The sequence below is a fragment of the Mesorhizobium sp. WSM4844 genome, from assembly GCF_055811775.1.
Genome location: NZ_JBVVQB010000038.1, coordinates 1 through 57,671 on the forward strand (window position 1 = coordinate 1; position 57,671 = coordinate 57,671).

Annotated in this window: 48 protein-coding genes, 1 tRNA gene, 1 pseudogene and 1 riboswitch; of the genes and pseudogenes, 26 read left to right on the forward strand and 24 right to left on the reverse strand. The window is 62.7% G+C overall.

Features of this window, described 5'->3' with window-relative positions:
* Positions 1-320: 320 nt before the first annotated feature.
* Together AC0L2A_RS24720 and AC0L2A_RS24725 are read right to left on the reverse strand one after the other, a co-directional pair.
* Entirely contained in the window at positions 321-1,043 is a 723-nt protein-coding gene (locus AC0L2A_RS24720; protein WP_473611045.1) for a DUF6065 family protein, read from the reverse strand.
* A gap of 123 nt (positions 1,044-1,166) precedes the next feature.
* On the reverse strand, positions 1,167-1,742 hold the full coding sequence (locus AC0L2A_RS24725) for a GNAT family N-acetyltransferase (protein WP_473611046.1): 576 nt from the start codon (positions 1,740-1,742) through the stop codon (positions 1,167-1,169).
* Between the two features lie 68 nt (positions 1,743-1,810).
* Here AC0L2A_RS24725 and AC0L2A_RS24730 point away from each other — a divergent pair, with 68 nt between their 5' ends.
* The gene (locus AC0L2A_RS24730) at positions 1,811-3,139 is read left to right on the forward strand and encodes a DNA polymerase IV (RefSeq protein ID WP_473611047.1); all 1,329 of its coding nucleotides are present in this window, start codon (positions 1,811-1,813) and stop codon (positions 3,137-3,139) included.
* 98 nt (positions 3,140-3,237) lie between these two features.
* Here AC0L2A_RS24730 and AC0L2A_RS24735 read toward each other — a convergent pair whose 3' ends face one another.
* On the reverse strand, positions 3,238-3,744 hold the full coding sequence (locus AC0L2A_RS24735; RefSeq protein WP_287257987.1) for a hypothetical protein: 507 nt from the start codon (positions 3,742-3,744) through the stop codon (positions 3,238-3,240).
* 154 nt (positions 3,745-3,898) lie between these two features.
* On the opposite strand from AC0L2A_RS24735, the gene AC0L2A_RS24740 reads away from it, so the two are divergent.
* Positions 3,899-4,780, forward strand: coding sequence for a DMT family transporter (locus AC0L2A_RS24740; RefSeq protein ID WP_473611048.1), 882 nt, complete (start codon positions 3,899-3,901; stop codon positions 4,778-4,780).
* A 95-nt stretch (positions 4,781-4,875) separates the two neighbouring features.
* On the opposite strand, the gene AC0L2A_RS24745 is transcribed toward AC0L2A_RS24740, so the two are convergent.
* The 4 genes from AC0L2A_RS24745 to AC0L2A_RS24760 form a co-directional block, all read right to left on the reverse strand.
* Positions 4,876-5,679 (reverse strand): potassium channel family protein, encoded by an 804-nt coding sequence (locus AC0L2A_RS24745; protein ID WP_473611050.1) that lies wholly within the window; start codon positions 5,677-5,679, stop codon positions 4,876-4,878.
* A gap of 108 nt (positions 5,680-5,787) precedes the next feature.
* A complete protein-coding gene (locus tag AC0L2A_RS24750; RefSeq protein WP_473611051.1) occupies positions 5,788-6,798 on the reverse strand; it encodes a methyltransferase in 1,011 nt (336 codons plus the stop codon).
* A 102-nt stretch (positions 6,799-6,900) separates the two neighbouring features.
* On the reverse strand, positions 6,901-10,428 hold the full coding sequence (gene dnaE / locus AC0L2A_RS24755) for a DNA polymerase III subunit alpha (protein ID WP_473611052.1): 3,528 nt from the start codon (positions 10,426-10,428) through the stop codon (positions 6,901-6,903).
* Between the two features lie 301 nt (positions 10,429-10,729).
* A complete protein-coding gene (locus tag AC0L2A_RS24760) occupies positions 10,730-12,742 on the reverse strand; it encodes an acetyl-CoA carboxylase biotin carboxylase subunit (protein ID WP_473611054.1) in 2,013 nt (670 codons plus the stop codon).
* A 199-nt stretch (positions 12,743-12,941) separates the two neighbouring features.
* On the opposite strand from AC0L2A_RS24760, the gene AC0L2A_RS24765 reads away from it, so the two are divergent.
* The 5 genes from AC0L2A_RS24765 (at position 12,942) to AC0L2A_RS24785 (ending at position 17,440) form a co-directional block, all read left to right on the forward strand.
* Positions 12,942-14,069, forward strand: coding sequence for an S-(hydroxymethyl)glutathione dehydrogenase/class III alcohol dehydrogenase (locus AC0L2A_RS24765; protein ID WP_473611055.1), 1,128 nt, complete (start codon positions 12,942-12,944; stop codon positions 14,067-14,069).
* Between the two features lie 295 nt (positions 14,070-14,364).
* Positions 14,365-14,832: a YaiI/YqxD family protein gene (locus AC0L2A_RS24770; protein ID WP_091597173.1), complete on the forward strand. Its 468-nt coding sequence runs from the start codon at positions 14,365-14,367 to the stop codon at positions 14,830-14,832.
* A 138-nt stretch (positions 14,833-14,970) separates the two neighbouring features.
* A complete protein-coding gene (locus AC0L2A_RS24775) occupies positions 14,971-15,654 on the forward strand; it encodes a DUF1345 domain-containing protein (RefSeq protein WP_091597170.1) in 684 nt (227 codons plus the stop codon).
* A gap of 114 nt (positions 15,655-15,768) precedes the next feature.
* A complete protein-coding gene (locus AC0L2A_RS24780; protein WP_091597167.1) occupies positions 15,769-16,650 on the forward strand; it encodes a cytochrome b/b6 domain-containing protein in 882 nt (293 codons plus the stop codon).
* 1 nt (position 16,651) lies between these two features.
* Positions 16,652-17,440, forward strand: coding sequence for a molybdopterin-binding protein (locus AC0L2A_RS24785; RefSeq protein ID WP_091597163.1), 789 nt, complete (start codon positions 16,652-16,654; stop codon positions 17,438-17,440).
* Positions 17,441-17,482: 42 nt separating this feature from the next.
* On the opposite strand, the gene AC0L2A_RS24790 is transcribed toward AC0L2A_RS24785, so the two are convergent.
* Entirely contained in the window at positions 17,483-18,481 is a 999-nt protein-coding gene (locus AC0L2A_RS24790) for a hypothetical protein (RefSeq protein ID WP_091597160.1), read from the reverse strand.
* Positions 18,482-18,645: 164 nt separating this feature from the next.
* Positions 18,646-18,733: riboswitch (glycine riboswitch) on the forward strand.
* Positions 18,734-18,885: 152 nt separating this feature from the next.
* Here AC0L2A_RS24790 and gcvT point away from each other — a divergent pair.
* Genes gcvT through gcvP form a run of 3 tightly spaced genes read left to right on the forward strand, consistent with a single transcriptional unit; the run spans position 18,886 to position 23,205 of the window.
* A complete protein-coding gene (gene gcvT, locus AC0L2A_RS24795) occupies positions 18,886-20,001 on the forward strand; it encodes a glycine cleavage system aminomethyltransferase GcvT (protein ID WP_473611056.1) in 1,116 nt (371 codons plus the stop codon).
* 5 nt (positions 20,002-20,006) lie between these two features.
* On the forward strand, positions 20,007-20,375 hold the full coding sequence (gcvH, locus tag AC0L2A_RS24800; RefSeq protein WP_027156276.1) for a glycine cleavage system protein GcvH: 369 nt from the start codon (positions 20,007-20,009) through the stop codon (positions 20,373-20,375).
* A 19-nt stretch (positions 20,376-20,394) separates the two neighbouring features.
* Positions 20,395-23,205, forward strand: a complete 2,811-nt coding sequence (gene gcvP, locus AC0L2A_RS24805) for an aminomethyl-transferring glycine dehydrogenase (RefSeq protein ID WP_473611057.1) — start codon at positions 20,395-20,397, stop codon at positions 23,203-23,205.
* A gap of 71 nt (positions 23,206-23,276) precedes the next feature.
* Here the strand turns inward: gcvP and AC0L2A_RS24810 are convergent, their stop codons facing one another.
* Positions 23,277-24,446 (reverse strand): GGDEF domain-containing protein, encoded by a 1,170-nt coding sequence (locus tag AC0L2A_RS24810; RefSeq protein ID WP_473611058.1) that lies wholly within the window; start codon positions 24,444-24,446, stop codon positions 23,277-23,279.
* A 267-nt stretch (positions 24,447-24,713) separates the two neighbouring features.
* Here AC0L2A_RS24810 and parE point away from each other — a divergent pair, with 267 nt between their 5' ends.
* From parE to dapB, 6 genes are all read left to right on the forward strand, one after another.
* A complete protein-coding gene (gene parE, locus AC0L2A_RS24815; protein WP_091597149.1) occupies positions 24,714-26,765 on the forward strand; it encodes a DNA topoisomerase IV subunit B in 2,052 nt (683 codons plus the stop codon).
* Between the two features lie 855 nt (positions 26,766-27,620).
* On the forward strand, positions 27,621-28,058 hold the full coding sequence (locus AC0L2A_RS24820) for a VOC family protein (protein ID WP_473611059.1): 438 nt from the start codon (positions 27,621-27,623) through the stop codon (positions 28,056-28,058).
* Between the two features lie 308 nt (positions 28,059-28,366).
* Complete coding sequence (locus AC0L2A_RS24825) at positions 28,367-28,651, forward strand: DUF982 domain-containing protein (RefSeq protein WP_473611060.1); 285 nt, start codon at positions 28,367-28,369, stop codon at positions 28,649-28,651.
* A gap of 422 nt (positions 28,652-29,073) precedes the next feature.
* Complete coding sequence (locus tag AC0L2A_RS24830) at positions 29,074-29,373, forward strand: DUF1236 domain-containing protein (protein ID WP_091597134.1); 300 nt, start codon at positions 29,074-29,076, stop codon at positions 29,371-29,373.
* Positions 29,374-29,814: 441 nt separating this feature from the next.
* On the forward strand, positions 29,815-30,693 hold the full coding sequence (locus tag AC0L2A_RS24835; protein WP_473611061.1) for a dienelactone hydrolase family protein: 879 nt from the start codon (positions 29,815-29,817) through the stop codon (positions 30,691-30,693).
* A 144-nt stretch (positions 30,694-30,837) separates the two neighbouring features.
* Positions 30,838-31,620, forward strand: coding sequence for a 4-hydroxy-tetrahydrodipicolinate reductase (dapB, locus tag AC0L2A_RS24840; protein ID WP_027156273.1), 783 nt, complete (start codon positions 30,838-30,840; stop codon positions 31,618-31,620).
* A 77-nt stretch (positions 31,621-31,697) separates the two neighbouring features.
* On the opposite strand, the gene AC0L2A_RS24845 is transcribed toward dapB, so the two are convergent.
* Positions 31,698-32,819: a DUF2336 domain-containing protein gene (locus tag AC0L2A_RS24845; protein ID WP_473611062.1), complete on the reverse strand. Its 1,122-nt coding sequence runs from the start codon at positions 32,817-32,819 to the stop codon at positions 31,698-31,700.
* Between the two features lie 237 nt (positions 32,820-33,056).
* On the opposite strand from AC0L2A_RS24845, the gene AC0L2A_RS24850 reads away from it, so the two are divergent.
* Positions 33,057-33,530: a MaoC family dehydratase gene (locus AC0L2A_RS24850; RefSeq protein WP_461435579.1), complete on the forward strand. Its 474-nt coding sequence runs from the start codon at positions 33,057-33,059 to the stop codon at positions 33,528-33,530.
* 3 nt (positions 33,531-33,533) lie between these two features.
* Entirely contained in the window at positions 33,534-34,409 is an 876-nt protein-coding gene (locus tag AC0L2A_RS24855; protein ID WP_091597117.1) for an HpcH/HpaI aldolase/citrate lyase family protein, read from the forward strand.
* 17 nt (positions 34,410-34,426) lie between these two features.
* Here the strand turns inward: AC0L2A_RS24855 and AC0L2A_RS24860 are convergent.
* Positions 34,427-35,886 (reverse strand): annotated as a pseudogene (locus AC0L2A_RS24860) (MFS transporter).
* 27 nt (positions 35,887-35,913) lie between these two features.
* Between AC0L2A_RS24860 and AC0L2A_RS24865 the strand changes: the two are divergent.
* A complete protein-coding gene (locus AC0L2A_RS24865) occupies positions 35,914-36,579 on the forward strand; it encodes a TetR/AcrR family transcriptional regulator (protein WP_473611064.1) in 666 nt (221 codons plus the stop codon).
* Positions 36,580-36,629: 50 nt separating this feature from the next.
* Here the strand turns inward: AC0L2A_RS24865 and AC0L2A_RS24870 are convergent, their stop codons facing one another.
* Entirely contained in the window at positions 36,630-37,238 is a 609-nt protein-coding gene (locus tag AC0L2A_RS24870; RefSeq protein ID WP_473611065.1) for a flavin reductase family protein, read from the reverse strand.
* Entirely contained in the window at positions 37,239-37,823 is a 585-nt protein-coding gene (locus tag AC0L2A_RS24875) for a nitroreductase family protein (protein ID WP_473611066.1), read from the reverse strand.
* A gap of 156 nt (positions 37,824-37,979) precedes the next feature.
* Here AC0L2A_RS24875 and AC0L2A_RS24880 point away from each other — a divergent pair, with 156 nt between their 5' ends.
* Positions 37,980-38,945, forward strand: a complete 966-nt coding sequence (locus tag AC0L2A_RS24880; RefSeq protein ID WP_473611067.1) for a hypothetical protein — start codon at positions 37,980-37,982, stop codon at positions 38,943-38,945.
* A gap of 48 nt (positions 38,946-38,993) precedes the next feature.
* Here AC0L2A_RS24880 and AC0L2A_RS24885 read toward each other — a convergent pair whose 3' ends face one another.
* From AC0L2A_RS24885 to AC0L2A_RS24910, 6 genes are all read right to left on the reverse strand, one after another.
* Positions 38,994-39,932, reverse strand: a complete 939-nt coding sequence (locus AC0L2A_RS24885; protein ID WP_473611069.1) for a lysophospholipid acyltransferase family protein — start codon at positions 39,930-39,932, stop codon at positions 38,994-38,996.
* A gap of 102 nt (positions 39,933-40,034) precedes the next feature.
* Positions 40,035-42,011, reverse strand: a complete 1,977-nt coding sequence (gene thrS, locus AC0L2A_RS24890) for a threonine--tRNA ligase (protein ID WP_473611070.1) — start codon at positions 42,009-42,011, stop codon at positions 40,035-40,037.
* A 165-nt stretch (positions 42,012-42,176) separates the two neighbouring features.
* On the reverse strand, positions 42,177-43,016 hold the full coding sequence (gene blaOXA, locus AC0L2A_RS24895; RefSeq protein WP_473611071.1) for a class D beta-lactamase: 840 nt from the start codon (positions 43,014-43,016) through the stop codon (positions 42,177-42,179).
* Positions 43,017-43,121: 105 nt separating this feature from the next.
* Positions 43,122-44,501, reverse strand: coding sequence for a tetratricopeptide repeat protein (locus AC0L2A_RS24900; protein ID WP_473611072.1), 1,380 nt, complete (start codon positions 44,499-44,501; stop codon positions 43,122-43,124).
* A gap of 66 nt (positions 44,502-44,567) precedes the next feature.
* Positions 44,568-44,930 carry a membrane protein insertion efficiency factor YidD gene (gene yidD, locus AC0L2A_RS24905; RefSeq protein WP_473611073.1) on the reverse strand — a complete coding sequence of 121 codons (363 nt, stop codon included), beginning with the start codon at positions 44,928-44,930 and terminating at the stop codon, positions 44,568-44,570.
* 7 nt (positions 44,931-44,937) lie between these two features.
* A complete protein-coding gene (locus tag AC0L2A_RS24910; RefSeq protein ID WP_023801044.1) occupies positions 44,938-45,384 on the reverse strand; it encodes an iron-sulfur cluster assembly scaffold protein in 447 nt (148 codons plus the stop codon).
* A 240-nt stretch (positions 45,385-45,624) separates the two neighbouring features.
* Here AC0L2A_RS24910 and folE point away from each other — a divergent pair, with 240 nt between their 5' ends.
* From folE to AC0L2A_RS24925, 3 genes are all read left to right on the forward strand, one after another.
* Positions 45,625-46,260 (forward strand): GTP cyclohydrolase I FolE, encoded by a 636-nt coding sequence (gene folE, locus AC0L2A_RS24915; RefSeq protein ID WP_023801043.1) that lies wholly within the window; start codon positions 45,625-45,627, stop codon positions 46,258-46,260.
* Positions 46,261-46,398: 138 nt separating this feature from the next.
* Positions 46,399-46,869, forward strand: a complete 471-nt coding sequence (gene hisI / locus AC0L2A_RS24920; RefSeq protein ID WP_023801042.1) for a phosphoribosyl-AMP cyclohydrolase — start codon at positions 46,399-46,401, stop codon at positions 46,867-46,869.
* A gap of 84 nt (positions 46,870-46,953) precedes the next feature.
* Positions 46,954-47,922 carry a patatin family protein gene (locus tag AC0L2A_RS24925; RefSeq protein WP_473611074.1) on the forward strand — a complete coding sequence of 323 codons (969 nt, stop codon included), beginning with the start codon at positions 46,954-46,956 and terminating at the stop codon, positions 47,920-47,922.
* Positions 47,923-47,956: 34 nt separating this feature from the next.
* Here AC0L2A_RS24925 and recJ read toward each other — a convergent pair whose 3' ends face one another.
* The 5 genes from recJ to AC0L2A_RS24950 form a co-directional block, all read right to left on the reverse strand.
* A complete protein-coding gene (gene recJ / locus AC0L2A_RS24930; protein ID WP_473611075.1) occupies positions 47,957-49,741 on the reverse strand; it encodes a single-stranded-DNA-specific exonuclease RecJ in 1,785 nt (594 codons plus the stop codon).
* 61 nt (positions 49,742-49,802) lie between these two features.
* Complete coding sequence (gene glpX / locus AC0L2A_RS24935; protein WP_473611076.1) at positions 49,803-50,786, reverse strand: class II fructose-bisphosphatase; 984 nt, start codon at positions 50,784-50,786, stop codon at positions 49,803-49,805.
* Between the two features lie 142 nt (positions 50,787-50,928).
* Positions 50,929-52,242: a homoserine dehydrogenase gene (locus AC0L2A_RS24940; RefSeq protein WP_473611078.1), complete on the reverse strand. Its 1,314-nt coding sequence runs from the start codon at positions 52,240-52,242 to the stop codon at positions 50,929-50,931.
* A 47-nt stretch (positions 52,243-52,289) separates the two neighbouring features.
* Positions 52,290-53,507: an LL-diaminopimelate aminotransferase gene (locus AC0L2A_RS24945; protein ID WP_473611079.1), complete on the reverse strand. Its 1,218-nt coding sequence runs from the start codon at positions 53,505-53,507 to the stop codon at positions 52,290-52,292.
* Between the two features lie 79 nt (positions 53,508-53,586).
* Entirely contained in the window at positions 53,587-53,904 is a 318-nt protein-coding gene (locus AC0L2A_RS24950) for a hypothetical protein (protein ID WP_306454973.1), read from the reverse strand.
* Between the two features lie 172 nt (positions 53,905-54,076).
* Here AC0L2A_RS24950 and phaC point away from each other — a divergent pair, with 172 nt between their 5' ends.
* From phaC to AC0L2A_RS24965, 3 genes are all read left to right on the forward strand, one after another.
* Positions 54,077-55,912, forward strand: a complete 1,836-nt coding sequence (gene phaC, locus AC0L2A_RS24955; RefSeq protein WP_473611080.1) for a class I poly(R)-hydroxyalkanoic acid synthase — start codon at positions 54,077-54,079, stop codon at positions 55,910-55,912.
* Positions 55,913-56,125: 213 nt separating this feature from the next.
* Positions 56,126-57,367, forward strand: a complete 1,242-nt coding sequence (locus tag AC0L2A_RS24960; RefSeq protein WP_473611081.1) for a YcbK family protein — start codon at positions 56,126-56,128, stop codon at positions 57,365-57,367.
* Between the two features lie 189 nt (positions 57,368-57,556).
* Positions 57,557-57,631 (forward strand) — tRNA-Glu (locus tag AC0L2A_RS24965).
* Positions 57,632-57,671: the final 40 nt, after the last annotated feature.

Sequence of the window (57,671 nt, forward strand, 5' to 3'; positions counted from 1 at the left end):
CGTTTCGCATTTCGCTGGCGATTTGCAGGCCGGCGCTCCACGGCGCCCCCCTCTGTCCTGCCGGACATCTCCCCCACTTGGGGGGAGATCGGCCGTCACCACCGCCTTCGCGCGAACCGCCACTGTCGCAGGAGCGAGCGGTGCGCCAAAGCTGCCAATCTTCCCCCTCGTGGGGGAGATGTCCGGCAGGACAGAGGGGGGCGCGAAGGATCACTATAGATCAGCATTAGGGGTCTGCACCGCGTCGCTTCGCGCCCATGGCAATCCACATGCGAAACGGGACCTAGCGGCCCCGTTTCGCATTGTTCTCCAGAAAAAGCCTAGCGGGCCGCGCGGGCCCATTTGCGATACCAGCCTTCGCTGGCAATCGTGTTGCGGTAGACCGCTTCGCGCTCGGTCGCCTCGACTCCGGTCTCCGCCTGGATCTCGGCCTTGAGCGCCGCATCTTCGCGGCGAAACGGTATGACCTGGACCAGCGGCGTTCCCTTTTCGATGACGTAGAGGCCATCCGGCGCCGTCGCAAAGAACGGAAAATGGATGTGGGCTGCGTAGGTGTCGGTATCGACGATGCCGGCGACGCATTCGAAAGGCTGAGCCGGCCGATTGAGCGGCGGCAGGAACAGACAACTCCAGCCCGGCGGGGTACGGATCGACCAGTAATTGTGAAATTTGCATGGCGGTGCCGGTTCCTTCGGATTGCCGGCGACCTGATGCGCGCCATGATTGCTGACCATCACCCTGTCGAACTCCCAGCCGGCATCGACGGCGCTGCCGCCATCCTTGACCTCAAGGCGGACGGTCGCCGCGAGCGGCAGGATCCAGCCGGTTGTCATCGCGTCGAGAAATGGCATGCAGCGCTTGACGGTCAGGCCATTGTTGGTGGCCGAGGCTTGCTGCGCATCGACCGGCGGCAGTTTGCGGAACCAATCCGGCAGGACCGTCTTGGCCGCCACTGGCGGCGCGATGACGCCATGATCTTCCGGCCGACAGGAAAACCGGATCGAGCGAGAGGTCTTCTGAGAAGTCTGGGAAAAATGAAACATCGATGGCCTCCTTGGAAAAATCCGAGGAGGAACGGACCGCAGCCGGATTTATTCCCGGGTGTGCGTCTGATATGCAGGCCGACTGCGATAGTTCGGTCGCCGCGGCGCGCACAGCAGCGTTGACTAAAGCACCAATCGCATCAGCGGCCGGCCCGCCTTGCGCTCGACCAGCCTCTCGAAACCGGCTTTCTCGAAGACCCGCGACGAGCCGACGAACAGCCCGATCGAACGCGAATCTCTCGACAGGTCGATCGGACATGCCTCGACCAGCCGCGCGCCATTCTGGCGAGCAAATTCGATCCCGCCTTCGACCAGCCGGTGCGTCACGCCCCTGCCGCGCGTCTTGACGCGGATGAAGAAGCAGGAAATCGCCCAGACGCCCGGATCGGTGGCGTCGGCGGGATCGACCGGCGCCGACCCCCTGCCCTTGTTGTTCCATTCGGGCACGTCGGCGCGCGGGCCGATCTGCATCCAGCCGACCGCCTTGCCATCCTCGAACGCCAGCACGCCCGGTGGCGGTCCGGCCTCGATCCGCGCCTTGATGTGGTCCTTGTTGCGTTCCCGGTTGCTGGCGCGGCGCGCGGCCGGCGACAGCCGGAAATGCGTGCACCAACAGCCGTAGCAGGCACCCTGCTTACCGAAAAGATCTTCAAAATCCGCCCAAAGCTCGGGCACCAGCGGCGCTATGGTCGTATTCACGAACTCTCTCCCGGCCCACCGCCTTGTCGTGGCGTCCGTCCTGACGTACCATTGCTTTTGTTCTCTTTATGTTCGCAGCGATGGCGGTTCCTGTCAACAATCCCGATCACGGTTTTTGCCGCGACTGCCTGACCTTTCAGCGCGGTGAGGCACGGCGCTGTGAGCGCTGCGGCAGTCCACGGCTGGCCCGCCATCCGGAGCTCTATCGGCTGCATCTTGCCCATATCGATTGCGACGCGTTTTATGCGGCGGTCGAAAAGCGCGACAACCCGGCGCTGAAGGACCGGCCGTTGATCATCGGCGGCGGCAAGCGCGGCGTCGTCTCCACCGCTTGCTACATCGCCCGCATCCACGGGGTGCGCTCGGCGATGCCGATGTTCAAGGCGCTCGAAGCCTGTCCGGAAGCGGTCGTCATCCCGCCGGACATGGAAAAATATGGTCGCGTCGGCCGCGAGGTGCGCGCCATGATGCAGGCGCTGACGCCGCTGGTCGAGCCGATCTCCATCGACGAAGCGTTTCTGGACCTTGCCGGCACCGAGCGCCTGCATGGCTTGCCGCCGGCGGTGGTGCTGGCGCGCTTCGCATTGGGTGTGGAGAAAGAGATCGGCATCACCGTTTCATCAGGCCTTTCCTACTGCAAGTTCCTGGCCAAGGTGGCGTCGGACTTTCGCAAGCCGCGCGGCTATTCGGTGATCGGCGAGGCCGAGGCGACCGGCTTTCTGGCCGAGCAGCCGGTGACGCTGATCTGGGGGGTGGGAAAAGCCTTCGCCGCCACGCTTGAGCGCGACGGCATCCGCACCATCGGCCAGTTGCAGCGCATGGAGCGCGGCGACCTGATGCGCCGCTACGGCGTGATGGGCGACCGGCTCTACCATCTTTCACGCGGCGAGGACGACCGCCGCGTCCACCCCGACCAAGATGCGAAAAGCGTCTCGGCGGAGACCACTTTCGACACCGACATCGCCGCCCTCGATGAACTGGTTTCGGTGCTGAGAGCGCTGTCGGAAAAAGTCTCGGGGCGGCTGAAGAAGTCCGGCATTGCCGGGCGCACCGTCGTGCTGAAGCTGAAGACGCAGGATTTCAAGACCCGCACGCGCAACCGGCAGCTCGGCGACCCGACACGGCTGGCCGACCGCATTTTCTCGACCGGGCTCGAGTTGCTGCTCAAGGAGGCGGACGGCACCAGATACCGGCTGCTCGGCATCGGCGTCAGCGACCTCTCGAATGACGAAAAGGCCGATCCGCCCGACCTCGTCGATACCCAGTCACGCAAGCGTGCCATGGCCGAAGGCGCCATCGACAGGTTGCGGGACAAGTTCGGCCGCAGGGCGGTGGAGACCGGCTACACCTTCGGCAAGGGCCGCAACGCCCACCCGCCAGAGCCGATCGAGGATTAGTTTAAGCATGACCCCGAACCGAAGGTCCGCGCAAGCGAAAAGCGGATCCAGTTCTCGGAAAGATCACGCTCAAACAAGACAAGGTAAAGCGGGCCGCCTCAGGTGCGTCGCAAATCGATCCGGCTGGTCATCACGCGCTCGCCGGTTTTCGGGTCGACGTCGATAACGGTCAGCCGCATGCCGTCCTCGCCGTTCTTCTCGACGGTCATTTGCGCCGTGCGATCGCCGTTGACCTCCTTCGCCCAGCGGATGCCGAGATTGATCGCATTGCCCGAGCGCTTGCCGCTGAGCTGCGCCGGTCCGGTGCGGGATCCGACATAGGTGCCGGTGTACTTCGTCCCGCTGGATTTCAGATCGGCACTGATGGCGCGCGTCACCACGACGAGACCGCGGCAGGTGCCGTCCAGCGACAGTGAGCTCGAGGTCGCGTCGGAATTGAAGCGGCAGGAGACGTTCACCGTCGGCGCCTCGGTGGTTACCTTGACGGTGCCCTTGCCGGCAAAATTCCCCTCGAACGAGCGAAGAAAATCGGCCTCGTCGGCATGAGCCGCGCCGGCGGCAGCCGTCAGGCAGCCGGCAAGTGCAAATCGTGCACATGATTTCATTGGATCTCTCCCCTTGAACTGGCTGTTGGACCAACGCTCGCCGTGACGGCAGGTTCCGCCCTCAACATGACCGTTTTGCAACGTGCCGCTCTGGCCCAGCCGAATGCGTCGACTAGCGGTTGCGGTGAAAGTCCTGACTTGCGACATAGCGCGCATGGCACCCTCGCCCTCGATCCCCAAGGCCGCGTTCTGGATGGCGCTGTCGATCGCATCGTTTCTGACGATGTCGGTCGCCGGCCGCGCCACGACGGCCGAGCTCAATGTCTTCCAGGTGCTGGAGCTGCGCTCGGTGATCGGCCTGTTCATCCTCCTGCCGCTGGTGATGATGTCAGGCGGGTTTGCGGCGATGCGCAGCATACGCCCCACCGCCCATATCGCCCGCAACGTCGTCCATTTTGTCGGCCAGGCGGCATGGCTCTACGCCTTGACATTGATCCCACTGGCCGTGCTGATCTCCATCGAATTCACGACGCCGATCTGGACGGCCATTCTGGCGGTCGGCTTTCTTGGTGAAAGACTAAGCCGGCCAAGACTTGCGGCGATCGTGCTCGGGCTGATCGGTGTGCTGATCATCGTCCGTCCGGGCGTCGGCTCCGTCGATCCGGGACATGTTGTCGTGCTGGGTGCCGCGGTCTGCTTCGGCATATCCGTGGTCCTGGTCAAATCGCTGACGCGGACGGACAGCGTCGTGTCCATCATCTTCTGGATGCTGGTCATCCAGTCGGTGCTCGGGCTGATCCCGGCGCTCTACGAATGGCGCAACCCGCCGCTCGAACTGTGGCCGTGGATCCTGCTGATCGCCTTCACCGGCATGTCGTCGCATTTCTGCATGGCGCGCGCACTCGCCTATGCCGACGCCACCGTCATCTCGCCGATGGACTTTTTGCGCGTGCCGCTGTCGGCGCTGATCGGCTGGCTGCTGTATCAGGAGCAGATCGACGCCTTCACCGCCGGGGGCGCCTTGCTGATCCTGCTGGGCAATCTGCTCAATCTGCAGAAAAAGGCGACCAAACCAGCGGAAGTGGCAGCGTCCTAGCATTTTGCAGCCAAACGTTTTCGTTTGGCGTCCGACAAAATGCGTCAAAGCAAAGAGCTACCGCGCGGTTTTGGTTTCACAAACCGCCTCGCATTTCAGTCGCCTTCGTCGGGTATGTTGAGGAGATGCCCGCAGGCCTTGCAGTGGACGGCGTCGGCTTCATGCCGCTGAAGGCCACATTGCGGGCACGGGAAGAAGACCTTGTTGGGACGGAAGAGCGCCTGTGCCAGCCTGACGAACAGCGATATGCCGATGATCATGGTGACGATCGCGGTGAGCTTGCCGGCTATTCCCGGCAGGACGATGTCGCCGAAGCCGGTCGTGGTCACCGTGGCGACGGTGAAATACAGCGCATCGACATAGCCTTCGAGGCCGGCCCCGGTGCGGAAGAAGAAGGTGTAGACGAAACCGGTGACGACAAACAGGAATGTCAGGAGATTGATGACTGCGTGGCTCGCCTCGCGCCATTTTTTGAGGCCGCGCATCTCGAAAAACCGCCACAGGGCGCCGCTGCGCGACAGCGACCACAGCCGCAATATGCGCAGAAAACCCAGATTGGCCAGCGCCGAAGGCATCAGCAGCGTCAGCAGGATGAAGCCGTCGACCCACGACGTCGGCTGCTTCATCAGGCGCAGCATGTCGTTTGACGCCAGCAGCCGGGCAATCATGTCGGCGGCGACAAGCGCTGCCACTGAATAATCGAGCCAGAGGAACGAGGACGAGTCCTGGATCACCGGTGTGGCGATGAAGAAGGCGATGATGGCAAGGTCGATGATAACAGCCGCCAGCTGAAACCGGAAGGCCGCGGGCGTGCGCCCGTGATAGAGTTTGCGCAGCGTGCCGCGCAGCCGCGTCAAGGCTGAAAAATCCTGCACTCCGTCCCTTTCCGGCGCCTTCATGACAACTGCGATAACGCTCGCTGCGACAGCCGTCCAGAGGGCAGAGCAGAGGCAAGGCAAGCCGCTGCGGCTTGAGAACATCCGGAGCGTTCCAGGCCCGGAAAGCAATCAGACCGGTTCCGCCTCGATGATGCTGATGCGAGGTCCGGCTTCAACGATATTGGCGACCCGAAAATCCGACGCCGCAAGCAGCAACCTGAATTCTTCCGCCGTGCGTTCCTGCCCGCCCGGCATGACCAGCATGTTCAGATCGCCGAATTTTGCGGCGGCGCCTTCATTGGGCGGCGCCAGAATGCTCTCGAGCACCAGCAGTTTGCCTTCTGGGGGAATCGCCCTGCGGCAGGTTTTCAGGATCCGGATGTTTGTTTCGTCGTCCCAGTCATGCAGGATCCATTTAAGCACAATCGCATCGGCTCCTTCGGGCACCGAGACGAAGAAATCGCCGGCGACGATGTCGCAGCGATCAGCCACAGCCGCAGCGTCAAAGACCGGGCCGGCCTTCGCCACGACCTGCGGCTGATCGAATAGAATGCCGCGCTGGCCGGGATTGCGGCGGAGGATTTCGGCAAGCAGCGCGCCCTGCCCGCCGCCTACATCCATAACGACAGAGAACCGCCGGAAGTCATAGGCCGCGAGCACCGCAGCGGCGACGCCACGCGACATCGCAGTCATCGCCCGGTCGAAAACGACGGACTCTTCCGGATGCTCTGCCCGGTATTCCCAAACGCCCTTGCCATAAGCGTGGCGAAAGGCGTTTTCGCCGGTGCTGACACTGTGCAGCAGATCGCTCCATGCCTGACGGAAATACGGCCGTCCGGCCAGAATTGCCCACGACGCGACCGAATGCTGAACGTCGGATCGCAACGCGCCGCCAACCAAGGTCAGCGAGAAGGATCGGTCTTCCGCTTCATGGAACACGCCGGCCGACGCAAGGGCGCGCAGCAGCCGGTAGAGCGCCTGCGGATGGGTATTGGTCAGCACGGCCAACTCGCCGCTGGTGCGTTTTCCGTCCTTGAGATGGTCTGCAATGCCCAGCGTGGCGGCGACGCATATCGCCTGAGATACCTGGAAGCCATTGACCATTTTCTGGAGTTCGGCAGCGGCATCCCGCTCATCCATGACGCACTCCCCCCGGGCCGCCAAAAGACCCAGGCCGCCGAGCCCACAATACCAGCGGCATCGTCACCGGGCAATGCGACCTGGCGGAATACGGTCGTTAGCTCACACCAACTCCACCTCCACCACGCCCGGCACCGCCCGCATGGCCGAGGCGATCTGTGGCGAGACGCGGTAACGGTTGGGCAGTTCGATCTCGACCTCGCCCTGCCCCTCGTCCTTGATGACGATAATGCTCACCAGGCTGTCGCCGCGCTGGGTAAGCTGCGATTGAATCGCCGACGCCGGCCGGTCATCCCTGACAAAGATGCGCAAGGCTTTTTGGATGCGGCTTGCCTCGTCCTCCAGCGACTGCACCGTCTGGATGCGCAGATTGACGCCTTCGGGCCTGTCCTCGGCCGAAACTGTGACCACCACCGAACGGCCGGGCTCGAGCAGGTCGCGATATTGCGCCAGACCTTCGGAAAACAGCACGGCTTCATACTGGCCCGACGTGTCGGAGAACTGCACGACGCCCATCTTGTTGCCGGTGCGCGTCTTGCGCTCCTGCTTGGTGGTGACCGTCCCGGCAAGCCGCCCGGCGGCAGCGCCGCGTTTGACGGCGCCCGAGAACTCGGCCCAGGTCTGCACCCGCATCTTCTGCAGCGCCGCCTTGTATTCGTCCAGCGGGTGCGCCGAGAGATAGAAGCCGACCACCTGGAATTCACGGTGCAGGCGGTCGGCGGCAAGCCACGGGTCGGTCGCCGGCAGGTTGAGCGCCTGCGACTGCGCCCCGAGCGAGGCGCCGAAAATGTCGTGCTGGCCCGACATTGCATTCTGCTGCGCAAGCGACGCCAGCCCCATCATCCGCTCGACGCCCGCCATCATCGCGGCGCGGTCGTGACCGAAGCAGTCGAGCGCGCCGGCCATGATCAGGCTTTCGAAGACGCGCTTGCCGACGATCTTCGGGTCGACCCTTTCGCAAAAATCGGCGAGGTTCTTGAACGGTTTTTCGCCGCGCATGGCGACGATATGCTCGACCGCCGCGTCGCCGACGCCCTTGAGCGCGGCCAGCGAATAGAAGATCCGGTTCTCCGCGACTTCGAAGGCGCGGAAGCTTGATATCACCGACGGCGCCACGACATCGATACCGAGGCGCAGCGCATCCTGGCGGAAATCGGCGAGTTTATCGGTGTTGCCCATGTCGAGCGTCATCGACGCGGCCAGGAATTCGACCGGGTAGTGCGCCTTCAGATAGGCCGTCTGGTAGGAAACGACCGCATAGGCGGCGGCATGCGACTTGTTGAAACCATAGTCGGCGAACTTAGCCAGCAGGTCGAAGATGAAGTCGGCTTGCGGCTTGCCGACGCCGCGCTCGATCGCGCCCGAGACGAAGCGCTCGCGCTGCTTGTCCATTTCGGCGCGGATCTTCTTGCCCATGGCGCGGCGCAGCAGGTCGGCTTCGCCCAGCGAATAGCCGGCAAGCTCCTGCGCGATCTGCATCACCTGTTCCTGGTAGACGATGACGCCTTGCGTCTCCTTCACCAGATGGTCGATCTTCGGATGGATCGACGCCATCTCCTCCTCGCCGTGCTTTCTGGCGTTGTAGGTCGGGATGTTCTCCATCGGGCCCGGCCGGTAAAGCGCGACCAGCGCAATGATGTCCTCGATGCAGTCGGGCCGCATGCCGATCAGCGCCTTGCGCATGCCGGCACTTTCCACCTGGAACACGCCGACCACTTCGCCGCGTGACAGCATGGCATAGGTGTCGGGGTCGTCGAGCGGAATGTGGGCAAGATCGATCTCGATGCCGCGGCGGCGGATCAGCTTGACCGCGGTCTCCAGCACCGTCAGCGTCTTCAGGCCGAGGAAGTCGAACTTCACCAGGCCGGCCTGCTCGACATACTTCATGTTGAACTGGGTGACCGGCATGTCCGAGCGCGGATCGCGGTACATCGGCACAAGCTCCCACAGCGGCCGGTCGCCGATGACGATGCCGGCGGCATGCGTCGAGGCGTGGCGGTAGAGACCTTCCAGCTTCTGCGCCATGTCGAGCAGCGTCTGCACAATCGGCTCGCGCTCGGCCTCCTCGGCAAAGCGCGGCTCGTTGGCGATGGCGTCGGCGAGCTTGACCGGATTGGCCGGGTTCGACGGCACCATTTTGCTGAGCTTGTCGACCTGGCCATAGGGCATCTGCAGCACGCGGCCGACATCGCGCAGCACCGCGCGGGCCTGCAGCGTGCCGAAGGTGATGATCTGGCCGACCTGGTCGCGACCGTATTTCTGCTGGACGTAGCGGATGACCTCCTCGCGCCGGTCCTGGCAGAAATCGATGTCGAAGTCGGGCATCGACACACGGTCGGGATTGAGGAAGCGCTCGAACAGCAGCGAGAAGCGCAGCGGATCGATGTCGGTGATGGTCGTCGAATAGGCGACCAGCGAGCCGGCGCCCGAACCGCGCCCCGGCCCGACCGGGATGCCTTGCGCCTTCGCCCATTTGATGAAGTCGGCGACGATCAGGAAATAGCCGGGGAACTTCATTTTCTCGATGATGCCGAGCTCGAATTCCAGCCTTTCGCGGTATTGCTCGACCGCGTAGCCAGGGGCCAGGCCATGCGCGGCGAGGCGCGCCTCCAGCCCTTCATGCGCCTGTCTGGCAAGCTCCTGCGCCTCCGCCTTCACCGCCGCATCGGCATCGGCGACATCGCCGCCGGCAAAGCGCGGCAGGATCGGGTTGCGGGTCTTGGGATAGTAGGAGCAGCGCAGCGCTATTTCGACGGTGTTGTCGATCGCCTCCGGCAGATCGGCGAACAGCCTCGCCATGTCGGCCTGGCTTCTCAGAAAATTGTCGGGCGACAGCCGCCGGCGATTGTCGACGGCGACGACCGACCCTTCGGCGATGGCGATCAGCGCATCATGCGCCTCATAGTCGTCGCGCGAGGAGAAAAACGCCTCGTTGGTGGCAACCAGCGGCAAGTCATTGATATAGGCGAGGTCGACTGACGATTTCTCGATGGCCCGGTCATAGCCGGAAACCCGTTCCAGCTCGACATAGAGCCGGTCGCCGAACAGCGCCTTGAGCGCCAGAAGCCGCGTCTCGGCGAGGTCGCGGCGGTCCTCTTTCAGCGCGTTGCCGATCGGGCCGCGCGGCCCGCCGCTGAGACAGATCAGGCCGTCGCAATGGCCTTGCAGCATCTCGGTCGTCAGATGCACGGCCTCGCCGGGCGGCGTTTCCAGATAGACCCGGCTGACCAGCCTGACCAGATTGCTGTAGCCGGCCTCGGTCGCCGCGATCAAAACCACCGGCCGCATTTCCGGGCCCTGCCGCCTGCGGTCGCGCTGGCTGTCGCTGGCTTCACCGGAAAAAGCGAGAGCGGTCTGGCAGCCGATGATCGGCTGGATGCCCTCCTTCACCGCCTTTTGCGCAAATTCGAGCGCGCCGAACAGATTGTTGGTGTCGGTGACGGCAATGGCCGGGGCGTCATCTTTGACCGCATGGCCGACAACCGTGCCGAGCTGCAAGGCGCCTTCGAGCAGCGAATAGGCCGAATGCACGCGCAGATGAATGAACGGCCGCGCCGGCGCTTCCGGCCGCGACGCCTTCACAAAGGCCTCGCGCCGCAACGGATCGCGGGGAAGTGTCTCATTCGCCATTTTTTTATCGCCGTTTGAGAGGACTCAGTCGATGAGGATGTATTGTCCGGCACTGGACGATGCGAGTCCAGCGACAGGCCAATTGTCGATGCTGGCGCTGCCCCTCATCCGCCTGCCGGCACCTTCTCCCCGTATAGTGACGGGGCGGAGGGGCTGGCCGCAACCTCGGCACGCTTTCTGCCACGCTGCAGATTGGCGAAATCCCTTTGCGAAGGCGTCTTTCTCCCCCGTCACTATACGGGGAGAAATGCCCGGCAGGGCAATGAGGGGCAGCGCCAACCAATGCGATTTCCTTGTATCCTCACGCAAATTCCATGATCACCGCGTCGACGGCGAGACTGTCGCCCGGTTTTGCCTTGAGTTTCGACACGGTGAGATCGCGCTCGGCGCGCAGCACGTTTTCCATCTTCATCGCCTCGACGACCGCCAGCGTCTCGCCGGCCTTGACCTCCTGCCCTTCGGCAACGGCGATCGACACGACAAGGCCGGGCATCGGGCAGAGCAGCATCTTCGACGTATCCGGCGCCACTTTTTCCGGCATCAGCCTTTCGAGCTCGGCGGTGCGCGGCAGCATGGCGCGTGCGCTCACCGACATGCCTTTCCAGGCGACGCGAAGCCCGTTCAGCACCGGCCTGACCTGCGCAGCGATCCTTCGGTCGCCGACCGTGCCGCGCCAGACGAGATCGCCCGGCCGCCAGTCGGACGCCACCGTCAGCGCCGTGCCGCCGTCGATCGACAGACCGAGCTCCATCGGAATGGAGATCATGCCTTCGATAACCGAAGCCGAAAGGTAATCCTTGCCGATCTTGACCACCCAGTCGCGTTTCAGCACACCCGAATGCGGCGCCAGCCGCCCGCCGAGCCGGTCGAGCCGGTCGCGGCGCAGCAGTTCGACCGCGGTGGCGATCGCTGCGAGCACGGCCGTTTCTTCGCTATCAGGCACGATCGGCGCAAAGCCGTCGGGATATTCCTCTGATATGAAGGCGGTCGATATCCGCCCTTCCCGCCAGCGCGGATGCTGCATCAGCGCCGCCAGGAACGGCATGTTGTGCTCGATGCCGTCGACGACAAAACTGTCGAGCGCTTCGGACATGGCGTCTATTGCCGCGAGCCGAGTCGGCGCCCAGGTGCACAGCTTGGCGACCATCGGGTCATAGAACATCGAGATTTCCGAACCCTCGGCAACCCCGGTATCGTTGCGGATGACGACGTCGCCGGACTGTCCCTCTTGCGGTGGTCGGTATCTCGTCAGCCGGCCGATCGACGGCAGGAAATTGCGATACGGGTCCTCGGCGTAGAGCCGGCTTTCCACCGCCCAGCCGTTCAGCTTGACGTCGCTTTGCTTGATGGCGAGCTTTTCGCCGGCTGCTATGCGGATCATCTGCTCGACCAGGTCAATGCCGGTGACGAGCTCGGTCACCGGATGCTCGACCTGCAATCGTGTATTCATTTCAAGGAAATAGAAGTTCTTTTCGCTGTCGACGATGAACTCGACCGTGCCGGCGCTCTGGTAGTCGACCGCGCTGGCCAGCGCCACCGCCTGCTCGCCCATGGCTTTCCGGGTCCTGGCGTCGAGGAAAGGTGAAGGCGCCTCTTCGACGACCTTCTGGTTGCGGCGCTGGATCGAGCATTCGCGCTCGCCGAGATAAAGCGCATTGCCATGCGCGTCGGCCAGCACCTGGATCTCGATGTGGCGCGGATCGACCACGAACTTTTCGATGAAGACGCGGTCGTCACCGAACGAGCTTTTGGCCTCCGACCGCGCCCGGTCGAACCCGTCGCGCACCTCGGCCTTGCTCCAGGCGATGCGCATGCCCTTGCCGCCGCCGCCGGCCGAGGCCTTGATCATCACGGGATAGCCGATCTCGCCGGCTATTTTCTCGGCATGACCGGCATTCTCGATGACGCCGAGCCAGCCGGGCACCGTGCTGACCCTGGCTGCATTGGCGAATTTCTTCGATTCGATCTTGTCGCCCATCGCCCTGATCGCTCCGGGTTTCGGGCCGATGAAGACGATGCCTTCGTTCTCCAGCGCTTCACAGAAGGAGGCGCGTTCGGATAAAAACCCGTAGCCGGGGTGCACGGCTTCAGCACCCGTCGCCTTGCAGGCGGCGATGATCTTCTCCGGCACCAGATAGCTTTGTGAGGCCGGCGAAGGCCCGATATGGACAGCCTCGTCGGCCATCTCGACATGCACGGCGTCACGATCGGCGTCCGAAAAGACCGCGACGGTGGCGATGCCCATCTTGCGCGCCGTCTTGATGACGCGGCAGGCGATCTCGCCACGATTGGCGATCAGGATTTTTGTGAACATGCGGGTTTTGTTCCCTCGGCTGCCTTTCTTTTATGGGCTTGGCCCGGCCGGTCAAGGCACGTAGGCGCATATCCGGGCGCAAGTCGCCTGGTGACGACCAAAACCCGGCACCGAACTGTCAATTCGTCCCATAGTCCAGAACCTGCAGATACGCTAAAGCTCGCCTCGATTGCCGATTTGGCTTGAGAGGAGAGCCCCGATGAAAACCCGTGCCGCTGTCGCTGTCGCCGCCGGAAAGCCGCTGGAAATCCTGGAGGTCGACCTCGACGGCCCGCGAGCCGGCGAGGTGCTGGTCGAGATCAAGGCGACCGGCATCTGCCACACCGACGAGTTCACGCTGTCGGGCGCCGATCCCGAAGGGATTTTTCCGGCGATCCTCGGCCATGAGGGCGCCGGCATCGTCGTCGATGTCGGCAAGGGCGTCACCTCGGTCAAGAAGGGCGACCACGTCATCCCGCTCTACACGCCGGAATGCCGGCAATGCCCGTCCTGCCTGTCCAGAAAGACCAATCTGTGCACCGCGATCCGTGCCACGCAGGGGCAAGGCCTGATGCCGGACGGCTCGTCGCGCTTCTCGATCGGCAAGGACAAGATCTTCCACTATATGGGCTGCTCGACCTTCTCCAACTTCACCGTGCTGCCCGAGATTGCGGTGGCCAAGGTCAATCCCGACGCGCCCTTCGACAAGATCTGCTACATCGGCTGCGGCGTCACCACCGGCATCGGCGCGGTGATCAACACCGCAAAAGTCGAGATCGGCGCCACGGCCGCCGTCTTCGGCCTCGGCGGCATCGGCCTCAACGTCATCCAGGGGCTGCGCCTTGCCGGCGCCGACATGATCATCGGCGTCGACCTGAACAACGACAAGAAGGAATGGGGCGAGAAATTCGGCATGACGCATTTCGTCAATCCGAAGGAGATCGACGGCGATATCGTGCCCTATCTCGTCAACATGACCAAGCGCGGCGCCGACCAGATCGGCGGCGCCGACTATACGTTCGACTGCACCGGCAGCACCAAGGTGATGCGCCAGGCGCTTGAGGCATCGCACCGCGGCTGGGGCAAGTCGGTGGTCATCGGCGTTGCCGGCGCCGACCAGGAGATCTCGACGCGGCCGTTCCAGCTGGTCACCGGACGCACCTGGATGGGCACCGCGTTCGGCGGCGCGCGCGGCCGCACCGACGTGCCGAAGATCGTCGACTGGTACATGGACGGCAAGATCGAGATCGACCCGATGATCACCCACACGCTGAAGCTGGAGGACATCAACAAGGGTTTTGATCTGATGCATGAGGGCAAGAGCATCAGGAGCGTGGTGGTCTATTGAGAATTTGCGACGTGGCCGGGAGGAAGCAAGGCAATCGCTTTAGGTCTGCGCCGCCCCTCATTGCCCTGCCGGGCATTTCTCCCCGTATAGTGACGGGGAGAAAGACGCCTTCGCAAAGGGATTTCGCCAACCTGCAGCGTGGCAGAAAGCGTGCCGAGGCTGCGGCAAGCTCCCTTCGCCCCGTCACTATACGGGGAGAAGGTGCCGGCAGGCGGATGAGGGGCAGCGCCGACCTTTGACCGCTCGAACATCAATCCAGGCACAATCGCCCGGCTTCATACGCTTGGAACGAACCATGCCCGCACCCGCCATTTACGTCGATGCCGATGCCTGTCCGGTGAAGGCCGAGGTCGAGAAGGTCGCCGAGCGCCATGGCGTCGTCGTCACCTTTGTCTCCAATGGCGGGCTGCGCCCGTCGCGCGACCCGATGATCCGCAACGTCGTCGTGTCCAAGGGCGCCGACGCGGCGGACGACTGGATCGTCGACAATGCCAAGCCCAACGACATCGTCGTGACATCAGACATCCCGCTTGCCGCCCGCACGGTGGCGCTCGGCGCCCATGTGCTTGGGCCGACCGGACGCCCGTTCACGCCGGAAACGATCGGCATGGCGGTAGCGATGCGCGACCTCAAGCAGCATCTGCGCGAGACTGGCGAAAGCAAGGGCTACAATGCCAGTTTCGCGCCGCAGGACCGCTCGCGGTTTCTTGGCGAGCTCGACCGCATCTTGCGGCGTGCGCTGAAATCCGCCGCACTGGGCTAGCGCTTGACCCCGAACCGGAGGTCAGCGCAGCAAAACCGGAATCGATCTTCGGCATCATGCGCACAGTCAAAAGTGCTATAATGTTCGAGCCCTAAGAGACGAGCGGCGGTAAGACGGACCGCCATCAGAGGCCGGGCCATGACGACCGAGACTCCCCTGAAGACGCCACTGCACCGCCACATGCAGTTCGCGGTGTCGGCCTGCATCGGTGTAGTGGCACTGGCGATCGCGCTGGTCTTGCGCACTCCGCTCGCCTTTTCGATCGGCGCCAATGCGTTTTTCGCCGCCTACACCGTCATCGTCCTCGCCCAGATGCCGCTGCTCACCGGCCGCTTTTTAAGCAAGAACGCGCGGGCCACCGACCAGCCGGTGCTAGTCATCTTTGCGGTGACGCTGATTGTCGTCACCATTGCCATCATCTCGCTGTTCCAATTGATCAATCGCGAGGGCAGCGCGCATCCTGTCGAACTCACCTTCGCGCTGCTGTCGATCCCCCTCGGCTGGTTCACCATCCACGCCATGACGGCGCTGCACTACGCCCATGTTTACTGGGTCAACGATGAAGAGACCGACCCCGGCAGCAAAGCGAAACAGAAAAAGCCGGTCGGCGGCCTCGTATTTGCCGGTAAGGAGCGGCCGGACGGCTGGGATTTTCTCTATTTCTCGACCACCGTCGGCATGACCTCGCAGACCTCCGATACCGCGGTCTCGACCACGCAAATGCGTCACATCGTGCTTTTGCATTCGATCCTGTCGTTCTTTTTTAATACAGTGATCGTCGCCGCCGCGGTCAACCTCGCCGTCAGTCTCGGGAGCCGGTAGCACCGGGCAGTCTGTAATAATTCCGTGATCGGATGAAACATCGCTTTGGCTGGCAACGTATTGGGAGGAGAACGATCGGAAAGGCCGACTGAGCGGCCGGAAGGACGCGAAAAAATGCAATCGGTTGCCAGGAGCCAATCCACTGTCGGGCCAGATACTGCCGCGCCGAAAGATGCAACGCTGATCTACCGGCAGTCGCGCTGGACGCGGCTGACGCACTGGCTTTGGGCCATTTCGCTGTTCTTCATGCTGCTTTCCGGCCTGCAGATCTTCAATGCCCGCCCCCAGCTTTATATCGGCAAGGAATCGGGATTCGCATATAACAACACCATCTTCGCCATCGGCGCCGAGAACACCGCAAACGGCCCGCGCGGCTACACCGAAATCTTCGGCAAGCGCTTCGACACAACCGGTGTGCTCGGCTGGTCGGGGCCGGCGGGTCGGGAGACGTCCCGCGCCTTCCCGTCCTGGGCGACAATCCCCTCCTATTACGACCTCGGCACCGCCCGCGTCGTCCATTTCTTCTTCGCCTGGATACTGTCCACGACCCTGGTCGTGTGGCTGGTCGCCAGCCTGGTCAACGGTCATCTGCGCCGCGATCTTGTCCCGCGCATCGACGATCTCAGGCGTTTGCCGCGAGACATCATCGATCATGCCAAATTCAAGTTTCATCACACGCGCGAATACAACACGCTGCAGAAGATGGCCTATGGCGGCGTGATGTTCGTGCTGCTGCCGCTGATGATCATCACAGGCCTTGCCATGTCGCCGAGCATGAACGCGGCGCTGCCATTCCTCAACGATTTGCTTGGCGGCAGGCAGACGGCGCGGACAATCCATTTCGTCGTGATGCTGCTGCTCGTCGCCTTCTTCATCATCCATATGGTGATGATCTTCGCTGCCGGCCCGATCAACGAGCTGCGTTCCATCATCACCGGCTGGTACCGAACCGATCCGCCGGCGCATGGCAGCAAGACGCCGCAGAGGGGTGCGTGAGATGGCGAAGTTTGTGATCAGCCGCAGAAAATTCCTGACCTCGGCCAGCCTCGGCGTCACCGGCATCATGCTGTCGGGTTGCGATGCATTCGACAGCCAGCTTCGTGTCGGCGACGGACTGCGCAGTTTCCTCGAAGGCGCCAACGGCCTGACCTGGCGCGCGCAGCGCCTGCTCGCCGGCGATTCGCTGGCGCCGGAATTCACCGAAGCCGACATTCGCCAGCCGCAGCGGCCGAACGGCGTCACCGCGCCGGACGACGATGTCTACAAAAGCCTGCTCGCCAACAATTTCGCCGACTGGCGGCTCGACGTCTCAGGCCTCGTCGAAAAGCCGCTGTCGCTGACCCGCGAGCAATTGATGAACATGCCAAGCCGCACCCAGATCACCCGCCACGACTGCGTCGAAGGCTGGAGTTGCATCGCCAAATGGACCGGCACGCCGCTGTCGCTGGTGCTTGATCAGGCGGTGGTCAAGCCACAGGCGCGCTACGTCGTGTTCCATTGCCTCGACACGATCGACCGCAGCCTGTCCGGCGACATCAAATATTACGGCTCGATCGACCTGATCGATGCCCGTCACCCGCAGACGATCCTTGCCTATGGCCTGAACGGCAAGCCGCTGCCGGTCGAGAACGGCGCGCCGCTGCGCGTCCGCGTCGAGCGCCAGATCGGCTACAAGATGCCAAAGTATCTCCGCCGGATCGAACTGGTCGACAGTTTCGCCGCTATCGGCGGCGGCAGGGGCGGCTACTGGGAGGACAATGGCTACGACTGGTACGGCGGCATTTGACGCCATAGCTCCGCCATTTCCGATCAGTGTTTGGTGCTTTGCTCAGGCGACCTTGTCGATCAGCGGCTTGAGCACCGGATGGATTTCCGGCGAGGCGTGCTTGATCAGTGTCAGCAGCGCGCGCTCGTTCTCATGCAGCGGCCGGTCGCTGCCGATGCGCTCGGCCAGCCATTTCGCCTCGCACGCGTCGATCGTTTCGGCGCGGCGTGCCAGTGCTTCGGCTGCCTTGTTCTTCGATTCCCATTCGGATTCGATATCGCCCGGCGCGCAGTAGGCTTTCATGATGCCGGCGAGGCCACCCGAAACCATGCGGCCGAAGAAACCGCCGATCTCTGGATCGGCCTGCTCCAGGAAAGCATCTTGCCGCAGCGCCACGTCGCGCACCGGAGCTTCGTAGCCGGCCGAGCACATGACGTAATTGGCGAGCGCCTTGACGAACAGATCATTCCACGATGGATCGTTGTTGGCTGCCGCGGTCCGCTCGTTGATCTTGAACAGCACCTCTGCCTCGGCGCGGGTGATGGCAATGTTGCCGTCGCCGCCATAGGCATAGAGAATGCGGCGCAGAAGCTCGACTTCAGCCTTGGCGATCAGCCCGGGAACCAGCTTACCGCCGTGCATCAGCGGCCCTTTGCCGTCGATGATGGCATGGGCGACCTGCTCCAGCGCATAGGCGCAAAGCCCGTTCGGCGAGGATTTCGCCTTTTCCAGCACATGCACGAGCAGTTCGAGTTCGGTCAGGCTGTCGACCATGCCGTCACGCGAAATCGCTTGGACCAGCCAGTCGGCATTGTCCTGCGAGATATAGCCCGCCGGCTTTTCCTGATGAACGATGAGGTCGGTGATGGCTTCGATGAAAAAATCCGGCCATTCCGCGCATTTGTCCCCTTCTATCGCGTCGAGCGCAAACAGCGCCTCGGCCTCGCTCCGCGTCACCACCCCGTCGCCGAATACCTCGCGGCGCAGCATGACCACGTCTTCCGCTGTGACCCGATTTTTCGAGGCCAGTTCGGCCACCGGAACGCACTTCAATTCGCCCATTTCGTTTCCCCTCCATACGTCACTTGGACCCAACATATCGGCAGTTCCTTGAGAAACCGGCAAACCGCGTGGTTAGCGAAGACTTGTCGGTAAGCGGTCGCTAGCAGGTGACAAGGTGTCGCCGACAGGCTATGGATGACGAGTCGAGGGCTCAAATTGAGTCCTACCTGTTTGCGGGAGAGAGCAGCGAGAGCTGCCGCCGAAGGGGAAATCGCCCGAAATCTCTCAGGCAAAAAGAACCGTAGACGGGAAAGACACTCTGGAAAGTCGGGGCTTTTTTCGCCCCGCGCCGAAGGTGTAAGCGCTGCCGACAGAGTTACGGGGCGCGAGTCTCTCAGGCTTCAGACAGAGGGGCACGGACTGGTCGCCATTCGCGGCCGATTGCGTGCGACTCTGGAGACGACATGACGGGCGACGACACCAAACACCTTCCCCTCGAAGACCTGCACGTGGCCGCCAATGCGCGCTTTGGCGCGTTCGCCGGCTGGTCGATGCCGCTCACCTATCCGGCCGGCGTGATGAAGGAGCACCTTCATACCCGCGAACATGCCGGCCTGTTCGACATCTCACACATGAAGCTGTTCGAGATCAGTGGCTTGGGCGCTGAAGCACTGCTCAATCGTGCCTGCCCGTTCGACGCCGGCGCGCTTGAGATTTCCCAGTCCAAATACACGTTCTTTCTCAATGAAGCCGCCGGCATCATCGACGATCTGATCGTCACTAGGCTCGGCCGGCAACGCTTCATGGTCGTCGCCAATGCCGGCAATGCTGAAGCCGACGAAAAACACCTTCGTGAGCTTGCCGACTTTGATGCCAAGGCGGACTTTGACGCCAAGATTGAAGCACTCGACCGCGTCTTCCTGGCAATCCAGGGTCCCGAAGCCTGGGCCGCCCTGTCGCGCGCCGGCATCGAAACCGGATCGCTGCTGTTCATGCACGGCTTCGAGCCGCGCGAAAACTGGTTCATGAGCCGCTCGGGCTATACCGGCGAGGACGGCTTCGAGGTCGGCCTGCCGGAAGCGGATGCGCGAAATCTCGTCGCCAAACTGATCGAGGACGAGCGAGTGATGTGGGTTGGGCTGGCCGCCCGCGACAGCCTGCGGCTCGAAGCAGGGCTGTGCCTGCACGGACTGGACATCACGCCTGAGATGGACCCGGCCGGCGCCGGGCTGATGTGGGCGATCCCGAAGGAGGTTCGCGCCTCTGGCGCTTTCATCGGTGCCGACGCCTTGCGTTCAATCCTGGAGCGCGGCCCAACGCAGAAACGCGTCGGCCTGAAGCCGGAAGGCCGCCAGCCGGTGCGTCCCGGTGCTGCCCTTTTCGATGCCGACGGCAATCCCGCCGGCCACGTCACCTCCGGCGGCTTCGGCCCCTCGGCCGGCCATCCGGTCGCCATGGGCTACGTCCAGGCGTCGCTGGCCAAACCCGGCGCAAAACTCTTCGCCGACGTTCGCGGGACCAAAATCCCGGTCGATATCAATCCCCTGCCCTTCACGCCGCATCGCTACCGCAAAGGATGAACTTCATGGCAAAGACCTATTTCACTGAAGATCACGAATGGCTCCGCGTCGAAGGCGGTATCGCCACCATCGGCATCACCGACTACGCGCAGGAACAACTCGGCGATCTCGTCTTCGTCGAATTGCCGGAGCCTGGGAAAAAGCTGGCCAAGGGCGATACCGCCGTCGTGGTCGAATCGGTCAAGGCGGCATCGGACGTCTATGCGCCGGTCGACGGCGAGATCACCGAGGCCAACACCGCGCTTTCGTCTGATCCGTCCCTGGTCAATTCGGCGGCGGCCAGCGACGGCTGGCTGTGGAAGATGAAGCTGGCCGATGAAAGCCAACTCGAAGGTCTCCTGGATGAGGCCGCCTACAAAGCCCATATTGGTTGAGAGAGCAGGACCAGGAAAGATGACCGCAGCACCCTACTCCTTCTCGGCCCGCCATATCGGCCCCGGCCTCAATGATGTCAGAGCCATGCTGGCGACGATCGGCGTTCCGTCGGTCGAGACGCTGATCAGCCAGGCTGTGCCGAAATCGATCCGGCTCGACCGGCCGCTGGCCTTGCCGGCCCCGGCGAGCGAAGCCGAGGCGCTGGCCGAGCTGTCAGCGACAATGGCGAAAAATACAGTTTTGAAGAGCTTCATCGGCGCCGGCTATCACGGCGTCCACGTGCCGCCGGTCATCCAGCGCAACCTGTTCGAGAACCCGGCCTGGTATACGGCTTACACGCCCTACCAGGCCGAGATCAGCCAGGGCCGGCTCGAAATGCTGTTCAATTTCCAGACCTTGGTCACCGAACTGACCGGGCTGCCGGTCGCGTCGGCCTCGTTGCTCGACGAGGCGACGGCGGTGGCCGAAGCAGTCGGCATCGCGTTACGCCACCACCGCGACAAGCGGACCAAAGTGGCGCTGGCCGGCACGCCGCATCCGCAGACGCTTGACGTCGTGCGCACCCGCGCCGAGCCGCTCGGCATCGAGGTCGACGGTGACACGATCGACGACAACACAGCCGCTCTGCTGGTCTCCTGGCCCGATACGTTTGGCGTCTATGGCGACCACAGGGCGGCAATCGAGAAAGCTCGCGCCACCGGCGCGCTGGTCGTCTTCATTGCCGATCCGCTCGCCCTGACGCTGACCGACGCGCCGGCTGCGCTTGGCGCCGACATCGCCGTCGGCCCGATGCAGCGCTTCGGCGTGCCGATGGGCTTTGGCGGGCCGCATGCCGCTTATTGCGCCGTTTCCGACAGGCTGACGCGGCTGATGCCCGGCCGCCTGGTCGGCCAGTCCACCGACAGCAAGGGCCGGCCCGGCTATCGCCTCGCCTTGCAGACGCGTGAACAACATATCCGCCGCGACAAGGCGACCTCCAACATCTGCACCGCGCAGGCGCTGCTCGCCAACATGGCGACCGCCTATGCGATCTGGCACGGCCCTGCCGGGCTGCAGGCGATTGCCGGCCGAATCCATGCATTGGCCAACCGGCTGGCTGCCGGTCTCGACGCAGCAGGAATTTCGGTGCTTGGCGCAAGCCGCTTCGACACCGTGGCGGTGGAAGTGAAAGGCAGAGCCGGGGCGATTGGCGCCGCAGCCGAAAAGACCGGCCGATTGCTGCGCGTCATCGACGCCGACCGCATCGGCATCAGCTTCGACGAAACCTCGACCGAGGCCGATCTGGAGGCGATCGCGGCGCTGTTCGGCGCCAAGCCGGGCGCAGCCGTCGGCAGCACCATGCCCGGAAAACCGCGCGGCAAGGCGTTTCTCACGCAGCCTGTCTTCCGCGAAAACCACTCGGAAACCGACATGATGCGCTTCCTGCGCCGGCTGGCCGACAAGGACCTGGCGCTCGACCGCGCCATGATCCCGCTCGGCTCCTGCACGATGAAACTCAATGCCGCCGCCGAGATGATGCCGGTAAGCTGGCCTGATATCGCCAATTTGCATCCCTTCGCCCCGGCAAGCCATTCGGCCGGCTACCGCGCCATGATCGACGAACTGGAAGCCTGGCTGGCGGAGATCACCGGGTTCGACGCGGTGACCCTGCAGCCCAACGCCGGCAGCCAGGGCGAGTATGCCGGGCTGCTCGCCATTCGCGGCTATCACCGCTCACGCGGCGAAGCTCACCGCACGGTCTGCCTGATCCCGTCATCGGCGCATGGCACCAATCCGGCGAGTGCGGCGATGGCCGGCATGAACGTCGTCGTCGTGCGCTGCACCGAAGACGGCAACATCGACGTCGATGACCTGAAAGCCAAGGCGGACGAGCATGCGCAAGACCTTGCGGCGCTGATGTTCACCTATCCCTCGACGCACGGCGTTTTCGAGGAAGGCGCGCGCGACCTCTGCGCCCTTGTCCATGAGCATGGCGGCCAGGTCTATTTCGACGGCGCCAACCTCAACGCGCTGGTCGGTCTTGCCCGCCCCGGCGACATCGGCGCCGACGTCTGCCACATGAACCTGCACAAGACGTTCTGCATCCCGCATGGCGGCGGCGGTCCCGGCGTCGGCCCGATCGGCGTCAAGGCGCATCTGCAACCCTATCTGCCCGGCCACGTCGTCGAAGGCTCGGGCCATGCCGTGTCGGCTGCACCGTTCGGCAGCGCTTCGATCCTGCCGATCACCTGGATGTATATCCGGATGATGGGCGCTTCGGGCCTGAAGCAGGCGACCGAGACGGCGATCATTTCCGCCAATTATGTGGCGACGCGGCTCGGAGCGCATTTCCCGGTGCTCTACAAGGGCAGGCACGAGCGCGTCGCGCATGAATGCATCCTCGATACCCGCGTGCTCAAGGACAGTGCCGGCATCAGCGTCGACGACGTCGCCAAGCGGCTGATCGACTACGGTTTCCATGCGCCGACAATGTCGTTTCCGGTCGCCGGCACGCTGATGGTCGAGCCGACCGAGTCCGAGCCCAAGCGCGAGCTCGATCGCTTCTGCGAGGCGATGATCGCGATATCAGGCGAGGCAGCCAAGGTGGCGAAAGGCGAATGGCCCCTGGCCGACAATCCGCTGGTCAATGCGCCGCATACCGCCGCCGAGGCGCTGGCCGGCCAGTGGACCCATCCCTATTCGCGCCTGGAGGCGGCCTACCCCGCCGGCGATGCCGACACGTCAGCCAAATACTGGCCGCCGGTGTCGCGCATCGACAATGTCGCCGGCGACCGCAACCTCGTCTGCTCCTGCCCGCCGCTGTCGGAATATCTGGGGGCGGCGGAGTAGACCATGATCCCGAAAAGTGGAATCCGGTTTTCGGACAAGATCATGGTCTAACAAGAAGATAGAAGCCTCAATCAGGCAGAACGCAAGGCCGGCGCGTCGGCCTTGCTCGCCTTGTTCTGGGCGACGACGCGATTTCGCCCGGCGCGCTTTGCCGCATAGAGTGCGGCGTCGGCTTCGGCCAGCACATTGTCGAGACTGGTGCCATCCGTCCCGCCAAAGCCGATGCCGCCACTGACTGTGCTGCGCAACGGACCAAGCTGGGTGGCGACGACTTCCGTGCCGAAGGCGACGCTGATCTTGCTCGCAATGTCGTAAGCCTTCTCTTCAGTCATCCGCGACATGACGAGGACGAATTCCTCGCCGCCCAGCCGGAAGGCGTCGACGCCGGTCCTGGAGTATTTTCTGACGACAGCGGCGAAGCGGCGCAGAACCTGATCGCCGACCGGATGACCGAATACATCGTTCGTCTTCTTGAAATGGTCGAGGTCGAACATGGCGACAGACATGAACGGGCCGAAAATCCGCTCGCCGTAGAATGCCGTCAACGCCCGCCGGTTCATCAGCCCGGTCAATGGGTCGGTCATGGTCTCGGCCTTCAGTTCGATCTGCGCCTGCAAATGGTGCAGGGAGAGCGTCAATGCGCCGAGCCCCGTCATGCAGGCGACCGCCACGGCGGAATTCAACCGTTCGGCCCAGTTGTCGGGCGCAACGCCGAGCACCCATTGGCCCTTGACCAGCAGGACCGCGCCGCAAAGTCCGAAGGACAGCGCACAGACGCCGCTCAGGAACGAAACGACCAGCAATATCCGGCGATCATGACCACCTTTGATCCAGAACATCACCCCGATAAGCGAGAGCAGCGCCGTTACCGTCGCGTAGGTGACGATGAAGCCGATGCCGTCAAAGCCCAGCGACGTCGCGCCTGCGCAAACCGCCATCGCAGCCAGGGTCGGCAAGATGGCGCGCCTATAGTCGTGGACGCCGAGATATTGCATGGCCGATAGGCAGAGGGTCAGAAGGCCCAGGCTGAGAAGCGCAAGTACAATCTGGCAAAGCCAGGGGCTGGGATGCTTGGCATAGTGCCAGAACAAGACCACATGTGCGACGAGCACGAGAATGCCGCACGCCACCGTCAGCACAAAGCGTGCCTGTGGCGCGGTGCACCAGATCGCAAACAGGGTGATGCTGAGGCACGTGCCCGACAGCGCTGCCGCAAGCAGGAGCGAACTGTAATCCAACATGCGTAAGCGACAGCCTCTTCTCGGGTTCTGCCGCATTCTAGGTCAGCAGCAATCCGCGAATACCCTTTTTCGGCCAACCTTCCGGCGTAACCTCCGGACAAGGTTTACAAAGCGTCGATGCCCTCGGCCCATTTCCGCCGCTTGGTTGTGGAATGGTTTTGCAGTAAGAGGCTCTATCCTCGAACGTAACGGGAACCTCCGTCGCCTGCCCGCAAAAAGCGTGGCAGTATCGGGTGGTGATTCGCAGCATCGCAATCCAGGACCAGCATGAACGACAGCAACGATCTTTTCGGCAATCTGGACAAGCAGCCGCAACCGGTTCGCGCCACCGCGCGCCCGGCCGACCCGCTGGTGCAGGCGGCGAAGCGCCCGGCATCCCGCGACGGCAGCGAGAGCTACAGTGCCGCCGACATCGAGGTTCTGGAAGGGCTGGAGCCGGTGCGGCGGCGGCCCGGCATGTATATCGGCGGCACCGACGACAAGGCGATGCACCATTTGTTCGCCGAGGTCATCGACAATTCGATGGACGAGGCGGTCGCCGGCCACGCGACTTTCATCGACGTCGAGCTTTCGGCCGACGGATATCTGGCGGTGACCGACAATGGCCGCGGCATTCCGGTCGATCCGCATCCGAAATTCAAGAAGCCTGCGCTCGAAGTCATCATGACGACGCTGCATTCCGGCGGCAAGTTCGACAGCAAGGTCTACGAGACCTCGGGCGGCCTGCACGGCGTCGGCGTCTCCGTCGTCAACGCGCTGTCGGACCATCTCGAGGTCGAGGTCGCGCGCGGCCGCCAGCTCTATCGCCAGCGCTTTTCGCGCGGCGTTCCGGTGACCGGCCTGGAGCAGCTCGGCGAGGTGCATAACCGCCGCGGCACCAGGATACGCTTCCATCCCGACGAGCAGATCTTCGGCAAGGGTGCGGCATTCGAGCCGGCGCGGCTCTATCGGATGACGCGCTCGAAGGCCTATCTGTTCGGCGGCGTCGAGATCCGCTGGACCTGCGACCCCTCGCTGATCAAGGAGAAGGACACGACGCCCGCCAAGGCCGAGTTCCATTTTCCCGGCGGCCTCAAGGACTATCTGAAAGCCTCGCTCGGCGACGAATTCCAGGTCACCCGCGAAATCTTTGCCGGCAAAAGCGACAGGCAAGGCGGCCACGGCTCGCTCGAATGGGCGGTGACCTGGTTCGGCGGCGACGGGTTCCTCAACTCCTACTGCAACACCATCCCGACCGGCGAAGGCGGCACCCATGAGGCTGGCTTCCGCAACGTCTTGACGCGCGGCCTACGCGCCTATGCCGAGCTGGTCGGCAACAAGCGCGCTTCGATCGTCACCTCGGAAGACGTCATGATCTCGGCTGCGGGCATGCTGTCGGTGTTCATCCGCGAGCCGGAATTCGTCGGCCAGACCAAGGACCGGCTGGCGACGATCGAGGCGATCAGGATCGTCGAGGCCGCGATCCGCGACCCCTTCGACCACTGGCTGGCCGACAATCCGCAGGAAGCTTCGAAGCTGCTCGAATGGGTGATCGCGCGTGCTGACGAGCGGGTGCGCCGCCGCCAGGAAAAGGAAGTCTCGCGCAAGAGCGCGGTGCGCAAGCTGCGCCTGCCCGGCAAGCTCGCCGACTGCACGCAGAATGCCGCGGCCGGCGCCGAGCTCTTCATCGTCGAGGGCGATTCGGCCGGCGGCTCGGCTAAACAGGCGCGCGACCGCGCCAGCCAGGCAGTGCTGCCGCTACGCGGCAAGATTCTCAACGTCGCCAGCGCCGGCAACGACAAGCTGGCTGCCAACCAGCAGATTTCCGACCTGATCCAGGCGCTTGGCTGTGGCACGCGGTCAAAATACCGCGATCAGGATCTGCGCTACGACCGGGTCATCATCATGACCGACGCCGACGTCGACGGCGCCCACATCGCTTCGCTGCTGATCACCTTCTTCTACCAGGAGATGCCGAGCCTGGTCCGCGACGGCCATCTCTACCTGGCGGTGCCGCCGCTCTACTCGATCCGCCAAGGCGGCAAGGTCGCCTATGCCCGCGACGATGCGCACAAGGACGAACTGCTGCGCACCGAGTTCACCGGGCGCGGCAAGGTCGAAATCGGCCGCTTCAAGGGGTTGGGCGAAATGATGGCCGCCCAGCTCAAGGAAACCACCATGGACCCGAGAAAGCGCACGCTGCTCAGGGTCGACGTGATCGATGCCGAGGCGGCGACCAAGGATGCGGTCGACGCGCTGATGGGCACCAAGCCGGAAGCCCGCTTCCGCTTCATCCAGGAACGCGCGGAATTCGCCGAGACCGAAGTGCTGGATATATGAGCGTCTGGCTCCCCCTTCTCCCCTTGTGGGAGAAGGTGGCCGAGCGAAGCTCGGTCGGATGAGGGGTGTTCCAGCTTGGCAAAAACCGCACTCCGGCCAACACCCCTCTTCCGTCTCGGCGCTGCGCGCCGATCCACCTTCTCCCACAAGGGGAGAAGGCAAGACCGCGCTACCGCCACGGTTGCAAACTCTGGTCTCCGACATAAGAGATGGTGCTGTCGCAGACGGCGTTCAAATCCCACAGCACATCGAAGCGCACTGGCGATGGTCCGGTGGTCAGACATCCCAGTTGGCGCCCGTCCCGCGCAACGTCGTACGCGATCGTATTCCGCGAACCCCAGCTTGCCGCCTCGGACATCGGAACGAAAGGCGGATTCGCGAATTTCTACTGCTAATCGGAATCGTCGCCCATGAGGCTCGCGACCCTCCACCTTGAAACTGCGAGATACGGCGATGTATATCGCGCGGAAAGGCTCGCGCGGTTGAGGCAGCAAATGATCCGGCACATCAAGCGCACTGACGCCTCGGCTCAAAAAGTCGAGCAAGCGCTGGCTAGTTTGGCCGAAGCAAACGCATCCATGGACCGGCTCGCGCGGCATCAGTAGGGCCGCGCTCATGCGTGCCTCTGCATCGGCACGATTGTGCGGCGGGTTGTTCGGTTGCTGCATGTGGCGTTCTCACCACATCCGTTCGTGATGCCTGTCCTTAGCCCCGTGGGGCCGCAGAATTGTAGACATGTGGACACGACCGCACGTCCACATGTCATCATCTATCGGTGTTGGGGGCACCTCAAGCGTCCGCTGTTAGACTAGGCGACACCTTGTAGATTGGAACGACACCCAGGAGATTCGAAACATGGCGCTCAAGCGGATGGACAACGTAGGAATCGTCGTCGAAGACCTCGGAGGGACGATCGATTTTTTTCGCGAACTCGGCCTCGAGCTCGAAGGGCGGGCCACGATCGAGGGAGAATGGGCGGGACGTGTCACTGGACTGGGCGATCAGCGTGTCGAGATTGCCATGATGCGCATACCGGACGGCCACAGCCGGCTCGAGCTCTCCCGCTTCCTCACGCCGCCTGTCGTCGCAGATCACCGGAACGCCCCGGTCAACGCCTTCGGCTACCTCCGCGTCATGTTCGCCGTGGACGACATCGACGAGACGCTTGAAAGGCTCCGCACGCGCGGCGCGCAGCTCGAAGGCGAAGTAGTCCAGTATAAAGACGCGTATCGGCTCTGCTACATCCGTGGGCCTGAAGGGCTCCTCATCGGACTAGCCCAAGAACTCAGCTGAGCGCAATACGAAGACAAATGGCGAAGAGTGACGAATGCCAGCGAGCGCGTCCGAGGCCGACCCGCCTGTTCGACGTCCATCCCTCCACGGTCGGCCGCGTTACACGCATGCAATTATCGCAACGTGGGCATGCTGCCACGAAACGGCGCCTCGCGCCTTTGCTCGACCGCATCGACGTCCTGAATCTTGGCGGCGGTTAGGGCCTGGCATGGCCGTTCGCGTCGGGCAGCGGCGCCCTGAATTCACGACGATGCAACCACCGCCATGTCTTCGCGTTTAACCGCCTTCACTCTTGGGGAGCGACGAAAATGACGGCGTTTGTCCCGATTACAATCTACCTGAATCACAGGCCGATGGTGGTCGCGTCGATAGCCGACGCTGCGAAAGCGCTTCAGCAACCATGGCCATTCATGGACAAGCCGTCCCGGCTTGAAGCAATCCGAATGATCGAGGAATGCCTGGCCGGACATCGCAGTCACCAAGCTGCGTTCGCCGCCTTCGAGGCGGCTGCAACAGAACAGGGACTTCATAAGCAGAAGCCCCCAAGCGAAGGCCTCAAGAAATTCGACGGGGTTGCTGAAGATCTGATGTGAGGTGATGCCCGCCCTCGCCACCTTGGAACCGCTGACAGGCCCCGCCTAGGCGGACGTGGTCAGGACCACCCGCAAATCGAGGAATGGCGGTGGTCTCTTGCTGCGCATTCCCTAGCTAACGACGATTCCAATTGTCAGGAACGCGATGGAGACGGGGAAGACCGGACCGAATAACCAGTGGGCTTGGTGGACGCTATTTTCCATAGGCTCCTCCCGTGAACTCACAGTGAGCAACGACTACGGGCAGCCGCGGTTCCGGATGGTGCGATGTCCAGTCTGTTGCGCGAACAGTGAGACTTGGGTCCTGTCTGAGATCGGCCCGAAGCTCCCAGCCAAAGGAACTTTTGCAGCTGCTGCGGGTTCGGTGAGTATCGCGCGTGACAATGCTGTTCGGCGCGAGAGGACTCACATAGGAGGCAACTATGAAAATGCGACTTTCCACTGCAGCCGCAGGATTTCTGCTGCTGGCAGGTATCGGCGCTGCTGCCGCTCAGGACGTAGTCATCGAGCCTGAACAGGAGACCGTCATCAGGGAATATGTGAAGAAGCAGCCGCTCGCATCGGTGAAGGTCCCTGGGATAGAGCTCAATATCGGCTCAACGCTGCCCGAGACGGTCGAGCTTCATGAAGTTCCCGACACCAAATACAGTTACGTGATGGTCGACAACCGGACCGTTGTCGTTGATCCAGGCACACGCAAGATCATCAAAGTCATCGAGTGACCTAAGCGACTGGGATCACAGCCCGCGGTGCCGAAAGGTATAGCAGGACACTAAATCTGGAAGTCGGTCTGATCCAACAGACCATTGCCAGTCCTCTCCCGTAGGCAATGGTCTGTCGGCTCATCCGGTAACTTGCGGCCCAACCCAACGCATTGGGGGTGCAACGGTTTCGCGCGGCTATGCCGGGTCTCGTTATCGGTCAATCTCATTGCTGATTTCGCTCTCGTTCTCTTTCAATCTCTTTAGGTTCCTCTTCGTCGAACTTGACCGTCTCGGTATCAGCCTTGCCGAGACGGTGCGGCGGGGGAGCCAATAGCTGCTTAGCGCCCAGGAGCGGTCGTTAAAGCGATCAAGGTCGAGCGGCCGAAGCCGACCCATTGAAGACGTTGCCGGTCAGCGCATAAGCTCGGTCGATAAGAAGTCTAAGGGACTGGAGCCGAGATGCACACCCGCTGGATCGACTTTGGCCTACCAGCCTTCCTTCGAACTGCAGCCAGACTACTCTTGTGCGGTATCATTGGTTGTCTTGGAGTTTTTCATTCGAATGCCGACCAGTTGGTGAAGTTCAAAAGCGCCACATTCCAGCCGACACCGTTTCAGACGCGCATGGCGCGGCAGCGTGGCGAAGAACCAAAGGTTTTTCCCGGCGCGCCGATACAGGGATTCCTGACACGCCCAGCAGGGGATGGACCGTTCCCGGCTGTCGTCCTGCTTCACGGCTGTGCCGGCCTTGGCCTCTGGGAAAGAGAGGCCTGGTCAAGGAAATTGTCGTCCTGGGGGTATGTCGTATTGGCCGTCGACAGTTTCACGACGCGCGGCATCCGGCATTCCTGCGACCGGCTGTTTTACGATCGGGTCAACGACGCCTACGGTGCCTTGGAATTCCTGACGACGCTCGGCTTCGTCGACTCTCGACGCGTCGCGGTAATGGGGTTCTCCGCTGGCGGAATCGCTGTGCTGCAAGCCGTCCAGCTTGGCGCTGCGGAAGCGCTTATGAAGCAGAAATTCCAAGCTGCGATTGCCTACTATCCCTCATGCTCGGTGACGAGTGGTGAGATGGCCGTTCCGACCTTGATCCTAGTCGGCGAACGCGACGATTGGACCCCGGCGGCGGCCTGCCGGAAAATGATGGAGCAACGCAGCGGCAAAGGGAGCCCCGTCAAACTCATCGTCTACCCGGACGCCACGCACTCATTCGACGCCGAGAACCTGAAAACGGGCATCTTGTCCTTCGGCCACTTCCTCCAATACAATGAACTCGCCGCCAATCGCTCGTTTCAGGATTCACATGTTTTCCTGAGTGAAACGCTTGGACACTGATCCAGACAGACACTTGTGCCGCAAGGCCGCTTGCCATCACTCCGTTGCGGACCGTAGACGTTGTCGCGATGGGCCACTTCTGCGACGGTACAAAATCGATACGAAACCGTCGAGTTTAATCTGGATGTTGCTAAGGGAAGAACATTGGTGCCTGCTATTAGAATCGCTGTCGCTGGCGCGCAGGGTCACATGGGCAGAGCATTACTAGCTGCTGTGGCCGCAGCACCTGCCTTTTCGCTCGTAGGAGGCTTCGGACGCCCCGAAAAAGTCGTCGACGGATTGATTGATGTTGACGCAGCGCTCCGCGCTGCGGATGTCGTCGTGGATTTCACGACCGGCCAAGCATCGGCGGCGCTTGCAGAAAAGTGCGCCGCGATGGGTCGACCAGCAATGGTGATCGGCGCAACAGGGTTTGAGGACACTCACCTCGCTCGGATCGCCGAGGCGGCACGTAAAATAGCGATCGTGCGTTCAGGCAACTTCTCCCTTGGCGTGAACATGCTGGTGGGCCTAGTTGAGCGCGCCGCGCGCTCTTTCCCAGCTGAAGTTTGGGATATCGAGGTCCATGAAGCTCACCATCGCCGGAAGATCGATGCACCATCTGGAACGGCGCTGATGCTAGGCGAAGCAGCGGCCAGTGGTCGGGGCGTTCCGCTTGCTCCCGTCGAACGGCGCGGGCGCGATGGTATTATTGGCGAGCGAGCGCTTGGTGAAATCGGGTTTTCCGTATTGCGAGGCGGCGGCATCATTGGAGAGCATAGTGTGGTATTTGCCGCCGACGAAGAGATTCTGACACTGTCGCATTCCGCTTTGGATCGCGGCATGTTCGCGCGCGGTGCGTTGACTGCCGCACGCTGGGTTTCAGACCATGAACCCGGCGAATACGACATGCAGGACGTTCTCGGGTTGTCGCCAATCTCCCGCTGAGTTTGCAACTGCCGCAAGGACTGCTCTTCACCCATTGCTGCAATTCGATTTGGGTATCAACCGTCAGATTTTCACCACTAGGCAGCAGCGATCGCCAGCGCGTGACCGCGCGCGTTTTCGCGCAGCGCATCGAGGTGGATCGATTTGACCAATCCGGCGAGATCGCCTTCGGGGGACTGCCCGCCCAATTCCTTCAGCATCAGCCAGCTGACTTCCTGGACGCCGGCGAGGCGCTTGCCATTGGCGACCTCCCGCCAGACCTTCAGCGCGCGCAGGATGATGGCGTGCGTGGCCGCGGCCAGGCCAGCGCTGCGGAGCAGCGCCTGCAGCGCCACGTCGTGCCCGCCGGCCAGCAGCGCCCTCACCCGTTGTTCGGATTGCTGGCTGAGCGCGACCAGCGCCGAGCCGAAGAAATCGACCTTGCCGTGCGCGATGGTGCGAATGATGAAGCTTGCGGTCAGGTCGCCGCGCAGGCGCAGATGCTCGATGAGCGCCGCATGTTCTTCCTGGCGCGTGCCTTCGATCAGCGTCAGGGAAGCCTTGACGCAGGCGTCGCGCATGACGCGCTCGGTTCTGGCACGGCCCATCAGCGCCAGGACCAGCGGCGAACCCTTGAGCGTTTCACCAAGTTTTATTAGCAGCATATGCCGGCAGTCAGCGGGCAGACGCGCATCCGATATCAGCGCTTCGCGCAGCGAAGGCAGATGGCCATGGCGTTCGGCGATACGGCGGAAGCTGAGCGAAGCGATGTCGGCGCCGCTGTTGGCGAGAAGCGTGGCGCAGGCTTCCGGCTCGCCGATTTCGGCGATCGCGGCGGCGACCGCCATGGAGACGCGCGGACGATCGGCGATCAGTTTCTGGATCGCCTTCTGGCCGCCGGCAACCCGGTCGATCAGATCGGCATCGGTAAGCAGCGGCGAACGTGCCAGCACCAGGCTGGCGACTTCCGGCTGATCGGACGCCAGCGCGCTGATGATCTGCAGCGGCGCGTGATGGCTCATCGACAGCGCCTCTGCCATCGCCAGCCGCACTTTCGACGAGGTATCGTCGAGCAGCAGCGTCAGCGCCGCCTCCGCCGCGCAGCGATCCTCGAAAGGCAGTTCGGCATTGATGTAGGCGCGAGCCAATGCGCTTGCTGCCGCGGCGCGCTCAGAGACCCTTGCCGTATGAATCCATTTCAGGAAATGCGAAACAACCATGCCGTCCGCTATGCCCCTAGCCCGAGTCCGTTCCCGCCCCAGTGAAGACCGTAGGCAGAAATGGTTTACGAACGGTTCACCATCTTTGTTAACTGCCCCTCTTTGTTAACTGGCTTGCGAGCGCGGTAGGCAGCGCCTATCAACCCTTAGAGCGACTTGCGCGCTTTCGGACGCACAAAGCACGCTAACACTTTGAAGCATCGTGCTTTCCAAAAATCGATTCCGATTTTCGGGGCGATGCGGCAGCGGAGGAGATCGACCATGGCCGGGCTTTATCTGGAAGAGTTCGTCGTCGGCCACGTCTTCCAGCACACGCTGCGGAAAACCGTCACCGAAAGCGACAACATGCTGTTCTCGGTAATGACGCTGAACCCGCAGCCGCTGCACATCGATTTCGATTTCGCCGCCAAAAGCGAATGGGGCAAGCCGCTGGTCAATTCGCTGTTCACGCTGGGCCTGATGATCGGTATTTCGGTGAACGACATCACCGTCGGCACCACCGTCGCCAATCTCGGCATGAAGGAGACGGTGTTTCCGCATCCGGTCTTCCACGGCGACACCATCCGCGTCGAGACGACGGTGGTGTCGGTGCGCGACTCCAGGTCGAAGCCGGACCGCGGCATCGTCGAATTCGAGCACCGCGCCTACAACCAGGACGACGTGCTCGTCGCCAAATGCACGAGGCAGGCGATGATGATGAAGAAGGCCTGACCGATGCGCTCGCTGCTGTTCGTTCCCGGCGATTCGGAAAAGAAGCTGGAAAAGGCGATTGGCGCCGACGCCGACGTGGTCATCGTCGATCTCGAGGATTCGGTCGCGCCACAAAACAAAACCTTGGCCCGCGATATCGCCGCACGCTTCATCACCGAACACGGGCATCAAACCAGTTCCGCAATCTATGTCCGCATCAACGATCTCTCTACCGGCCTGGCGGATGACGATCTGGCGGCACTCGTGCCAGTGAAACCCGACGGCATCATGCTGCCGAAGTCGAACAGCGGACAGGATGTCCAGCAGCTCTCGGCCAAGCTCAGGGTGCACGAGGCCGAAAGCGGGGTGCCGGACGGTGCGATAAAAATCCTGCCGATCATCACCGAAACAGCTGCCGGCGTGCTGGCGGCCGCGAGCTACGCCAAGGCAAGTGCGCGGCTTGTCGGCGTGACCTGGGGTGCGGAAGATCTCTCGGCAGCAATCGGCGCGCGCACGGCCCGCGACGAGAATGGCCGCTACACCGATGTGTTCCGCTTCGCCCGCACCATGACCATCCTCGCCGCCGGTGCCGCGGAAGTCGCGGCGATCGACACGGTTTTCCCAGATTTTCGCGACATGACCGGCTTCGCGGCGGAATGCGCCGAGGCCGAGCGCGACGGCTTCACCGGCAAGATGGCGATCCATCCGGCGCAGGTGCCTGTCATCAACGCCGCCTTCACGCCGTCGACCGAGGCGGTGAAACACTCCCTGGCAATCGTCCAGGCATTCGAGGCGGCTGGAAATCCCGGCGTCGTCGGCATCGGCGGCAAGATGTACGACCGGCCGCATCTCAAGCTGGCCGAGAGGCTTCTGGCACGCGCCAGGGCGGCGGGGATCTAACTCCCTGGCAGCGGAGGTCATTCGGGCAATTTTCTCGGCAGCCAGAGCCACGCGATGATGCCAGTTGCAAGGGTCAGCAGACCGCCGGCGCCGACCGCGACATGTAAACCAGTGAGGAAGGCTTCGTTGGCCCGCACGATAATCTCAGGGTCCGACTGATCAAGTGTTTCGTTGAGCGTGCCGGCCACGCCGGGACCCAACAGCCGGAAGCTCAGCGCGGCCAACGATCCGAGCAGGGAAATTCCCAGCGCATTGCCGAGTTCGTTGCTGGTCTCGGCAATCGAACTCGCCGCACCGGCTCGTTCGGCAGGAACGGCCGACACCGCTATCTCGGCCACCAGGCTAAAGGACAACCCATATCCGACGCCAGCGATCATGGTCGAGGCGATAAAGGCCGCGATTCCGACCTCGGTGGTCGTGAACAGCAGCAGGAGGACGCCGACGCCGATGAGCAGATGTGTGGCAACAAGGGCAGTTTTGCGGCCGATCCGCTCGACGATGCGAGCGGTGCCCACGCAAGTCGCCGTCAGCACGATCGCGCCTGGCAGCGTCAGCAGCGCAGCGTTGAAAACATCAAAGCCCAGCACCGATTGCAGATAGATGCCGGATAGATATCCGGTGGCCGACCAGACAACCAGCGTAAGAAGGCCGGTCAGGATGGCGATGGAGAAAATGCGGTCTCGGAACAGGTCCAGGTCGAGCAGCGGGTAGTCAATCCTGCTCTGTCTGCGCACGAACAACCCAATGGCAAGGATGCCGACGATGCCGATGGTCAACAGTGTCGGCGTGAACCCATGCGCCGCAGCGCTCTTGAGCGAATATGTGAACAACAGGATACCAGCGAAGGAAAAGATGAGGCTTATCAGATCGATTCGCCCGTAGGCAGTCGAACGCACCTCCTGCAGCAGTACCGGTGCACACATCAGGAAGCCGATCACGACGGGGACATTGATCAGAAACACGGCGCCCCACTCGAATTGCCGCAACAGCAGGCCGCCGATGACAGGCCCGATGGCGAATCCAGCGGCAAAAGTCGCCGCAAAAATCCCGATCGCCTGAGCGCGCGTGCGCGGATCGGGGAACAGCGAGCTCACGATTGCCAGCCCGGAGGGCAACAGTGTCGCGCCGCCCAATCCCATTAGGGCGCGTGAGGCGATCAGGCTTTCAGACGTTTGCGAATAGGCTGCGCCGAGCGATCCAGCACCGAAGACCACCGCGCCGATCATGATCAGCTTCAGCCGCCCAAAACGGTCGCCGATATTGCCGAAGACGATCAGCAGCGATCCAACCACGAAACCGTAGATGTCGAGAATCCAGAGTGCTTGGTCGGCGGTCGGCGTGATGGCCGACGTACACGCGGCATGGCGAGATAGAGTATCGAGCCGTCCATGGCTACGAGCAGGACCAGGGGCAAGACAGCCATGAGGCCCAACCATGCCCTGCGGTTGGTCGGGCGTACAAGTGAAGTATCGGTCATAAGGCACACAAATCCTCTGCGTGCGGCATGCGAAGGCGTGCCGCTTCGGCCGCCGGGGGGAACGCCGGCGGATGGTTGCGATCGAAGAGCGAACTCTATAGCCAAGCCGCTGAGAAACGCGTTCGTCTCAGTCGCGAGCAGCGGCTAAGCCAACTTCTTGAGGTGGCGAGGCGCCTGGTTCGCGACGAAGGCACCGACGCTTTGACACTGCCGCGCCTGGCCGAACAGGCCGGTGTCGCCAAGCCGGTGGTCTATGACCATTTCCGGACGCGCAACGGTTTGCTGACCGCCCTCTATCAGGATTTCGACGCGCGCCAGACGGCGCTGATCGACGCCGCTCTTGAAGGAAGTGCTCCGGGTTTGGAGGAGAAAGCTTCTGTCATCGCATCGTCTTACGTCGAATGCGTGCTGGCCCAGGGCCGTGAGATCCCCGGCGTGCTGGCCGCGCTGGCAGGCTCGCCCGAACTGGAGACCGTCAAGCGGGACTACCAACTGGATTTTATCGAGAGGTGCCGAAAGGTGTTGGCACCGTATATCGGGCCAAGTGGGGTTATGCAGGCCGGTTTTTGGGCGATGCTGGGCGCGGCCGATACCTTGTCCAATGCTGCCGCGACGGGAGAGATCACCGCTCAACAGGCGCAGGACGAACTTTACCAGACGATCGTTGCGATGATCGAGAGAAGCAATCGTTGACGCATGCATCCTGGCCAAAGGGTTCCACCCAATCCATCGGAGATCAGGTTCTAATCCCTTCCCCAATGAGGCCGGCGCATCGAGAAGATCTCGCTGACGCTGGCATAATCCATATAGCCGAGACGGCCGACATTGCCCGCCCTGACGATATCGAAGATGCCGTCCTTCAGGAAGGCATCGTCGATATGCACACCGACGACTTCGCCGGCAACGACGATGGCGCCGGTCGGTGTCCCGTCCAGCGCCTTTGGACGCATGATCTCCGTCACCCGGCATTCAAGCGCCGCGGGCGCCGCCGCCACGCGGGGTGGCGCAACCAGCCGCGACGGCGCCATGGCGAGATCGGCATAGTCGAATTCGGTGACGCCGCGCGGCGCATCGACTGCGGTGCGGACCATTTTTTCAGCGAGATCGCGGCTGACGAGATTGGCGACGAACTCGCCCGTTTCTTCGGCGAAGGTGGCGCTGTCCTTCTCGCCTTCGGACGAAAACCAGACGATGAAGGGCCGCGTCGAAAAAGCATTGAAGAACGAATAGGGGGCGAGGTTGACCTCGCCGGCCTTGTTCACCGTCGAGATCCAGCCGATCGGCCGTGGCGCCACGATCGCCTTGGACGGATCATGCGGCAGCCCATGCCCCTTTGCCGGCTCGTAGAACATTCAGCCCACCCATGGCCCTGCATAATCGCCATAGAGTTTTGCCGGATCCGGCCGCGGCCGCTCCGGCGCCGGCCCCTGATAGGAGCCGATATGGATGAAGCCGACCACCCTCTCATGCGGCGCCAGCCCCAGGATCGCCCTGCCCTCCGGCACGTCGGAATACCAGTTGCTGATCATGTTGGTGCCATAGCCCAGCGCATTGGCTGATAGCATCAGGTTCATCGCCGCCATGCCGCCGGACAGGAACATTTCCCATTGCGGGATTTTTGGGTTCTCCTTCGGGCTCGACACCACGCCGATCACCAGAGGCGCGCGCGAAAAACGCGCCAGTTCCTGGTTATGGCGGCCTTCCGGCAGCGGCCCTTCGCGCTGTGCGGCAAGGGCTGCCAGCTTCTTGCCGATCTCGACGCGCGCCTCGCCCCGGTAGAGGATGAAGCGCCAGGGCTCGAGCCGACCGTGGTCCGGCACCCGCGAGGCGGCTGCAATCATCGTCGCGATGTGAGCGTCGCTGGGCGCCGGTTCCTTCAACTCCGGGATCGGCGCGGAATTTCGGGTCAGCAGAAAGTCGATGATCGGCGACGCCATGGGCGCAAGTCTCCTTGGAATTTGAGCTGAAGCGCACCATCGGGGCATCGGGCGGCTCGGGCTTGGCGCGGCGCGCCGCACAAAGAGCCCTCCAGTAGAAGCTGATCGGACTTTTGAGCCTTGAAATTGCCACCGCCTTGGGCTTCAACGCAAGCCATGTTTGAGGGGACATCGCGACTTTTCCCGATCTGGCTCGCAGCCGCACTGTTGATGGTGCCGGTTTCGCTTGCCGTCGCGCAGGATGCGGACGGCCTCGGTGATCTGAAACTTCCCGGAATGTCGAACTATGCGCCCCCAAAAAGCGAGGCACCGCTGGCAGCGGCAAGCAGCGGGGCGATCACGCTGTCGGCGCAATTGACCGACAAGGGCGCCGACATCACACGCGGCATCGTCTGGCGCGTCTTCAAGCCTGACGCCACCGGCGACGGCAAGCTGCCGATGGTCGCTTCCGCCCATGGCGGCAGCGCGGTGTTCCAGCTCGAGCCCGGCAGCTATCTGGTCCACGCCTCTTACGGCCGGGCCGGAGCCACCAAGCGCATCACCGTCGGCAAGGACGCCAAGCGCGAAAGCCTCGTGCTCGATGCCGGCGGACTCAAGCTCGACGCCGTGCTGTCAGGCGGGGTGCGCATACCGCCGAAGAAATTGCGCTTTTCGATCTATGAAGGCCAGGCCGAGGCCAATCACGATCGCGCCCTGATCATACCCGACGTCGAGCCGAACAGCGTCGTGCGGCTGAACGCGGGCGTCTATCACGTCGTCTCGACTTATGGCTCGGTGAATGCGGTCATCCGCTCCGACATCCGCGTCGAGGCCGGCAAGCTGACCGAAGCAGCCGTCGAGCATCGTGCGGCGGAGATGACCATGAAGCTGGTGCGCGAGCCGGGCGGAGAGGCGATCGCCGACACCTCCTGGTCGTTGCTCAACGAATCCGGCGATCCCATCCAGGAAACCGTCGGCGCCTTTGCTTCGATGGTGCTTGCCGAGGGCGACTACACCATCATCGCCAAGAACCGCGACCGCATCTACCAGAAAGATTTTGCGGTCGTGGCCGGGCAGAACCAGGAAATACAGGTTTTGGCCACGGAGGCCTCGGCGATCGATCCTCAGGAAGGCGCGGACTAGACGTCCGAACCCTGTGCGGGAACCGGTCCAGCAGCGTATGATTGCCGATCAAGCCGCGTTACGCATGCGTTGCGGCAGAAACTGGCCGCGGCCGCGCGATTCGGCCGGAGCCAGATCGAAGACAGCCCGGTAAAGCCGCTCGAGCAAAGCCTTGCGGTCGCCCACCTGCTCCAGTTCGTCCCATCCCAGCACGTCGCCGACGCGCACGTCGATCGATTTGCCGGACAGCCGACCGAATTCGTGGATGAGCAGCGAAGTACGCAGGGTCAGCGAAGCCCTGCCGACGAACTTCGCGACGCGCCCGTCACGCTCGGCCAGGTTCATGGGTCCGCTGACCAGGTGGAACAGCCGCCCGTTCTGGCCGGAAAAGTGCATTGGGACAACCGACGCCTTGGCATCCCTAACGAGACGGGCCGGAAACATCTTCCACGGCAGGTCGCGCGCCCGGCCAAAACCTTTCGGCGCGGTGGCGACGCCGCCCGCGGGGAAGACGACGATGATGACGCCGTCTTTCAGCAGCCGCACCGCCTCATGGCGCACCGCCATGTTGTTCCTGAGCGCGTCCTTGGTCTCGGAAAAGTCGATCGGCAGCGAATAGGGCTCCATCTCGCGGATCTTGAGCAGATCCTTGTGGATCATGACACGGAACGGGCGCTGAAGCTGCTCGGCCAGCGACAGCACCGCAATGCCGTCGCCGATGCCGAACGGGTGGTTGGCGACGATCACCAGCGGCGTGTCAGGCAATTTTTCCGGCGGCCATTGGCCGGTGGTCCGCACCCTGACATCGATCAGCTCCAGCATGCGGCTGAACACGCGCTCGCCGCTCGGCGCCACATGGCGGCGCCAAAAGTCATAGAGCGCCCCGAAGCGGTCGCGGCCGGACAGGCCTTCGATGGAGTGGATGAACCAGCGCGTCAATGCCGGCTGATGCGGGCTGGCATAGGAAAGCTCGGGAAACGGTCTTTCGCGCATCTTCAGCTTGAGCATGAGGCTCGTTACTAGGCTGGCGTGACAAGCGTATGAATTGGCGGGTATCTGAAAATGGCGGTGGATCGCTCCACCGCCATTTCGTCGACAATCCGGCTGAACTCAGGCCACTCGTTTGCGCCTGCGGTCGGGCGTCACCGCCTCTTCGGCAAGCATTGCCACTGCCTGGCCAAGGCCAAGCGACTCCTGGTCGCGCGAGCCGAGCCGACGGATGTTGACCGTCTCTTCCTCCGCCTCGCGCTTGCCGCAGACGAGGATGACCGGAACCTTGGCCAGGCTGTGCTCGCGGACCTTGTAGTTGATCTTCTCGTTGCGAAGATCGGCTTCCGCCAACAGTCCGGCCGCCTTCAGCTGCGCGACGACCTTTTGCGCGTAGTCGTCGGCATCGGAGGTGATCGTTGCAACCACCACTTGCAGCGGCGCGAACCACAGCGGGAAATGGCCGGAATAGTTCTCGATCAGGATGCCGAGGAAGCGCTCCATCGAGCCGCAGATGGCGCGATGCACCATCACCGGCTGCTTTTTTTCCGAATCCGAGCCGATGTAGAAGGCGCCGAACCGTTCCGGCAGGTTGAAATCGACCTGCGTGGTCCCGCATTGCCAATCGCGGCCGATGGCGTCCTTCAGCACATATTCGAATTTTGGCCCGTAGAACGTGCCCTCGCCCGGATTGACGCCGGTCTTGATCCGGTTGCCCGACCGCGCTGCGATCTTGTCGAGCACGTCCTGCAGCACGCCCTCGGCATGATCCCACATAGCGTCGGTGCCGACCCGTTTTTCGGGACGCGTCGCCAGCTTGACGGTGATTTCGTCGAAGCCGAAATCGGCATAGGTCGACAGGATCAGGTCGTTGATCTTGATGCACTCGTCGGCGAGCTGTTCCTCGGTGCAGAAGATGTGGGCATCGTCCTGGGTAAAGCCGCGCACGCGCATCAGCCCATGCAGCGCGCCGGACGGCTCATAGCGATGCACATTGCCGAATTCCGCAAGTTTTACCGGCAGATCGCGGTAGGACTTCAGACCGTGCTTGAAGATCTGGACGTGGCCGGGGCAGTTCATCGGCTTCAGTGCAAACATCCGGTCGTCGTCGGTGTCGTCGCCGGCAACCGTCACCTTGAACATATTGTCCCGGTACCAGCCCCAGTGACCTGACGTCTCCCACAGACTCTTGTCGAGCACTTGCGGCGCGTTGACTTCCTGATAGCCCTGCTCGTCGAGGCGGCGGCGCATGTAGTTGACCAGGTTCTGGAACAGTCTCCAGCCCTTGGCATGCCAAAAGACGACGCCCGGCCCCTCCTCCTGGAAATGGAACAGGTCCATCTCGCGGCCGAGCTTCCTGTGGTCGCGCTTTTCGGCTTCCTCCAGCATGGTCTGATAGGCATCGAGCTGCGCCTGATCGGCCCAGGCCGTGCCGTAGATGCGGGTCAGCATCGGGTTGTTCGAATCGCCGCGCCAATAGGCGCCAGCCACCTTCATCAGCTTGAAGGCGCTGCCGATCTGTCCGGTCGAGACCATATGCGGGCCGCGGCAGAGGTCGAACCAATCGCCCTGCGCATAGATTTTTAGGTCCTGATCTTCGGGAATGGCGTCGATCAGTTCCAGCTTGTAGCGCTCGCCCTTGTCGGCGAAGATCTTCTTCGCCTTCTCGCGCGACCAGACCTCTTTGGTGAACGGCTTGTTACGCGCGATGATCTCGCGCATCTTCTTCTCGATCACCGGGAAATCGTCGGGCGTGAACGGCTCGTTGCGGGCAAAATCATAGTAGAACCCGTTCTCGATCACCGGGCCGATGGTCACCTGCGTGCCCGGCCACAATTCCTGCACGGCTTCGGCCAGCACGTGCGCTGCGTCATGTCGGATGAGTTCCAGTGCGCGCGGGTCTTCGCGGGTGATGATCTCGACCTTGCCGGACTTGCCGAGCGGGTCGGAAAGATCGCGCACCACGCCATCGATCGAGTAGGCGACCGCCTTCCTGGCCAGCGACTTCGAGATCGATTCCGCCAGGCCGGCGCCGGTCATCGCCGCTTCGTAGTCGTGGACGGAGCCATCGGGAAATGTCACGGAAACGGAATTCAGCATAAAATTCTCCTATCCAGTCCCGCAAACGAGCGCGGGTGGTGAATGCATGTCGCCCAAAAGTGTGCAGCGGTTTTTGGCCGACGACATGCATAAAGTAAAAAGCCGGATGCGTCCGGCGGCAGTCTTTTATGGGCAGATTTTCGTGCCGTAAAGGCGAATGGCCGATCACTTGCTGTTGTTGATGAGATTCGGCAGCACTTTCAGGAACATCGTCCGCGCCTGAGGCCCCTTCGGCGTATCGGAACGTTTCGTATCGATTACCAGGCGGGCAAAGACGATGCTGCGCGTATCCTTGTTGGCCCAGCCGACAAACCAGCCAAGCGAGCGCCAGCCAAGCGGGCCCTTGTCGGCGCTTTCGCCAAGCCTGGTGGTCCCGGTCTTGCCCTGCACCGTCCAGCCACCTGACCGGAAGGTCGGCAAGATCGCTTTGGTCATCGCGTGGGCTTTGGCCGAAACCGGCAGTTCGCCGGCAAGCAGCCGGCGCAGGAAGTTTGCCTGTTCGACCGGCGATATCTCGAGGGAGGAATTCACCCAGGACCGGGTGAGGCCATCATTCTTGCCGGCAGTGCCGGCAACATCGGTATTGCCGTAGTCGAATTTCGAGACATAGCCGGCAAACCGCTCGTTGCCGAGCCGGCGGGTGATTTCCTGCGAAAACCACAGCACCGAGTCTTTTTCCCAGATCGTCGGGTCGACGGTTTTCTGATCCCGCTTTGCCGCCTTGAACTCGGGCTTGTAGTCCCAGGCCGGCGTGTGCTCGTCGCTCAGGACTCCCGCGTCATAGCCGATCAGGGCCAAGGGGACCTTGAAAGTCGAGGCGGGACTGAAGCGCTGGTCGCAGACCCCGTCCCGATACAGCGTTTCACCGCTTGCAGCATCCAGGATCAGCGTGCATTCGACCTTTCCCAGCGGCGCCGATTGTGCGCGGATCGGAAAACCAAAAAGCCAGGCCAGAAGGTAGATAACCACTGCGAAAACGAATGGACGGCGGTCTATCTGGCGCATTGGCAATCTCTCCTGATGGCTATCAGGAGCGGCTTAGCGAGGCGTCTTGTCTCGATTTTGTCTTAAATGCGCAACGTGCGGTTAAGGTTTGCAAATCGTAAATAGTCATTGCAATTGACGTAATTTCTCTAGCGCCTTGGGTGCCGGTGCATAGCCCATCTTAGCGGCCTTTCGCAGCCAGGACTCACCCTCGCTAACATTTCTGGCCACGCCCAGGCCATATGCATACGCAAGTCCTAAATTGTGAATTCCGCTCATTTGATTTTGCGCAGCGGCTTTACGAAACCAGACAACAGATTCAGTATAGTCTTGCTTTACGCCGCGGCCATCTCGAAGCATTTCTCCGAGCCCGTTCTGTGCAGGTGCGAAACCTTGTTCGGCCGCTTGTCGATACAGCCTCGCAGCCTCTTCGTCATTCTTTAGCAGCCCGCGGCCCCTCTGATACATAGAAGCCAAACTTGTTATGGCTGGCGCATTTCCCTGTTCAGCCGCCTTGCGGTACCAGATAGCAGCTTGGTGGTAGTCTTCCCGCAGACCGTAACCGAAGTCATAGGCTGCACCTAAATAGCTTTGTGCGTTGGCATAACCTTGGTCGGCGGCTTTACGAAACCAGGCTACCGACTCTACATCATTTTTAGGAATGCCCCTACCAACCAAGAGCATTGCGCCTAACCGAGTTTGTGCATCCGCGAGTCCCTGATCCGCGGCCCTACGGTACCAAATGGCTGCCTGCGAAGGATCTTTGGCCACTCCCAGCCCTCGTTCAAGCATTTCGCCCAGTGCCACCTCAGCGTTCGCAAAGCCTTGATCGGCAGCTTTGCGATACAGTTCAACTGCCTTTCCATGATCCTGCGGCACACCCTGACCATTGTAAAAAAGGATAGCCAAATTAGTTTGAGCAGGAGCGAACCCTTGGTCGGCGGCTTTGCGATACAACTCTGCCGCCTTTCCATAATCCTGCGGTACACCCTGACCATTGTAAAAAAGGATAGCCAAACCGGTTTGAGCAGGAGCGAACCCTTGGTCGGCGGCCTTGCGATACAACTCTGTCGCCTTTCCATAATCCTGCGGCACACCCTGACCACTACGAAAAGCGTTCGCCAAATTAGTTTGAGCAGGAGCGAAACCTTGGTCGGCGGCCTTGCGGTATAGTTCTATTGCCTTGGCAACATCCTTAGAAACTCCGTCACCTTGCACGTAAAGAACAGCCAGGTTATTTTGCGCCCGAGCGAACCTCTGAGCAGCCGATTTGCTGTACCATTCGGCGGCTTTTTTCAGGTCTTTCTTTATTGCGCCTTGGCCGAAGTGATACATTCGACCGATGTGAAATTCAGCCTCAGGGTCTCCCTTGTCGGCACGCGGCTGAAACAGCTCCAATGCTGTGGCAAAATCACCTTTTTCGTAGGCGTCACGTGCATCGTCGGCCCAGGCTGAAATAGACAAGGACAGCACCAAGCAAGCAGCTGACAAAGATCTCTTCAGCATTAATTTCCCCAACCACCACCATCTTCGCCCGGTGAACGGTAACACCGCTGAATTGATACGGGAAGCTCAGCCGTTTGCGGCCGGATCCTTTTTCCCGATCCGCCAGTACCGCCAGGGCGTGAACCAGACATAGCGCTCGGCCAGCACCTCCGGCACCCGGTCGATGCCATGCGTTCCGCCCGGCCCGCAGCGCAGCACGCGGAAAAAACCCAGCCAGCCGCCGGCCCATAGCCCATGGCGGGCGATCGCTTCGTGCGCGTATTCGGAACAGGTCGGCAAATGCCGGCAGGAATTGCCCACAAAGCCGGACAGCGTCAGCTGGTAGAAGCGCACGAGTGAGGTGCCGAGGATTCGGCCGGGGGTCTTGCGCCAAGGGCCCGGCCAGTTGCGTGTATATCGCGGCCTCTGATGCGTGTGATCCGTCGCCATTTGACGGCTACGCCGCCTGTTCGGCGCGCTTCTTCTCGATCTGGCCGATCGCGTCGACCACCGCATCGAAGGTCAGCATGGTCGAGGCATGGCGCGCCTTGTAGTCACGCACCGGCTCGAGATATCTGAGATCGGCGAAGCGGCCTTGCGGCGGTGCGCCGTTTTCCTTCAGCATCTTCAGCATCGTCTCGCGAACGCTGCGCAACTCATCCGCGCTGGCGCCGACGACATGCTGCGCCATGATCGAGGACGACGCCTGGCCAAGCGCGCAGGCTTTGACGTCATGGGCGAAATCGGTGACGATGCCGTCATCCATCTTCAAATCGACGGTCACCGTCGAGCCGCACAGCTTGGAATGCGCGCGCGCGGTTGCATCGGGATGGTCGAGCCGGCCGATCCGCGCGATATTCCCGGCAAATCCCAGAATTTTCGCATTGTAGACGTCGTCGATCATATTTTTCCAATCCGTCGCCGCCGAGCGAACAGCGATTGCCGCAGACGGCCTTCCTTTCGCTCGCAACGATCATATATAATGCTGGTACTCGGGTATGGACAAGGCGACCAACGACCGCGTCCCTGCTCAATTCACTTCACGCCGCTTACGGGCTGGAAACAGGGCACGTTTCTAACACCCGAAAGGTCGTGGTCCGTTCAACTCGTTCCTCCTGAGAGGGGAACTACGGGAGACGCCTTTATGGATGCCGTCATCAAGAAATTCATGCCCCCTTCCGCCTATATGGAAAAGCCGGTCACCGATCGGCCGACCGAAGCCGAAGCCGAGGCCGCGGTTCGCACGCTGTTGCGCTGGACCGGCGACAATCCGGACCGGGAGGGCCTGGTCGATACGCCAAAGCGTGTGGTGAAGGCCTATCGTGAAATGTTCGGCGGCTACGACAAGTGCCCGGCCGAAGAACTCGGCCGCACCTTCGAGGAAGTCGCCGGCTATGACGACCTTGTCCTCGTCAAGGATATAACGTTCCATTCGCATTGCGAGCACCACATGGTGCCGATCATCGGCAAGGCGCATGTCGGCTATCTGCCGGACGGCAAGGTCGTCGGCCTGTCCAAGATCGCCCGCGTCGTCGATATCTTTGCCCAGCGCCTGCAGACCCAGGAAGCGATGACCGCACAGATCGCCGGCGTCATCCAGGATGTGCTCAATCCGCGCGGCGTCGCCGTCATGCTCGAAGCCGAGCATATGTGCATGGCGATGCGCGGCATCCGCAAGGAAGGCTCCACGACGCTGACCTCGACCTTCACCGGCGTCTTCAAGGACACGCCCGAGGAACAGGTCCGTTTCGTCACCATGGTGCGCGGCGGCAGGGGCTGAACGAGCCTCGCCGGCCGCCAGCCATGGTCGCGAGAAATGAGAACCGGTTCTCGGATCAGATCATGGCCAAACAACAAGACAGAGCCTCGCCCGTTCCGATCCGATCGTGCTCGGCGAGGCTCTGAACAAGGACCGGCGATGTCGGCAGTGGAATTTCCGAAAGCTCCATCAGACAAGAAAGCACTGGAAGAAAGCACGGTCTTTTCGCCGCGCTTCGATGCCGGCGGCCTGGTCACCGTCGTCGTCACCGATGCCGAAGACGGCATGCTGCTGATGGTCGCGCATATGAACGCCGAGGCGCTGGCGCTGACGCTGGAAACCGGAATTGCCCACTACTGGTCGCGCTCGCGCAGCGCTCTGTGGAAGAAGGGCGAAACGTCCGGGAATGTCCAGAAAATCGTCGAGATGCTCACGGATTGTGACCAGGACGCAATATGGCTGCGCGTCAAAGTGATGGGCCACGACGCAACCTGCCACACCGGCCGGCGTTCCTGCTTTTATCGGACGGTGGGACTGATCGACGGCAAGGGGACGCTTGCCAACGATGGCAGCAAGCCGCTGTTCGATACGCAAGAAACGTATCGAAAGCCTCATGAACCATCTATTTGAACCATTCGCCGAACTGCAATCACGTATATTCATGATTTCGATACGGCCTGCCGATAATTTAGCCGCGGGACAAGGGAGATTGTGATGCTCGAATGGGCGTCATTGCATAACAGACCAGACGTTCGGGAGGCCAATGGCCTGTCATCGTCCGCCGGTGCATCCGAAAAGAGCCCCGCCGGGAAAACAGGCATTTCGCTGGCATTGGGCGGCGGCTGCGCGCGTGGCTGGGCCCATATCGGCGTGCTGCGCGCGCTCGACGAAGCCGGCATCGAAGTGTCGATGATCGCAGGCACCTCGATCGGCGCGCTGGTCGGCGGCTGCTACCTTGCCGGCAAGCTGGATGAGCTGGAAGAATTCGCCAGAAGCCTGACCAAGCGGCGCATTTTTGGTCTTCTCGATCTCAACCTGCGCGGCAGCGGACTGTTCGGCGGCATGAAGCTCGATGCACGGCTGCGCGAGCACATGGCCGGCATCCGTTTCGAGGATCTGCCAAAACCTTTCGTCTGCGTCACCACGGAGATCCGCACCGGCCATGAAATCTGGCTGTCGGGCGGATCGCTGATCACCGCCATGCGCGCCTCCTACGCCCTGCCCGGCGTATTCGAACCGGTCAGTTGCAACGGGCGCGTGCTGGTCGACGGTGCGCTGGTCAATCCGGTCCCGGTTTCGGTCTGCCGCGCCTACGAGCAGCCGCTCGTGGTCGCGGTGAACCTTCACTACGATCTGTTCGGCCGCGCCGCCGTCATCAAGCACAGCGCCGGCGAACTGGTCGTCGAGAAGGACGCGCCAAGGCCCGGCCTGATCGACACAGGGCACCAGTACCAGACACGGCTCGGCATCACCGGGGTTATGGTCGAAGCCTTCAACATCATCCAGGACCGCATTTCGCGGGCGCGTCTTGCCGGCGACCCGCCTGATATGTCGCTGCAGCCAAAACTCAGCCATATCGGCCTGACCGAATTCCATCGCGCCGACGAAGCGATCCGCGTCGGCTATCAGGTGACGATGGCGCAGATCGACGAGTTGGCCCGCCTGCAGGCGGTTCTGGCTTAAACGCAATCCGCGCGGCAGAATCGGGAAGCGATCCTCAGGCGCGCGCGGCATCGACGATGCGGAACTGCACCGAGCGGTTGCCGTTCCAGTGATTGCCCGACAGCGAACCGGCGACATGCACCGGCCTGCCCCTGTTCTTGAACAGGAATTCGCCGAGCGCCGTGTCGATGGCGCGAAACGCGATCGCTTGGATGCGGCCGCCACTTTCCGACTGCAACTCGGCACGGATGTGATTGGTGCCGACCGGCCTCGCATCGGCAAGGCGATGGCGCGGCAGCGCGAAGACCGGTGCGACATGCCCGGCGCCGAACGGGCCGGCTTTCTCCAGTGCATCGAGCAGGCCAAGCGTCGCGCCTTCGGCGGCCAGCGCGCCGTCGATCGCCAGGCTTTCCTCGCCTTGCAGCCGGAACACCTCGGCCGCCGCTCGTTCCTCGAAGAAGGCCCTGAGCGCGCCAAGTTTCGCCCGCTCCACCGTGATGCCGGCCGCCATGCCATGGCCGCCGCCCTTGACGATCAGCCCGGCAATGGCCGCCTCGCGCACCAGCCGGCCAAGATCGAAGCCCGACACCGAACGGCCGGACCCGGTGCCGACGCCGTTGGCGTTGAAGGCGATGGCGAAAGCGGGCCGGCGCGCATGGTCCTTGAGCCGCGAGGCCAGCAGGCCGACGATGCCGGGATGCCAGTTGGAGCTGGCGGTGACGACGATGGCCGGGCCATTGCCGCCGGCAAGCTCGGCATCGGCCTCGGCGCGTGCCGCGGCCAGCATTTCCAGTTCCATCTGCTGCCGCTCCTGATTGAGCCGGTCCAGCGTCTCGGCGATGGTGCGGGCCTCGACGGGATCGTCGGTGGCGAGCAGGCGGCTACCGAGTGCTGCGTCGCCGATGCGCCCACCGGCATTGATGCGCGGGCCGATCAGATAGGCCAGATGAAAGGTGCTGACCGGCTCGCCGATGCGCGAGACCCGCGCCAATGCCGCCAAGCCTTCGTTCCGCTGCTGACGTGCGATCTGCAGTCCCTTGACCACGAAGGCGCGGTTGACGCCGGTCAGCGGCACCACGTCGCAAACGGTGGCCAGCGCAACGAGGTCGAGCAAGCCGAGCAGGTCCGGCGGTGCGGCGTCCGGCAACCGGCCGCGCAGGATCTTCGCCGTCTGCACCAGCGCCAGGAAGACGACGCCGGCGGCACAAAGATGGCCCTGCCCCGAAAGGTCGTCCTCTCGATTGGGATTGACGACCGCAACCGCTGCCGGCAACGGCCCGCCGAGCTGATGATGGTCGAGCACCACGACATCGGCGCCGGCAGCGTTCGCCGCGTCGATGGAGACGGCGCTGTTGGTGCCGCAGTCGACGGTGACGATCAGCGTCGCGCCGCGCGAGACGAGTTCGCGCATCGCTTCCGGATTGGGGCCGTACCCTTCGAAGATACGGTCCGGTATGTAGATCTCCGCAGGCACCGAGAAATGCGTGAGGAACCGCTTGAGCAGCGCCGACGAGGCGGCGCCGTCGACATCGTAGTCGCCGAAGATCGCCACCTTTTCCCTGGCAACGACTGCCCCGGCGATGCGGGCGGCGGCCTTGTCCATGTCGGTCAGCGACGCCGGGTCCGGCAAAAGATCGCGGATGGTCGGATCCAGGAACCGCTCGGTCTGCTCGGCGGTCACGCCGCGCCCGGCAAGCACGCGCGCAACGATGTCCGGCACGCCATAGCCTTGCGCTATGGCAAGCGCGGTCATGTCCTGCCGCTCGGTCAACCGGTGCTCCCAGGAAACACCTGATGCCGACTGCCTGACATCGAGGAAGATACGGTTTTCGCCCGTCATGCGACGCGCCGTCTGCGGATTGTCATTTCTCACAATATGCGACGGCCAGCCGAGTCGGGAATCAAAACTTTTCCAGATCCTGGTGCCTGGCCTTGATCTCGCGCACGGTGCGCGACGACGAGCGCAGCACGATCGTATGCGTGGTGATAAAATTGCGGCCGAACTTGACGCCGGCCAGCATGTTGCCGTCGGTCACGCCGGTTGCCGCGAACAGCACGTCGCCGCGCGCCATGTCTTGCGCGCGGTAGACCCGCTTCGGATCGAGGATGCCCATCTTCGCCGCGCGCGCCAGCTTTTGCGGCGTGTCGAGGATCAGCCTTCCCTGCATCTGGCCGCCGGTGCAACGCAACGCTGCCGCCGCCAGCACACCCTCCGGCGCGCCGCCGGTGCCGAGATAGATGTCGATGCCGGTTTCGTCCGGATCGGTGGTATGGATGACGGCGGCGACGTCACCATCGCCGATCAGCCGGATCGCAGCGCCCGTGGCGCGCACCGCCTCGATCAGCGCGCCATGGCGCGGCCGGTCGAGGATGCAGGCGGTGATCTCCGACACCGCCACGCCCTTGGCCCTGGCCAGGCTGGCGATGTTTTCGGCCGGCGCGGCATCGATGTCGATGACGCCGTCCGCATAACCCGGGCCAATGGCGATCTTGTCCATATAGACGTCGGGCGCGAACAGAAGGCTGCCCTTTTCCGCAATGGCGATGACCGCCAGTGCATTGGGCAGGTTCTTGGCGCAGATCGTCGTGCCTTCGAGCGGATCGAGCGCAATATCGACCGCCGGGCCTTTGCCGGAACCGACCTCTTCGCCGATATAGAGCATCGGCGCCTCGTCGCGCTCGCCTTCGCCGATCACCACCGTGCCGTTGATGGCGAGGCGGTTGAGCTCTTCGCGCATCGCGTCGACCGCGACCTGGTCGGCGGCCTTTTCGTCGCCGCGTCCGCGCAATCTGGCTGCCGCAACGGCGGCGCGTTCGGTGACACGCACCAGTTCCATGGTGAGTATCCGGTCAAGGCCGGCGACGATGTTCTGGGCAACGTTCATCGGTGGACAATCCTCGTTGGCACATTGCCTCCCGCCAGAGGCGCGCCGGTTGTGTCAAAGCTCCATGACAACAGCAAGACCTCTGCGGGTCTTTTTTGAAAACACAACGATATCAATCGATTGAAGGAGAAAAGCGATATGCCTATTCCGCCCGCTCGATGCGGATGACCTGCGGCTTGTCGGTCAGATGATCGTCCCTGGTGATGCCGTCGACGGCCTTGCGGACCGCCGCTTCCGTCGTCTCGTGGGTGACGAGAATCACTGTCTTCTGCAAGGCGGTATCCGGCCCGGCGGCGTGCTGCACGATCGATTCCAGCGAAATCTCGTTGTCGGCCATGCGCTTGGCGATGGCGGCAAAGACCCCGATGCGGTCATGCACGGTCAGCCGGATGAAATAGCCGCCCGCATGGCTGCGCATCTGCGCCTTCTTGTACGGCCGCAATTCCTTCGCCGGCAGGCCGAACACCGGACCGTGCTGGAAGCCGGGCCGGCTCTTGGCGATGTCGGCAATGTCGCCGACCACCGCCGATGCGGTGGCGTTGCCGCCGGCACCCGGACCGGAGAGCAAAAGCTCGCCAAGGATATCGGTTTCGATGGCCACCGCATTGGTGACGCCGTGCACCTGCGCGATGACCGAGGCCGTCGGCACCATGGTCGGGTGCACGCGCTGTTCGATACCGCTTTCCGTGCGCTGGGCGACGCCGAGCAGCTTTATCCGGTAGCCGAGATCGCCGGCCGCGCGGATGTCGGCCTGGCTGATGTTGGAAATGCCTTCCATGTAGATGTCGTTGGCGGCAATCCTCGTGCCGAAGGCAAGGCTGGTCAGGATCGACAGCTTGTGCGCGGTATCGTGGCCCTCGATGTCGAAGGTCGGGTCGGCCTCGGCATAGCCCAGCCGCTGCGCATCTTTCAGGCAGTCGTCGAACGACAGGCCCTCGGCTTCCATGCGGGTCAGGATGTAGTTGCAGGTGCCGTTGAGGATGCCGAAGACGCGGGTCACCGAATTGCCGGCCATCGCCTCGCGCATCGTCTTGATGACCGGAATGCCGCCCGCCACCGCCGCCTCGTAATTGAGCAGTACGCCCTTCTTCTCGGCGGTCTCGGCCAGCGCCACGCCATGTTTGGCGAGCAGCGCCTTGTTGGCGGTGACGACGTGGCGGCCGGCTTCAAGCGCCGCTTTCACGGATGAATGCGACGGCCCTTCGTCGCCGCCGATCAGTTCGACGAAGACATCGATCTCGGCGGTCTGCGCCATTCCTACCGGATCGTCGAACCACTTGGCCGCGCCGAGATCGACGCCGCGGTCGCGGTTGCGATCGCGGGCCGAAACGGCCGACACGACGACCTCGCGGCCGCATTGCCGAGTCAGTTCCGCCGCCTTGTCGCGCAGCACGCGCGCCACCGAAGCGCCGACAGTGCCGAGACCGGCGATTCCAACACGCAACGCTTCAGCCATGTCCGGCGACGCCCCTCAAGAATTTGGTCGATGTGATCTGTGGCAACTCAACGATGCGCGGCGAGCGGCACCACATTGTTGGGCTGTTTGGCGCTGGACGCCAGGAAGCGCTTGATGTTGCGCGCCGCCTGCCGGATCCGGTGCTCATTCTCGACCAGCGCGATGCGCACATGATCGTCGCCATGCTCGCCGAAGCCGACGCCCGGCGCCACCGCCACGTCGGCGTGCTCGATCAGAAGCTTGGAGAATTCGAGCGAGCCGAGATGCTTGAACGGCTCCGGGATCGGCGCCCAGGCGAACATCGACGCCGCCGGCGCCGCAACGACCCAGCCGGCGCGGCTGAAGGCGTCGACCATGACGTCGCGGCGCTTGTGGTAGATGTCGCGCACTTCCGCGATATCGGCGCCGTCGCCGTTGAGCGCATACGCGGCCGCCACCTGGATCGGCGTGAAGGCGCCGTAGTCGAGATAGGATTTCACCCGCGTCAGCGCCGAGATCAGCCGCTCGTTGCCGACGGCAAAACCCATGCGCCAGCCGGGCATGGAAAAGGTCTTCGACATCGAGGTGAACTCGACCGCCACGTCGATCGCGCCCGGCACCTGCAGCACCGAGGGCGGCGGATTGCCGTCGAAATAGATTTCCGAATAGGCAAGGTCAGACAGGATGATGATGTCGTTCTTCTTGGCGAAGGCCACCACCTCCTTGTAGAAATCGAGCGAGGCGACCTGCGCCGTCGGATTCGACGGATAATTGAGGATCAACGCCAGCGGCTTCGGGATCGAATGGCGGATGCCGCGCTCCAGCGCCGGAATGAAGCCGTCGTCCGGTTCCACCTGCAACGAGCGGATGACGCCGCCAGACATGATGAAGCCGAAAGCGTGGATCGGATAGGTCGGATTTGGGCACAGGATCACGTCGCCGGGCGCGGTGATCGCCTGCGCCATATTGGCGAAGCCCTCCTTCGAGCCCAGCGTCGCCACCACTTGAGTGTCCGGGTCGAGTTTCACGCCGAAACGGCGGGCATAGTAATTGGCCTGGGCGCGGCGCAGGCCCGGAATGCCGCGCGACGATGAATAGCGGTGCGTGCGCGGGTCGCGCACGACCTCGCACAATTTGTCGACGATGGCCTTGGGCGTCGGCAGGTCCGGATTGCCCATGCCAAGGTCGATGATGTCGGCGCCGCGCGATCGGGCACTGGCCTTCAGCCGGTTGACCTGCTCGAAGACGTAGGGCGGAAGCCGGCGGACCTTGTGAAATTCTTCCATGTCGTTTCCAGTGGTGGGTTCAATTCCAGACGGTCAAAGTGGTTTTGGCAAAGGTGGTTGTCGGTCGCGCGATATAATCCTATTTGCAGGTAGGGTCGAGGGCGGGATCGCATTTGGCTTCGATCTGCTTCAGCGCATCGGCGCCGTGCTGCTTCGCCAATGTGTTCAGCGCCGCCGGGTTCGCGACCTTGACCGCGCCGCCCTTTGAGCCCTGCGCCTGTGCCTCCGCCTTCAACTGGGCGAGCTTGGCGTTCTTTTCCGCCTCGGTGAATTGCTCCGCCGCCGCCTGCGGCGGGATATTCAGGTTCGGATAGGTGCCGGTGTTCTTCGGCCCGTCGGTAGCCGCGACAGGCGTGGCGCCCTCGATGTTGGTGCTCGAACAGCCGGCGATCGCCAAAAAGACGACCGCCGCGCCTGTGCGGCAAAAACGACCAGTGCCAGAAAAAACAGTCTTGCCAGTATCAGTCGTCATATTGTTTCCCGGGCAGCCAAGATAGAGCGCGTTGGACCCTGTTGGATGTGCCATGATACTATGTCAAGAAAACGCTTCGGGAGGAACCCCGCGAACCATGTCCAAAACACCCGATTCGGGCAAAGCGGAAGATGACCGGCCTTCGACCGTCGAGCAATATCTGGTCAAGGATCCGGAGCGCTTCGCCTTGAACATGGCGCGCATGATCGAGCAGGCCGGCAAGGCGGCTTCCGCATGGGCCGAGCCGCGCGAGAAAGGCGACGTGCGCGATCATGTCGCCGAGCCGGTCGTCGATATGGTGAAAACCTTCTCCAAGCTCAGCGAATACTGGCTTTCCGATCCGCAGCGCGCGCTGGAGGCGCAAACGCGGCTGTTCTCCGGCTACATGACCGTCTGGGCCAACTCCATCCAGCGCCTCAGCGACGGCGGCGAAGACGCCGAAGGCGCGTTCAAGCCCGAGCCCGGCGACAAGCGTTTCCAGGACCCGGAATGGGGCCGCAACGCTTTCTTCGATTTCCTCAAGCAGGCCTATCTCGTCACCTCGCGCTGGGCGAACGAGCTGGTCGAACACGCCGATGGCCTGGACGAGCACACCCGCCACAAGGCCGGTTTCTACGTCAAGCAGGTGTCCAACGCCATTTCGCCGTCGAATTTCATCCTGACCAACCCGGAACTGTTTCGCGAGACCATCGCCTCGAATGGCGAAAACCTGGTGCGCGGCATGAAGATGCTGGCCGAGGACATCGCCGCCGGCAAGGGCGACCTGAAACTGAGGCAGGCCGACTATTCGTCCTTCGAGATCGGCAAGAACCTGGCCACGACACCCGGCAAGGTGGTGGGCCGCAGCGACGTCGCCGAGATCCTGCAATATGATCCGGCGACCGAGACCGTGCTCAAGCGGCCGCTGCTGATCTGTCCGCCATGGATCAACAAATTCTACATTCTCGATCTCAACCCGCAAAAATCCTTCATCCGCTGGGCGGTCGAGCAGGGCCACACCGTCTTCGTCATCTCCTGGATCAACCCGGACGAGCGGCACGGCACCAAGAGCTGGGAGGCCTATATCAGAGAGGGCTTGCAATACGGCCTGGACACGATCGAAAAGGCCACCGGCGAACAGGACGTCAACGCCGTCGGCTATTGCGTCGGGGGCACGCTTCTGGCGGCCGCCCTGGCGCTTTTGGCGCAGGAAGGCGACCACCGCATCAAATCGGCCACCTTCTTCACCACGCAGGTCGATTTCACCCATGCCGGCGACCTGAAAGTGTTCGTCGACGAGGAGCAGGTCGCGGCCGTCGAAAAGGCGATGAACGAGAAAGGCTATCTCGACGGCACCAAGATGGCGACCGCCTTCAACATGCTGCGCTCGGGCGACCTGATCTGGCCCTATGTCGTCAACAACTACATGCGCGGCAAGGATCCCCTGCCCTTCGACCTGCTCTACTGGAACGCCGATTCGACCCGCATGGCCGCAGCCAACCATTCCTTCTACCTGCGCAATTGCTATCTCGAGAACAGACTTTCGCAAGGCGAGATGGAACTGGCGGGCCACGTCGTCTCGCTGAAGGATGTCACCATCCCGGTCTACAACCTCGCCTCCAAGGAAGACCATATCGCGCCGGCGCTTTCGGTGTTCCTCGGTTCGAAATATTTCGGCGGCGAGGTCGACTACGTCCTCGCCGGCTCCGGCCACATCGCCGGCGTCGTCAATCCGCCGGCGGCGCAGAAATATCACTTCTGGACCGGCGGCAAGCCAACCGGCGACTTCAACGAGTGGCTCGCCAAGGCCACCAACCATCCCGGCTCCTGGTGGTCGCACTGGCAACGCTGGGTCGAAGCCAAGGACGACACCCGCGTGCCGGCCCGCAAACCCGGCAAGCACATGAAAACCCTGGGCGATGCGCCAGGCACCTATGTCAAGGTGCGTGTGTAACCTTCTGTAATGTGTGGTGAGTTGACGCGCCGGTAAAAGAGGGCGAAATGGGTTCGTCAACCCTTAAGCACTCCCGATTCTTCTCTAGCCGTCGAAATACTCTGGGGCTTGCGGATTTGACACAGGTCTCGTTTCCGTTCGGGGACAAGGGTTTATTGCGGCAAGACGTTTCGGTGCCGCCAATGAAGTACCGACCGGACATCGAGGGGGAATTTGGTTTTGAAATCAGCAGGATCGCGCCTCGCGAAGGGAGAAAGCCGCGCCATTGCGGCCGCGCTTTTCTCCGTGCTCCTGGCGTCCTGCACCTCGGCCGGCGACCCGTCCCTGTCCGTCGGCATGCCTGGCTACAATGCCTCGGCACCGGACACGGCCTCCGGCAGCCAACAGGTCACCACGGATTCGTCGTCGCAGATGACGACTTCACAAATGACGATGACCGCCAAGGGCGACGCAACGCTTCCCGAGCAGGTCGCTCATGTGCCAGCGGCCAAGCCCGGGGCGCAGGCCCTCCAGGGAGGCGCCAAATCGGATGCCGGCTTCCCCGTCCCGGCTAAAGCGGGCGCAGAGACGGCTGCAGGCCAGACGCCGCAGCCACAGGCGGCGCAGACGGTTGAACAGGCCGACGCTGCTGCGCAGAAGACCGAAACCGCCGATGCCGGCACGGCCGCGCCGAACTCCGCCGCGCCGGCGATGAACAACCCGGTCTATGTGACCGCCGCAGAGCCGCAGGCCTATGCGCCGAAGAAAAAGGGGTTCCTCGCCTCTTTGTTCAGCACGCCTGCCTCGGCAGCACCGGCCCCGCAGGCCAGCAACAGGTCGGGCGAGCAACCGCCGGCGGCGCAGCCCAAGGCCGCACAGCCCAAGGCGGCGGCAAAACCGGCCATCACCCTGGCCTCGGCCAAATCGGCTGAAAAGCCGGTGCAACTGGCTTCCCTCGGCGATACCAGCCGTTTCACCGATGACGCGCTGCCTGGCGTTCGCAAGACCGCACTTTTCGAGATCAAGCGCAAATCCGGCCTCGACGACGACAGCGACGTCGATCTGAACGAGGATGAAGGCGGCGCCTATCAGGTGGCATACGCTCCCGGACTTGCCCGGCTGGCGCCCAACGGTCTTTTGAAGCAGACCGAGAATGTCGACGTTGCCTGCCTGAAACCTTCGCTGGTCCGTGTGCTGAAGACGATCGAGGGCCACTACGGCAAGAAGATGATCGTCACCTCCGGCTATCGTGATCCGGCCCGCAACCGCCGCGCCAACGGCGCCAAGAATTCGCTGCACATGTATTGCGCTGCCGCCGACATCCAGGTTCCAGGCGTCTCGAAAGCGCAACTGGCAAGCTACATCCGCAGCATGCCAGGGCGCGGCGGCGTCGGCACCTACTGCCATACCGAATCCGTCCACATCGACGTCGGTCCCGAGCGCGACTGGAACTGGCGCTGCCGTCGGCGGCGGTAACGGCTGGTTCTCCTCTCGTCCATGCAACGCCCGCAGTGTGCCGTCTCAGGACGGCATACGGTGCCGCGTCGAACCGGGGGAAATCGCCGAAAATGCGCGGTTTTGCGGTCACCGAAAAAAGTTGTCGCAGGTAGCGGCAGACGGGTTGCCGGTTTGGTGCAACGCAACTATAAGCGCTCACATCTGAGCGCGCCCATCGTCTAGCGGTCAGGACACCGCCCTTTCACGGCGGTAACAGGGGTTCGATTCCCCTTGGGCGTACCAGATAAAGTCAAGCTGGCTGCTTCCCCATCCTGCCACGTCG

What these genes read in the sequence shown, in the direction of transcription:
- AC0L2A_RS24720 (WP_473611045.1), bottom strand. Translation starts at nt 1,043, where the DNA reads ATGTTTCATTTTTCCCAGACTTCTCAGAAGACCTCTCGCTCGATCCGG.
- AC0L2A_RS24730 (WP_473611047.1), top strand. Translation starts at nt 1,811, where the DNA reads ATGTTCGCAGCGATGGCGGTTCCTGTCAACAATCCCGATCACGGTTTT.
- AC0L2A_RS24735 (WP_287257987.1), bottom strand. Translation starts at nt 3,744, where the DNA reads ATGAAATCATGTGCACGATTTGCACTTGCCGGCTGCCTGACGGCTGCC.
- AC0L2A_RS24740 (WP_473611048.1), top strand. Translation starts at nt 3,899, where the DNA reads ATGGCACCCTCGCCCTCGATCCCCAAGGCCGCGTTCTGGATGGCGCTG.
- AC0L2A_RS24745 (WP_473611050.1), bottom strand. Translation starts at nt 5,679, where the DNA reads ATGAAGGCGCCGGAAAGGGACGGAGTGCAGGATTTTTCAGCCTTGACG.
- AC0L2A_RS24750 (WP_473611051.1), bottom strand. Translation starts at nt 6,798, where the DNA reads ATGGATGAGCGGGATGCCGCTGCCGAACTCCAGAAAATGGTCAATGGC.
- dnaE (WP_473611052.1), bottom strand. Translation starts at nt 10,428, where the DNA reads ATGGCGAATGAGACACTTCCCCGCGATCCGTTGCGGCGCGAGGCCTTT.
- AC0L2A_RS24760 (WP_473611054.1), bottom strand. Translation starts at nt 12,742, where the DNA reads ATGTTCACAAAAATCCTGATCGCCAATCGTGGCGAGATCGCCTGCCGC.
- AC0L2A_RS24765 (WP_473611055.1), top strand. Translation starts at nt 12,942, where the DNA reads ATGAAAACCCGTGCCGCTGTCGCTGTCGCCGCCGGAAAGCCGCTGGAA.
- AC0L2A_RS24770 (WP_091597173.1), top strand. Translation starts at nt 14,365, where the DNA reads ATGCCCGCACCCGCCATTTACGTCGATGCCGATGCCTGTCCGGTGAAG.
- AC0L2A_RS24775 (WP_091597170.1), top strand. Translation starts at nt 14,971, where the DNA reads ATGACGACCGAGACTCCCCTGAAGACGCCACTGCACCGCCACATGCAG.
- AC0L2A_RS24780 (WP_091597167.1), top strand. Translation starts at nt 15,769, where the DNA reads ATGCAATCGGTTGCCAGGAGCCAATCCACTGTCGGGCCAGATACTGCC.
- AC0L2A_RS24785 (WP_091597163.1), top strand. Translation starts at nt 16,652, where the DNA reads ATGGCGAAGTTTGTGATCAGCCGCAGAAAATTCCTGACCTCGGCCAGC.
- AC0L2A_RS24790 (WP_091597160.1), bottom strand. Translation starts at nt 18,481, where the DNA reads ATGGGCGAATTGAAGTGCGTTCCGGTGGCCGAACTGGCCTCGAAAAAT.
- gcvT (WP_473611056.1), top strand. Translation starts at nt 18,886, where the DNA reads ATGACGGGCGACGACACCAAACACCTTCCCCTCGAAGACCTGCACGTG.
- gcvH (WP_027156276.1), top strand. Translation starts at nt 20,007, where the DNA reads ATGGCAAAGACCTATTTCACTGAAGATCACGAATGGCTCCGCGTCGAA.
- gcvP (WP_473611057.1), top strand. Translation starts at nt 20,395, where the DNA reads ATGACCGCAGCACCCTACTCCTTCTCGGCCCGCCATATCGGCCCCGGC.
- AC0L2A_RS24810 (WP_473611058.1), bottom strand. Translation starts at nt 24,446, where the DNA reads ATGTTGGATTACAGTTCGCTCCTGCTTGCGGCAGCGCTGTCGGGCACG.
- parE (WP_091597149.1), top strand. Translation starts at nt 24,714, where the DNA reads ATGAACGACAGCAACGATCTTTTCGGCAATCTGGACAAGCAGCCGCAA.
- AC0L2A_RS24820 (WP_473611059.1), top strand. Translation starts at nt 27,621, where the DNA reads ATGGCGCTCAAGCGGATGGACAACGTAGGAATCGTCGTCGAAGACCTC.
- AC0L2A_RS24825 (WP_473611060.1), top strand. Translation starts at nt 28,367, where the DNA reads ATGACGGCGTTTGTCCCGATTACAATCTACCTGAATCACAGGCCGATG.
- AC0L2A_RS24830 (WP_091597134.1), top strand. Translation starts at nt 29,074, where the DNA reads ATGAAAATGCGACTTTCCACTGCAGCCGCAGGATTTCTGCTGCTGGCA.
- AC0L2A_RS24835 (WP_473611061.1), top strand. Translation starts at nt 29,815, where the DNA reads ATGCACACCCGCTGGATCGACTTTGGCCTACCAGCCTTCCTTCGAACT.
- AC0L2A_RS24845 (WP_473611062.1), bottom strand. Translation starts at nt 32,819, where the DNA reads ATGGTTGTTTCGCATTTCCTGAAATGGATTCATACGGCAAGGGTCTCT.
- AC0L2A_RS24850 (WP_461435579.1), top strand. Translation starts at nt 33,057, where the DNA reads ATGCGGCAGCGGAGGAGATCGACCATGGCCGGGCTTTATCTGGAAGAG.
- AC0L2A_RS24855 (WP_091597117.1), top strand. Translation starts at nt 33,534, where the DNA reads ATGCGCTCGCTGCTGTTCGTTCCCGGCGATTCGGAAAAGAAGCTGGAA.
- AC0L2A_RS24865 (WP_473611064.1), top strand. Translation starts at nt 35,914, where the DNA reads ATGCGAAGGCGTGCCGCTTCGGCCGCCGGGGGGAACGCCGGCGGATGG.
- AC0L2A_RS24870 (WP_473611065.1), bottom strand. Translation starts at nt 37,238, where the DNA reads ATGTTCTACGAGCCGGCAAAGGGGCATGGGCTGCCGCATGATCCGTCC.
- AC0L2A_RS24875 (WP_473611066.1), bottom strand. Translation starts at nt 37,823, where the DNA reads ATGGCGTCGCCGATCATCGACTTTCTGCTGACCCGAAATTCCGCGCCG.
- AC0L2A_RS24880 (WP_473611067.1), top strand. Translation starts at nt 37,980, where the DNA reads ATGTTTGAGGGGACATCGCGACTTTTCCCGATCTGGCTCGCAGCCGCA.
- AC0L2A_RS24885 (WP_473611069.1), bottom strand. Translation starts at nt 39,932, where the DNA reads ATGCTCAAGCTGAAGATGCGCGAAAGACCGTTTCCCGAGCTTTCCTAT.
- thrS (WP_473611070.1), bottom strand. Translation starts at nt 42,011, where the DNA reads ATGCTGAATTCCGTTTCCGTGACATTTCCCGATGGCTCCGTCCACGAC.
- blaOXA (WP_473611071.1), bottom strand. Translation starts at nt 43,016, where the DNA reads ATGCGCCAGATAGACCGCCGTCCATTCGTTTTCGCAGTGGTTATCTAC.
- AC0L2A_RS24900 (WP_473611072.1), bottom strand. Translation starts at nt 44,501, where the DNA reads ATGCTGAAGAGATCTTTGTCAGCTGCTTGCTTGGTGCTGTCCTTGTCT.
- yidD (WP_473611073.1), bottom strand. Translation starts at nt 44,930, where the DNA reads ATGGCGACGGATCACACGCATCAGAGGCCGCGATATACACGCAACTGG.
- AC0L2A_RS24910 (WP_023801044.1), bottom strand. Translation starts at nt 45,384, where the DNA reads ATGATCGACGACGTCTACAATGCGAAAATTCTGGGATTTGCCGGGAAT.
- folE (WP_023801043.1), top strand. Translation starts at nt 45,625, where the DNA reads ATGGATGCCGTCATCAAGAAATTCATGCCCCCTTCCGCCTATATGGAA.
- hisI (WP_023801042.1), top strand. Translation starts at nt 46,399, where the DNA reads ATGTCGGCAGTGGAATTTCCGAAAGCTCCATCAGACAAGAAAGCACTG.
- AC0L2A_RS24925 (WP_473611074.1), top strand. Translation starts at nt 46,954, where the DNA reads ATGCTCGAATGGGCGTCATTGCATAACAGACCAGACGTTCGGGAGGCC.
- recJ (WP_473611075.1), bottom strand. Translation starts at nt 49,741, where the DNA reads ATGACGGGCGAAAACCGTATCTTCCTCGATGTCAGGCAGTCGGCATCA.
- glpX (WP_473611076.1), bottom strand. Translation starts at nt 50,786, where the DNA reads ATGAACGTTGCCCAGAACATCGTCGCCGGCCTTGACCGGATACTCACC.
- AC0L2A_RS24940 (WP_473611078.1), bottom strand. Translation starts at nt 52,242, where the DNA reads ATGGCTGAAGCGTTGCGTGTTGGAATCGCCGGTCTCGGCACTGTCGGC.
- AC0L2A_RS24945 (WP_473611079.1), bottom strand. Translation starts at nt 53,507, where the DNA reads ATGGAAGAATTTCACAAGGTCCGCCGGCTTCCGCCCTACGTCTTCGAG.
- phaC (WP_473611080.1), top strand. Translation starts at nt 54,077, where the DNA reads ATGTCCAAAACACCCGATTCGGGCAAAGCGGAAGATGACCGGCCTTCG.